This is a genomic window from Pseudogulbenkiania sp. MAI-1 (genome assembly GCF_000527175.1).
In the GTDB taxonomy this organism is placed as follows: Bacteria; Pseudomonadota; Gammaproteobacteria; order Burkholderiales; family Chromobacteriaceae; genus Pseudogulbenkiania.
The window spans coordinates 228,026-284,433 of the sequence record NZ_AZUR01000001.1 but is presented as its reverse complement, the minus strand read 5'-3'; the positions used below and the strand labels follow the sequence as shown (position 1 = coordinate 284,433).

Genomic DNA, 56,408 nt, shown 5'->3' with positions numbered 1-56,408 from the left:
CAGGATTGCGGCGCCTTCGTGCAGCTCTCGGGCGTGCTGAAGCGCGTGGCGGTCAAGCTGTCCAAGACCTGCAACGACCTGCGCCTGCTGTCGTCCGGCCCGCGCGCCGGTCTTGGCGAGATCAACCTGCCAGCACGCCAGGCCGGCTCGTCGATCATGCCGGGCAAGGTCAACCCGGTGATTCCGGAAGTGGTGACCCAGGTCGCCTACGAAGTGATCGGCAACGACCTCACCGTGACCATGGCGGCCGAAGCCGGCCAGTTGCAGCTCAACGCCTTCGAACCGGTGATCGCCTACAGCCTGTTCCGCAGCGTGAACCACCTGACCCAGGCATGTCGCACGCTATCCGACAACTGCGTCAAGGGCATCACCGCCAACCGCGATTACCTGCGCAGCCAGGTGGAGAACTCGATCGGCCTGGTCACCGCGCTCAACCCCTACATCGGCTACGCCGCGGCCACCGAGGTGGCGGCCGAGGCGCACGCCAGCGGCGGCGGCGTGTACGACATCGTGCTCCAGCGCGGCCTGATGAGCCGCGAGCAGCTCGACGCCGTGCTGAACCCCGCCGCGCTGACCCAACCGCGCTGGGTCACGCTGTAACGAACATCTCCTTGGATGGAGTGTGAAGCGAACTGCCTCCATGGCAGAACTTTGCAGGGTTGCCCTCGCGGGCAACCCTTTTTTTTTGTCTGGAGGATGCAGACAACGCGCCGCCCCGATGAGGAGGCGCAGCAAGACCGCGAACGGGGAGTTACAGCAGTACCCCGTTGGCGTCCGGCTGCGGCGCCGTCGACAGCGGCTCGCCCAGCAGCATCTGCAGATTGCTCTCGATGCCGTGGCACAGCGCATCGAGCGGCAGGTCGTTGGGCAGGGTATCGAACGGGTCCTCGATCTGGTCGCCCAGCGTGTCGAGCCCGAAGAAGGTGTAGGAGACGATGCCCACCACCAGCGGCGTCATCAGCCCGACGCTGTCCACCAGCCCGAACGGCAGCAGGTAGCAGTAGAGGTGCACGGTGCGGTGCAGCAGCAGGATGTAGGCGTAGGGAATCGGCGTGTGGCGGATGCGCTCGCAGCCGCCCAGCGCGTGCGACAGCTGCGAAATCTGCTGGTCGACGTTGGCCAACAGCAGCGGCGACAGCCGGCCGCTGCGCGCCAACGTGGCGTAGGCGGCGCCGATGCGTTCGAGCAGCAGGTTGGGACGGTTGGGCTGCGCCAGCACGGCGGCGCACTCCTCGGCCGGCAGCAACCGCACCAGATCCGCCGCCGGGTCGCTGCCGCGCAACTGGTGGCGCAACGCGTGGGCGAATGCCGCCAGCCGGTACAGCAGCACGCGCTTTTCTTCCATCGCGAGGCCGTCCACCAGCGTCAGCGTCTGCCGGCCGAGGTTGCGCGTGACCACCAGCACCTCGCCCCACAGCTTGCGCGCCTCCCAGAAGCGCTCGTAGCTGACGCTGTTGCGAAAGCCGAGGAAGATCGCCAGGGTGAGCCCGATCAGGGAAAACGGCGTCGGCGTCAGCGTGATCTTGAGCGGCCCCAGCGTGCCGTGCAGCAGCGTCACCAGCACGGCGACACCGATGGTCAGCAGCACCCGCCGCCACACCGCCGGCACCACCGAGCCACGCATCGAGAACAACAGAGACAAGGTGGATGGCGAGGCGGGGCGGACGATCATGGCGGACTCGGCGGGCAAAACGCCATTCTAGCCCCGCCGCGGGCTCTTGTGCAGCGCAGCAGCAACCCTCTCTCTATCCACCACTCTCCCACAGCCTACCCTCAACCTACCCACAGACTTACCCACAGGCGCGGTGAGTGCCAAGAAGTCAATCGCCTGGCTGAGGCTGCTCTCCTGGCCTCCGCCACGCCCGCCCCGCCATGCAACAAAAGAGTTCCCGCATTAGATGGCAGCCACGCATCCTCTCAGGTCGGATGAGAGTCCCCCCAGGCAATCATGTACTGTGTCGTACCACGAGGCGATAGCCGAGATCGACCCGGGTCGAGACGGGGGCCCGGCCACTCATCAAGGCCAGCAGCATGAGCGCTGCTTCCCGGCCAATCTCGTAGCGCGGGGTGGCCACCGAGGTCAGCGGCGGATTGGTCCAGGCCGATGCATCCAGATCATTAAAACCGGCAATCGCCAACTGTTCAGGTACGGCAATATGTCTGCGCTGACATTGGAACATGACCCCCAGTGCCAGATCGTCGTTATTGCAAAAAATGGCGTCACAATCGGGAGCCTGCTCCAGCAAGCGGTCGAGCAACTGCGCCCCCAAACCGACCGAGGACGGACTGGGCTCCGCCAGCTCGCGCTGTGGCGAATACAACCCGGCCTCGCGCAACGCAGCCCGATAGCCTTCCCCGCGCTTCAGCGTGCGCGGGTCGAGTTGGGCGGCAAGAAAGGCAATGCGGCGATAGCCTTTCTCGATCAGGAAGCGGGTGAGCGCGTAGCCGCTGTCGAACTGCGAAAAACCAACACACGGCATGGTGGCACTGTCGTCCAGTTCCATCATGTGCACAGTGGGTATGCCGGCCGCGCCCAGCAGTGAGCGGGTAGCGGGCGTGTGATCAAAACCCGTAATCAGGATGCCGTCAGGGTTGTACTCCAGATAAGTACGCAGCAGATTTTCTTCTTCCTGCGCTGAGTAACGGGTATCGCCGATCAGCATCTGATACCCGCTTGGGTACAGCGTATCGTGAATGGCGGCCAAGGTATCGACAAACACCGTATTGGACAGCGAAGGCACCAGCACCACCACGCTGTGCGACCTCGCCGAAGCCAGCGCACGCGCCGCCCTGTTAGGCACATAACCCAGCGTCTGAACCGCCTCGTCGATACGGACGCGCAGTGCCTCGGACACCAGTTCCGGCTTGTTAAGGGCCCTGGAGACGGTAATGGCGCTGACACCGATGTAATCGGCTACATCGCTGAGAGTGGTACGGCTCTGGCCGATTCTTGGCTTACGTTCGCTCATGGGGTGAAATTGTAGCCCTCTGGGTGTGTATGTACGAACAGTTCAATGGTGCACTGCACGATTGAAATTGCTTTACGACGCAAAATGTTAGCGCTAACCTTCGCTGCACATCAACACCTGAACCCGGCCAGACCAAGGTCCGGAAGACAGAGGCCGCCGCGAGCGGTCTTTCTTCAACACAACAATGTTAACGCTAACATGGATAATACCCAAATCATTGTGGTCATGGGCGTCTGCGGAAGCGGCAAAAGCGAAATCGGCCGCCTGTTGGCCGACGCCCTGAATGCCGAGTTTGTCGAAGGCGATGATTTCCACCCGCGACACAACGTGACCTTGATGGGCGCCGGTATCCCGCTGACCGATGCAGACCGCCAGGTCTGGCTGGAAACGCTGAGTGCCCGCATCGCCCAGGCGGAACGCTCCGGCCAAGCGCTGGTGCTGTCCTGCTCCGCGCTCAAGCGCCGCTACCGCGACCTGTTGCGCGAGGGTTACGCCCGCCTCGCCTTTGTTCATCTGAAAGGGGAGCGTTCCTTGATCGAAGCCCGCATGCGTGCCCGTCAGGGGCACTTCATGCCTGTCGGGCTGATCGACAGCCAATTCCGCGACCTGGAGCCACCGACCCCGGATGAAACCGTTCTCACCGCCGACATCACGCTGGCTCCCGACGTGTTGGTGGAGAACATCCTGCAGCATCTTGCTGTGCATCGATAAGGAGTAAGTGAAATGCATGACTGGCTTACCCGTGCGGAGCGGGCAATCGAATGGGCGATGGCACTGGCGCTGGCAGTGATGGTTGCGCTGGTATTCGGCAACGTGGTGCTGCGCTACGTATTCAACTCCGGTATCGCTGCCGCCGAAGAGCTGTCGCGGCTGATGTTCGTCTGGCTGGTGTTCCTCGGCGCTTTCCTGGCGCTGCGCCAGAACGCGCATCTGGGGCTGGAATTGGTGCAGGCGCGACTACCGGCACCGATGAGACGGCTGTGTGCCGCCATCAGCCACCTGCTGATGCTGTACGCGCTGTGGCTGTTCCTGCAGGGCAGCTGGAGCCAGACGCTGATCGGGCTCGAGACCCGCTCTACTGTCCTTGGCTTCCCCATGGCCTTGTTTGCCGGCGCCGGCTTGTTGTGCGCGGTGGCGATGATCGCCGTGGTGCTACTCAATCTGGTGCGCATCGTAATCGGGCACCCTCAGGCCCAGTTGCCCGGAGCGTTTTCGGTGCAGCCGGCGGCTCAGGATTTGTAAGCGGAGCACATCATGACCATGACCATTTTTCTGGGCTCCCTGTTCGGCTTGATGTCGCTCGGTATGCCAATCGCCTTTGCACTGATCCTGACCGGCGTAGCGCTGATGCACTACCTCGACTTTTTCGATGCGCAGTTGGTTGCACAGAACCTGCTGTCCGGCGCCGACAACTTCCCGCTGATGGCAGTGCCGTTCTTCATTCTCGCCGGCGAGTTGATGAACGCGGGCGGCATCTCGCGCCGCATCATCGACCTGGCGGTCGCCTTCGTCGGCCACATCCGCGGTGGGCTCGGTTTCGTTGCGATTGGCGCCTCGGTGCTGTTGGCGAGCCTGTCCGGCTCGGCCATCGCCGACACCGCCGCCCTGGCAACGTTGCTGATCCCGATGATGCGCGATCATGGCTACCCGGTGCCGCGCTCGGCCGGGTTGATCGCGTCCGGCGGTATCATCGCCCCGATCATTCCGCCCAGCATGCCGTTCATCATCTTCGGCGTGACCACCAACACCTCGATCAGCGGGCTGTTCCTGGCCGGTATCGTGCCGGGGGTGCTGATGGGGCTGGGGCTGGTGATCGCGTGGCTCCTGGTGACCCGCGACATGGACGTGACGCCGCAGCCGCGCCAGTCATGGGGCGAGCGCGGCCGCGCGCTGGCCAAGGGAGTGTGGGCGCTGCTGCTGCCGGTGATCATCCTGGGCGGTCTGCGCGGCGGGCTGTTCACGCCGACCGAGGCCGCCGTGGTGGCCGCCGTCTACTCGCTGTTGGTCAGCTTGTTCGTCTACCGCGAACTGAGTGTACCCGCGCTGCTGCCGGTACTCGTGCATGCGGCGCGCACCACTGCCACGGTGATGTTCCTGTGCGCGGCGGCACTGGTGTCGTCGTACATGATCACACTGGCCGACCTGCCGTCGCAGGTAGGCGACTTGCTGGGGCCGTTGCTTGACAGCCCACGCCTGCTGATGGGCGCCATCGTGCTGTTGCTGTTGGCGGTCGGCACCGTGATGGACCTGACGCCGACCATCCTGGTGATGGCCCCGGTACTGATGCCGCTGGCGCAAAAGGGGGGTATCGACCCGACCTACTTCGGCGTGATGTTCGTGCTGGTCGGCACGCTCGGCCTGATCCACCCGCCCGTGTGCACGGTACTCAACGTGGTATGCGGCGTCGCCAAGATTTCGCTCGAGAAGGCGACTCGCGGCATCTGGCCGTTCCTGCTGACCTATCTCGTTTTGCTGGTGCTGTTCGTCGTCTTCCCGGAAGTGATTACCGGGCCAACGAAGTTCTTCCACTGACCTTGTCGGTGACTATCAAAAAAGGAGGAGAAGTTACATGAAATTGCTGATCAAACCCCTTGTTATGGGCTTTATTGCCGCTGGCGTGCTGTCGAGCCAACTCGCGCAAGCCGCTGATATCCAGCCGCGCATGATCCGTTTCGGCTACGGACTGGCGGAAGACAGTAACCAGGGCCGTGCCGTGAAGTTCTTCGTCGATGAACTGGCCAAACGCTCCGGCGGCAAGCTGCGCGCCAAAGGTTTCGGCGGTGCCAGTCTGGGCAACGACATTCAGATGCAGAATGCGCTGGTCGGCGGGGCTCAGGAAATGATGGTCGGCTCCACGGCGACCCTGGTCGGCGTGGTCAAGGAGTTTGGTGTGTACGATCTGCCGTTCCTGTTCGCCAACGAAAAGGAGGCGGATGCCGTGCTGGACGGCCCATTCGGCCAAAAGCTGATGGCACGTCTGCCGGAGAAAGGCTTGGTGGGGTTGTCCTATTGGGAAAACGGCTTCCGTAACGTCACCAACACCAAGCGCCCGATCACCCGCCTGGAAGACCTGCAGGGCGTCAAGCTGCGTGTGATGCAAAACCCGGTCTACATCGACATGTTCAACAGCTTCGGTGCCAATGCGGTACCGATGGCCTTCTCCGAATTGTTCACCGCGCTGGAGACCAAGGCGGTGGACGGCCAGGAAAACCCGGTCAACACGATCCAATCGAGCAAGTTCTATGAAGTGCAGAAATACCTGTCGATGACCCGGCACGTGTACAGTCCGTGGATCGTGCTGGTCAGCAAGCGGTGGTGGGAAGGCTTGTCCAAGGACGAGCGGAAGGTGATCCAGGAGGCGGCCAACGCCGCACGCGACTTCGAGCGCAAGGACACGCGCGCCGAGGCGGAGCGGGGCATCGCCTTCCTGCGCAAACAGGGCATGCAGGTCAACTTCGTCAACACCGCCGAGTTGCAGCGCATGCGCGAAAAAGCGAAGCCGGCATTCGACAAGTTCGCAGCCGACAGCGGCGCTGCCGTGCTGAAGGAACTGCAGGCGGCGTTGGTGCAGGCACGCAAGTAAGCCATCGCCATAATTATGATATCTCCTCTCCTGGGGGGGCCTCGCGCTCCCCGCTTTTTTTGGCCAGGCAGCCGCCTTGCCGCCGAGACTCGCCAACTTAGCCCGACCCTGCAAACACCCCCGAGACTGATCGTAGTGCCGGAAATGCGCCCCCTCAGGGGAGGGGGAAACCCCTCCAGCCCCGCTACTGCGCGGTCCAGCCACCGTCGATCGGCAGCGCCACGCCGGTCAGGTTGTGCGCCCAGTCGGCGCAGAGCATCGCCACCGCCTCGCCGATGTCGGACGGCTGGCTCATGCGCCCGGACGGCTGCTTGTCCAGTACCAGCGCCTTCAGCCCGGCGGCACGGTCGCCGCCGAAGGCCGCCGCGCGCGCCTGGATCTGCGGCTCGATCAGCGCCGTCTCCACCCAGCCCGGACAGATCGCGTTCACCGTCACCCCGCTCTGCGCGTACTCCAGCGCCGCCACCTTGGTCAGCCCGACCAGGCCGAACTTGCTCGCCACGTACGGGGCCTTGTGCACCGAGGCGACCAGGCCGTGCACCGAGGCGATGTTGACCACGCGCCCCCAGCCGCGCTGCGCCATGCCCGGCAGCAGCGCCTGCATCAGGTAGAAGGCCGCCGACAGGTTGACCGCCAGCACGGTCTGCCACACCTCGGGCGGCATCTCGGCCACGCTGGCGGTGTGCTGCATGCCGGCGTTGTTGACCAGCACGTCGACCTCGCGCCAGCGCTGGACGTCCTCAGCCAGCTTCTGCACCGCGTCGGCGTCGCGCAGGTCGCCCTCGAAAAACACGGCCTCGGCCGCGCCGGCCTGGCGCACCTCGGCCAGGGCCTCGTCTCGCTGCTCGGGCGTGGCCAGTCCATGCAGGCCGATGGCCCAGCCGTTGGCGGCGAGCCGGCTGGCGATGGCCAGGCCGATGCCGGAAGTGGAACCGGTGATGAAGGCGGTACGGGTCATGTGCTGTCTCCTCTTGGGGGATGGCTCAAGCTTAGTCGCTCGCGCGCCGGCGTAGCGGGCATTGCGCCACATTTGCCACAGTCGGGCCGGAAGCCGGTGGCGGCGAGTCATTTGTATTGCATTATTAACCCGGCCCTTAAATACACTTATATTGCCGCGTAAGTTGCATGTGGGTGCCGAAAGTATGACCGGATGCGTTCCGGCAATTGGGCGATGCGATTCATGATCCGCATCGCCTTTTCCATGAGATCCAAGTCGTTACGACTGGCTGGTTCCAGGCGCAGCGATGTCTTGAAGTCATGATTCAGGTATTCGTCCGGATTGGACTCCGGTGCATAAGGCGGCAGGTAGAACAGCTCGATCTTGTCCTTCCTCGGTTCGACCCAAGCACGGACAAGCTTGGCGTGATGGACCCGCAAGTTATCGACAATCAGGAACACCTTGCCGGGGGCGCCGTCGATCAGTCGCGCGAGAAACTCGATAAAGCGTTCCGCATTGATCGTACCTTCGACGATCTGGAACGCAATCTCACCCCGGTTGGTGATGGCCGAGATCATCGACAGCTTGGGCCAGCGCGCCGACGCCTCCAACACCGGCGTGCGTCCGGCTGGGGCAAAGCCGCGCACCCAGTTCGTGTCTTCCTTGACCGCCGTCTCATCGGCCCAGTAGATCAGCGCCCCTTCCACCTTGGCGCGCGCAGCGATGGCGGGATACTGCTCGCGCAGCCAAGCCTGGACCAACTCGCTTCGTTGTTCAATCGCTTTCTTTACTGGCCTCTGTGCGGTATAGCCCCAGCGCTGCAGATATTTGCCGACGAGGCGATCGGATAATTGCAGGCCGAACTGAATTTCCACCAAAGCCTGGATCGCACGCCGGGTCCACAGTGCAAAGGGCAGGCTCAGTTGCTCGGGAACGGCGCCGACGATGCGCTGGCGCACCCAGACCTCCTGTGCCATCGTCAATTTGCGGCAGGCGCCATGGGGGCGCCCACGCGGTTTCTCGACCAGCGCCCCGGCCCCTTCTGCACGCGCCACTCTCAACCATTTCTGTACGGTACGTACATGCACCCCGGCGATCTTCGCCAGTTCAACACCGTTCATACCCGATTGCGTGCGCAAACGCAGCACCATCTTGCGCAACGTTTCGCGTCCCTCGGAACCCAGCTTGCGTGCATCGATCTTGTCCATGCAAACATGATACCATGACAGCCAATTTAAGGGCCGGGTTAATAAATCAAAGTTTTGATTCAAATCGGCAGTTCATATGGATAAATTACAAAACATGGAATAAAAAATGATGCGATGGTTCACCCGCCTCAGCGTCCAGACCAAGCTGACCTGCCTGTTCCTGCTGATGAACCTGCTGACGGTCGGCGCCTTCACCGCGCACACCTACGTCACCAGCACGGCCAACGCGATCGAACTGATCGATTCCCGCCTCAACGCCACCGCGCGCGCCATTCCCGCCCTGCTCGGCGCCGACTTCCTGCGTCGCGCCCAGCAGCCGGGCAGCGTGAGCGCCGGGGAAATGGCGCGCAACGCCCTGCGCCTCAACCAGTATGCTGAGCAATTCAAGGTGGTGTACCTGTACGCGCTGTGGCAGAAGGATGGCAAGATCGTCTACCTGGCCGACGGCGCGGGCGAGAAGGAAGTGACGGCGGGCGATTTCGGCAAGCACCTCGAGCCCTACGACGGCAGCGACGGCCTGAAGGCGGCCTTCGCCAGCGGCCGGGTCACCTACGACGAGTACACCGACAAGTACGGCACCTTCCGCTCGGTGTTCGTACCGCTGCAGTTCGGCACGCAACGCTTCGTGCTGGCGGCCGACGTGTCGCTGGCCGAAGTGGCCGAGGCGCGGCACGCGGCGCTCCTCAACACCCTACTGATCGGCGGCGGCGCGCTGCTGGTCGGCGGTATCGTCGCCTGGCTGCTGTCGCGCCTGCTGGCGCGCTCGATCACGCGCATCTCCGAGCACATCCGCAGCACCGCGGAAACACACGACCTGACACGCCGGCTCACCGTGCGCGCCGACGACGAGATCGGCCGCATGGCCGAGCGCTTCAACGCGCTGGGCGAAGCCTTCTGCCAGATCCTGCGCACGGTGTCCGACAACGCCCGCCACACCTTCAGTAGCGCCGAACAGGTGCAGGGCAGCGCCCAGACCCTGCGCGACAGCACGCTGCAGACGCACCAGCGCCTGCAGCAGCTCGCCGGCCACGCCGGCCACGTGCTGCAGCTGGCCGGGGAAACCAGCCGCAGCGTCGCCACGCTGGAGGGCCGCATCGACGACGTCGGCGGCGAATTGCAGCAGTCGCAGCGCAAGGTGGCCGACATGACCGGCCAGCTGGGCGGCCATGTCGCCGCTAACCATCAACTGTCCGAGCGCTTCCAGGCGCTGGCCCAGGACGTCAACCTCATCACCGACATCCTCGGGCGTATCTCCGGCATCGCCGAGCAGACCAGCCTCTTGGCGCTCAACGCCGCCATCGAGGCGGCGCGTGCCGGCGAGGCCGGGCGCGGCTTCGCGGTGGTGGCCGACGAGGTGCGCAAGCTGGCCGGCCAGACCCAGGACACCCTGGCCGAGACCCAGCAGTTTGTCGACCGCCTGCTCGGCACCATCGCCAGCACCGCCGGCTCGATCACCCACCAGGCCGAGGAGGCCGGCCAGCTGTCGGGCGCGGCGGACGAGGTGCGCGGGGCCCTGGACAACACCGTGGGCCTGATGCACGAGCTGCGCCAGGCTTTCGTCGCCACGCAGGAGCAGACGCGCGCCATCGAGAGCGACATCCACGCCATGAGCGCGGCGATGGAAGACGTGCGCCAGCTGACCTCGCGCGCCGAGCAGGCCACCGACAGCCTGACGCACGAGGCGCGCACGCTGGAAGACACCTCGCAGAGCCTCAACCTGTCGCTCGGCCGCTTCCGCATCCAGGCCTGAGCCCGGTTTCCGGTAACCAAAAAAAACGCGCCCGATCTGCATCGGGCGCGTTTTTTTGTTCAGCTCGGGAGGCGGCTTCTCAGGCCAGCCGGCCGTGGCACTGCTTATACTTCTGCCCGCTGCCGCACGGGCACGGATCGTTGCGGCCGACGCGGATGCCCTGCGCCGCCAGCACGGCCGGCGCGTAGGGGTTGCCTTCCCCGCCCTCGGCCGCGGCCAGCGCCGAACCCGGCTCGGCGTGCTGCAGCGCCAGCTCGGCAGGCTCGTGCGGCTCGACCGCCTCCATGTCCTCCTGGGTGCGGATCTGCACCGTCATCAGCACGCTGACCACGCTCTTCTTGATGCGCTCGAGCATGTCGGCGAACAGCTCGAAGGCCTCGCGCTTGTACTCCTGTTTGGGGTTCTTCTGGGCGTAACCGCGCAGGTGGATGCCCTGGCGCAGATGGTCCATCGACGACAGGTGCTCGCGCCAGTGGTTGTCCAGCATCTGCAGCACCAGCGAGCGCTCGAACTGCCGCATGGCCGGCTCGCCCGCCAGCTCGACCTTGGCCAGGTAGATCGCCTCGGCCTGCTTGATGATGCGTTCCTTGATCTCCGGGATGTCCAGGTTCGGTTGGGCCTTGAGCCAGTCCGCCACCGGCGCGTCGAGCTGGAATTCGCTCTCCAGCGTCTTGGCCAGTCCCGGCAGATCCCACTGCTCTTCCATCGATTCCGGCGGCAGATGCAGGTCGACCAGGTCGGACAGCACGCCTTCGCGCATATTGGTGACGATGGCGCTGACATCCTCGTCCTCGAGGATCTCGTTGCGCTGCTGGTAGATCACCTTGCGCTGGTCGTTGGCGACGTCGTCGTATTCCAGCAGCTGCTTGCGGATGTCAAAGTTGCGGCCTTCCACCTTGCGCTGCGCGTTCTCGATCGAACGGCTCACCCACGGGTGCTCGATCGCCTCGCCCACCGGCATCTTCAGCCGCTCCATGATGGCCGCCACGCGGTCGGAGGCGAAGATGCGCAACAGCGGGTCTTCCAGGCAGAGGTAGAAGCGCGAGGAGCCCGGGTCGCCCTGGCGGCCGGAACGGCCGCGCAGCTGGTTGTCGATGCGGCGCGATTCGTGGCGTTCGGTGCCGACGATGTGCAGGCCGCCGGCGGCGAGCACCTGCTCGTGGCGCAGCGACCATTCGCTGCGGATGGCGGCGATGCGCGTGGTCTTTTCCTGCTCGGACAGGCTGTCGTCGGCCTCGACCAGGCGGATTTCCGGTTCCGGGTTGCCGCCCAGCACGATGTCGGTACCGCGGCCGGCCATGTTGGTGGCGACGGTGATCACGCCTGGGCGGCCGGCCTGCACCACGATATCCGCTTCGCGCGCGTGTTCCTTGGCGTTCAGCACGTTGTGCGGCAGCTTGGCCTTGTTCAGCAGGGCGGAGATCAGCTCCGAGTTCTCGATCGACGTGGTGCCGACCAGCACCGGCTGGCCGCGTTCGTGGCAGTCCTTGATGTCGGCCAGGATGGCGTCGTACTTCTCCTGCGCGGTGCGGTAGACCTTGTCGTGCGAGTCCTGGCGGATCATCGGCTTGTTGGTCGGGATCACCACCGTCTCCAGGCCGTAGATGCTCTGGAATTCGTAGGCTTCGGTGTCGGCGGTGCCGGTCATGCCGGACAGCTTGCCGTACAGGCGGAAGTAGTTCTGGAAGGTGATCGAGGCCAGCGTCTGGTTCTCGCGGTTGATCGTCACCCCTTCCTTGGCCTCGACGGCCTGGTGCAGGCCCTCGGACCAGCGACGGCCCGGCATCAGGCGGCCGGTGAACTCGTCGACGATGATGATCTCGCCCTCCTGCACCACGTAGTGCTGGTCGCGGTGGTACAGCGCGTGGGCGCGCAGCGCGGCCATCAGGTGATGCATCAGCGTGATGTTGGTGGCCGAATACAGGCTGTCGCCTTCCTTCAACAGGCCCATCTGGGTCAGGAGTTCTTCGGCGCGCTCGTGGCCGCGCTCGGACAGCAGCACCGAGTGCGCTTTCTCGTCCACCCAGTAGTCGCCCTCGCCCTCTTCCTGCTGCTGACGCTCGAGCAGGGGCGGCAGCGCGTTCATGCGCTGGTACATCTCGACGTTGTCTTCGGCCGGGCCGGAGATGATCAGCGGCGTGCGCGCCTCGTCGATCAGGATCGAGTCCACCTCGTCGACCACGGCAAAGGCCAGCTTCTTCTGCACCTTTTCCGCAAGGCTGAACACCATGTTGTCGCGCAGGTAGTCGAAGCCGAATTCGTTGTTGGTGCCGTAGGTGATGTCGGCGGCGTAGGCTTCCTGCTTCAGGTGGTGCGGCATCTGCGACAGGTTCACGCCCACACTCAAGCCGAGGAAGTTGTACAGCTTGCCCATGATGCCGGCGTCACGGCTGGCCAGGTAGTCGTTGACGGTCACCACGTGCACGCCGTTGCCGGTCAGCGCATTGAGGTAGGCGGGCAGCGTGGCGACCAGGGTCTTGCCCTCGCCGGTGCGCATCTCGGCGATCTTGCCGTCGTTGAGCACCATGCCGCCGATCAGCTGGACGTCGAAGTGGCGCATGCCGAGCACCCGGCGCGACGCCTCGCGGCAGACCGCGAAGGCTTCCGGCAGCAGGGCGTCGAGGCTTTCCCCATTGGCAACGCGCTGGCGGAACTGCGGGGTCTTGCCGGCCAGATCCTCATCCGACAACGAGCGCAGGCCGTCTTCGAGCGCATTGATGCGGGCCACCACCTGGCGGTATTGCTTCAGCAGCCGGTCGTTGCGGCTACCGAATACTTTCTTGAGAAGCGTGGAAATCATCGGTTTTCGAATCCAGAGGCCAAGCGGGCCGGAAAAATGGTGAAAAGTGTAGCACAAGCACTGACCACTTAATGGGGGCAAAGTTGTGGTGCATCAAGCCAAGCGCGTAAAAACCGGCCTGCGGCGTCGCAAATCGCCCAGCATGGCGGCAATCCGCTAGAATTCCTCCCATGAGCAGTTTTTCTTTCCGCGATATCGCCCGCAGAGACAGCCGCCTGTCACAGCTCGCCAGCGAGGCACGCGCGCTGATGGCGCTGGACACGGCCTTCCGCCGCCTGCTGCCGGCACCGCTGGCGGATTACTGCCGGGCGGTGCGCATCCGCGACGGCGAGCTGGTGGTGTACGCCGACAACGGCGTGGTGGCGGCGCGGCTGAAGCTGATCGGCCCCGGCCTCTTGCCGGCGCTGACCGAGCACGGCTACCCGGCGAGCCGGATCCGCGTCAAGGTCGACATCCGCTTCAAGCCACCGGTCAAGCCGGTCAAGACGCTGGCGCTCAGCCCGGCGGCGCTCGAGAGCATCGAGCAAGCCGCCACCAGCGTGGCGAACCCGCTGGTCAAGGGTGCGCTGGCGCGTCTGCTCGCCCATCACCGCCGCGGCTGAGCCACCCTCCCCGAACGCCCCAGCGCCGGTGGCCTTGCCAGCCCCCTCCCCTGCATCACGCCCACTACCGCCCATCCAATCGCTCCGCCACATCCATTGCGGCGGAGTAATACGGAAGTGGTGGACAGCCGGCGGCGGGCTTGAGGTATGCTGTACGGCAAGCGGTTTTAAACATGCTCAGCGCATCTTTAAAACCGTTTGCCTTTGGACCCGCCATGACCACCCTCACCCCACACCCCTTGCGCCGCGTCCTCAATGACGAGGCGCACGCGCGGCCGTACGCCTCGATCCCGTCGCCGGCCCGGCTGACCTCGCTCACCCTGTACTACGACTACGACGACGCCAGCCAGCGCGAGGCGCTGGTCGATCTGGCCCAGGCGCTGGGCCTGCCGGCCCCGGCCGGCAACGCCGCGCACTACACTGCCTACGCCGGCGACCTGACCGTGCGCTGGTCGCTGCATGCCGAGTTCGCGCGCTACACCTTCATCCTCGCCGGCGACTTTGCCGAGCCCTTCGACCGCACCGCGCTCGACCGCCTGCCCGCCCGCTGGCTCGACCGCCTGCCCGGCCAGGTGCTGGTGGCGTTGCACGCGGTGCTGCTCAAGGGCGGTTCGGCCAGTTCGCCGGACGAGATCGCGGCGCGCTGGTTCGGCGGCGGCGAGCTGATCGGCTCGCGCATCGGCGACGGCAACGGCATCGCCTACACCGACCTGCAACTGCACCCCGACCCGCGCCTGTCGGAGGGCTTTTCGCGCTACGTGGTGCTGGACGAGGACATGGGACCGAACCAGTCCGGGCGCATGTTGCAGCGCCTGTTCGAGATTGAGACCTACCGCATGCTGGCGCTCTTGGCGCTGCCCATCGCCAAGGAGCAGATGCGCGAGCTCGACCGCCTCGACGTGGTGCTGCGCTCGCTGACCGAGCGCATGGGCAAGCCGGACAGCCGCGACGCCCAGCTGCTCGCCGAGCTGGAAGACCTCTCCACGCGCACTGAGCAGCTGATCTCGGAAAGCCAGTACCGCATTTCCGCCACGCGCGCCTACTACTCGCTGGTGGAGCGCCGCATCGGCGAGCTGCGCGAGAGCCGCCTGCCCGGCATGCAGCCGTTCCACGAATTCATGGAACGGCGCATGGCGCCGGCGATGAGCACCTGCGACACCGTGGTGAAACGCCAGGACCGCCTGACTGACCGCCTGCAACGCAGCACCGCGCTGCTGCGCACCCGCGTCGAGGTGCTGCACGAGGAGCAGAACCGCGCGCTGCTGGCCAGCATGGACCGCCGTGCCGCGATGCAGCTGCGCTTACAGGAAACGGTGGAAGGGCTGTCGGTGGGGGTGCTGACCTACTACGCGGTGAGCCTGCTGTCCTACCTGTTCAAGGCCGCCAAGGCCGCCGGGCTGCACGTCAACGCCGAGCTGGCCACCGGCATCGCCATCCCGATCGTGGCGGTGGCGGTGTGGTACGGCGTGCGCAAGGTGCGCGACGGGCTCGGGCACTAGCGCAGTCATCTTGCGGGGGCCGGGACGAGCGCCCCCCGTCATCGCGCTGCAACACCGCGCCGCTACACTCCCGGGCTTCTCCACCCTGCCGCGAGGCCGCCCGATGATGACCTCTGCCCCCGCCCGCCCCGATTTCTACCTAGCCGCCAGCGCCAGCACGCCGGAAGTCGATTTCCGCTTCCACAGCGGCCGCCTGCTGCTGCGCGGGGTCAGTTGCCCCGACGACGCCGCCGCCTTCTACGACCGCCTGTTCCGGCCGTTGACGCCCTACCTCGCCGACCGCAGCCATGCCGACCTCGAGCTGACGCTGGCCCTGACCCGGCTCGACACCGCCAGCGCCAACCAGCTCTTGACCCTGGCCGACCTGCTCAACAACGCCCAGGCCAAAGGCTGGAACGTGCACTGCCATGTGTTCCACGACGAGGACGATGCCCGGCTGCAGGCGTTCTACCGTGTGCTGGCATACGAGTTTCCCGGGCTGCTGGCCGCGCCGCTAGCCCAAGTCGCGTAAGAAAAAAAACGGCCGTCGGCCCGAAGGCAGACGGCCCAATGGTGACGCACACGCCACCCTCGAAAGGGCTCAGGCACTGGCGATGGCCTGACGCACCTGTTCCAGACTCGCCGGATCGTCCAGCGTGGTCAGATCGCCCGGGTCGCGCCCCTCGGCAATGGCCTGGATCGAGCGTCGCAGCACCTTGCCGGAGCGGGTCTTGGGCAGTTGATTGACGAAGAACACCCGCGCCGGGTTGGCGATCGCGCCCAGTTCACGGGCAACCCTGGCGATCACTTCCTTTTCCAATTCGGCACGGCGGGCCGGGTCGGCCAGCACGCTCGGGTCGCGCACCACGGCGAAGGCCTGCGGCACCTGGCCCTTGAGCGCGTCGGCCACCCCCACCACCGCCACCTCGGCGATGGCGCCATGGCCGGACACCGCCTCCTCGATCTCGCGCGTGCCGAGACGGTGGCCGGCGACGTTGATCACGTCGTCAGTGCGGCCGAGGATGGTGATGTAGCCGTCGGCGTCGCGCACGCCCCAGTCGAACGAGGAATACAGCAACTGGTCGGCGAAGCCGCCGAAATAGGTCTGGACGAAGCGTTCGTCCTGCCCCCACACCGTGCTCAGGCAGCCCGGAGGCAAGGGCGGCACGATGGCGATCACGCCCTTCTCGCCGACGCCGACCTCCTGCCCGGAGGCCTCGTCCACCAGCTTGAGGTTGTAGCCGTACACCGGCAGGCCGGGGCTGCCGACCTTGACCGGCTGGCGCTCCACGCCGTTGCACACGGTCAGCATCGGCCATCCGGTTTCGGTCTGCCAGTAGTTGTCGATCACCGGCACCTTGAGTTCGCCGGCGATCCAGCTCGCGGTCGGCTCGTCCAGCGGCTCGCCCGCCAGGAACAAGGCCTTGAGGCTGGAGAGATCGTGGCGGTGCAACCAGGCCGGGTCCTGCTTTTTCAACACACGGATTGCCGTCGGCGCCGAGAACATCACCGAGACACGGTATTTTTCCACCAGGTGCCACCAGACCGCCGGATCGGGGTTGGTCGGCAGGCCCTCGTACACCAGCGTCGCCATGCCGGCGATCAGCGGGCCGTAGACGATGTAGGAATGCCCCACCACCCAGCCGATGTCCGAGGTCGAGAAGAAGGTCTCGCCGGCCCGGCCGCCGTAGATGTATTCCATGCTCGCCGCCAGCGCCACGGCGTAGCCGCCGGTATCGCGCTCGACGCCCTTGGGCTTGCCGGTGGTGCCGGAGGTGTAGAGGATGTAGCTGGGATGGCCCGACTCCACCCACACCACCTCGGCGCGGTCGTTCAGGTGCTGCTGGCGCAGCGTGGCGTAGTCGAGGTCGCGCCCCGGCTTCATCATCGGCGCTTCGGCCACGCCGCGGTTGACCAGGATCACCTTGTCCGGCGCCGCCGCTCCGGCCAGTTCCAGCGCCTCGTCCACCAGCGGCTTGTAGGCAATCACCTTGCCGCCGCGCAGGCCGGCGTCGGCGGTCACCATCACCTTGGGCCGGGCGTCCTCGATGCGCGCCGCCAGGCTGGCGGACGCGAAGCCGCCGAACACCACCGAATGCACCGCCCCCAGCCGCACCGTGGCCAACATGGCGAACACCGCCTCGGCGATCATCGGCATGTAGATCAGCACGCGGTCGCCCTTGCCCACGCCCTGCGCCGCCAGGATGGCGGCGAAACGCGCCACCTCCTGCTGCAATTCGGCGAAGCTGTACACCCGCTCGGCACCGGTTTCGGTCGAGACGTAGATCAGCGCCGGCTGGTCGCCGCGTTCCGCCACGTGCCGGTCCACCGCGTTGTGGCACAGGTTGGTCTCGCCGCCGGCGAACCAGCGCCTAAACGGCGGATTGTCATAGGCCAGCACCCGGTCGTAAGGTCGGTGCCAGTCGATGCGGGCGGCCTCGCGCCCCCAGAAGGTTTCGGGCTGTTCGATGGACTGGCGATGAAACTCCCGGTATGCGGTCATGCGGTTTCTCCTCCGTGCCGGCGTCTGGCGCGCCGTGTCGTGCAGTGATGACGATGTAATTCAACCAAGCGGTTGCTCGAAATGCACACTACTCCATACACCCAGTAGGGTCAAACGCTTTCGCATGCGGCTGTTTTCGTACTGCAACAGTCTGCCTGCCGCTGCCGCACTGGCACGGTCTTGCCGCTTTGCGGTAATCTCGACCCATCCCCATCACAGACTTCGCAGGACCCCGAACCATGGACGTCAAGGACTACATGCAGCGCGTCGGCCGCGCCGCCCGCGCCGCCAGCCGCGCCATCGCCCGCGCCGATACCCATCAGAAAAACAAGGCCTTGCTGGCCATGGCCGACGCCATCGAGCGCGAGAGCGAGCAGTTGATCGCCGCCAACATGCTCGACCTCGAGGCGGCGCGCCAGAACGGTCTGGAAGAGGCCTTCATCGACCGCCTGACGCTGTCGGACAAGACCATCCACGGCATGGCCGAGGGCTTGCGCCAGATCGCCGCGCTGCCCGACCCGGTGGGCGAGATGGACGACTTCACCTACCGTCCGTCCGGCATCCAGCTCGGCAAGATGCGCGTGCCGCTCGGTGTGATCGGCATCATCTACGAGGCCCGCCCCAACGTCACCGCCGACGCCGCCGGGCTGTGCCTGAAGTCGGGCAACGCCACCATCCTGCGCGGCGGCTCGGAAGCCTTCCACAGCAACCAGGCCATCGCCCGCTGCGTGCACGAGGGCCTGCGTCTGGCCGGGCTGCCGGCCGAGGCGGTGCAGGTGGTCGAGACTACCGACCGCGCCGCGGTGGGCGAGCTCATCACCATGCCGGAGTACGTCGACGTGATCGTGCCGCGCGGCGGCAAGAGCCTGATCGCGCGCATCAGCCAGGACGCGCGCGTGCCGGTGATCAAGCACCTGGACGGCAACTGCCACGTCTACGTCGACGACACCGCCAACCCGGACAAGGCCGTGGCCATCGTGGTCAACGCCAAGACCCAGCGCTACGCGCCGTGCAACACCATGGAGACGCTGCTGGTGCACGAGGCCTCCGCCGAGTTCATGCTGCCGAAGCTCGCCGCCCCGCTGTGGGAAAAAGGCGTGGAGCTGCGCGGCTGCGAACGCACCCGCATCATCCTGGGCGAGAAGGTGGTGCCGGCGACCGAGGACGACTGGTACGCCGAGTACTCGGCGCCGATCCTGGCGGTGAAGGTGGTGAAGGACCTCGACGAGGCGATCCAGCACATCAACGACTACGGCAGCCACCACACCGACGCCATCGTCAGCGAGGACTACAGCCGCACCCGCCGCTTCCTGCGCGAGGTGGATTCGGCCAGCGTAATGGTCAACGCCAGCACGCGCTTCGCCGACGGCTTCGAGTACGGCCTGGGCGCCGAGATCGGCATCTCCACCGACAAGATCCACGCACGCGGCCCGGTCGGCCTGCACGGGCTGACCAGCCAGAAGTGGGTAGTGCTGGGCGACGGCCAGGTGCGCAGCTGAGGGTCAGCTGATACCAGAAGCAAGAAAGCGGGCTGCGGCCCGCTTTTTTTGTGCAGCCAAGAATGCCCAGCGCTCAGGGGTCTGTAAATCCTCTCAGGCAATCCGGCGGATGGCCGCCACCGAATCGAACACCTCGTCCGGCGCGCATTGCCGCAGCGATTCGATCGCACCGTAGCCCCACGACACGGCGCCGAACGCCACGCCGGCCTTGCGCGCCGCCTCGCCATCGGTGATCTGGTCGCCGATGTAGATCGCCTCACGGCCCGGGATCGCCGTCCTGCCGAGCACCTTCCTGATCCTGGCCTGCTTGCCGAAGATCGACATGCCGCACTCGAGGTGGGTGAACAGCTCCATGCTCTGCGGCCCCATGACAAGCCGCACGTTCTCGCAGGAGTTGGAAGTGAGAATGGACAGCATGACGCCCCGCTGCGCCAGATAGCGCAGGGTCTCTTCCATGCCGTCGAACAAGGCGATGGCGTGGGCTTCGCGCCGCATCAGCGCGATGCCGCTCTTCGCCACCAGCGGCAGCTTCCAGCGCGGCAGACCGACGTGGCGCATGATCTGGCGCGCGCTGCAGTGGCGCAGGGCCGGTATCTCGCCCGGGGCGATCGGCCGGAAGCCGTGCTGCCGCGCCAGCTCGTCGAGCATGCCGGTGAAGACCGGGAAGGTATCGGCGAGCGTGCCATCGAAGTCGAAAATGGCCAAACGATATTTCATGGGCAGGATGGGGAGAGCTATCGGGGCTGGCGCGATGCCGGATGGAGCGGCCGGCCTTGCCATGTCATCACCATAACAGGGACGCCGCCTCACGGAAACGGCACGCGGCAAGGCGACCCGAATCGACGGCATACCCGGCAGACCTTCGCCTACGCCACTCCTGACGTGGTCGGCCCTGATTGCCGTAGTGGCAATGGCCGTGCTCCACTCACCGAGGAAGCTGCCGATGTCGCCACGGTCTCTTCACTGCACTGTCAGCCCCAGGGAGTGGCTATGGCTCAGGCTGCCGCTTACCCCGCTCACCGTCAGCGTGTAGCTGCCGCGCGGGGTGGTCTTGCTGGTCCTGACCGTCAGGGTGGACGAACCGGAGCCCGTCACCGGGTTGGGGCTGAAGCTGAATGTCGCCCCGCTCGGCAGCCCGGTCGCGCTGAGCGTGACGGCACCGTTGAAACCGTTCAGGGCGGTGACCGTTTCGGTGTAGTTGGCACGGCCGCCGCGCTTGACGGTGCGGCTGGTCGGCGTGGCGGACAGCGCGAAATCAGCGTTCGGCGCCGTGACCACCAGCGAAACGCCACTGCTGCGGGTAAGACCGCCCCCACTGCCGATGATGGTCAGCGGGTAGCTGCCGGCCGGGGTCGTGCCGGCCGTGGTCACGCTCAGCGTCGAGCTGCCGGCGCCGCCCGTGATCGGGTCGGGACTGAAGCTCGCGCCGGCTCCGACCGGCAGGCCGCTCACGCTCAGATCGACCGGGTCGCCGAACCCTCCCGACGGCGTGACCGTCGCGGTATAGCTGGTGCTACTGCCGCTCACCACGCTCTGGCTCGCTGGCGAGGTCGTCAAGGCAAAATCCGGCGGAACGACGATGTTGGCGAGCGGTCCCTGCGACAGATCGAGCGCGAAGCTGCCGCCCTTGCCCTGGTTGACGCTGTCCTGGGCACCCCACACCTCGACGCGGTATTGCCCCGCCACCGTCGGCATGGCGTGCAGCGTTTCCTGGCGGCCGAGCGCCACCAGCGGCGCGCGCGGCGAGGCGCACTCCGTTCCCTCCCCCATGCAGCCGCTGTAGGCCAGGATGGTGCCGTCGGGTGCCCGCAGGCGTGCATCGAGATCGGGGTCCCATTGGTAGGCGAAGCAGGAACCGAACAGCCGCAGCGTGCAGATCGGCTGGCCGACGATGGTGACGATGGCGGCGATCGGCTTGCTGGTATCGCTGACGTCGAAAGGGTAACTCCAGGTGCTGTTGCTGGCGACGCTGGCCGGGGCGATGCGCTGGGTAGTGGGAAACGCCGTCGCCAGGATCGACGCCGGGTTCTGCGCACGGGCGACGAAGGCGTAGGCGTCGATCAGGCCCGCCCCCCATTCGTTGTCCTTCCCGGTAGTACCGCGGTCCTGCGCCGTGCCTTCCAGCAAGGTGCGCACCTGCGCCGGGCTCAGCGTCGGATTGGCCTCCAGCGCCAACGCCACGCTGCCGGCCACGAACGGGGTGGCCATCGAGGTGCCGCTGTAGGTGACGTAGCCGTTCACCGTGCCGGCTTTGGCCGCGGTGATGCTGTGGCCCGGCGCGCAGATATCGGGCTTGATGCGCAGCACGGTATTGTGGCTATCGGTGATCGGGCCGCGGCTGGAGAAGGCGGTGAGATACACGCCTTCGGAGTGGTTGGTGGTGTCTACCGGCGCCGACCATTCGGCGCAGGCGCCGACGGTGACGGCCTTTTCCGCCGCGCCGGGCGAACCGACCGTGCCCGGTTCGTCGCCGTCGTTGCCGGCGGCGACCACCACCACCTTGCCGCCATCCACCGCCGCATTGACCGCCTGGCTCATGGCGTCGTTGCCGTCGGCCGGCGGCAGCGCCGCCAGGCTCAGCGAGATAACGCGCACACCAGACTGCCCGGCGCACCATTCGATGCCGCTCACCACCGCGCTCTCGGCGCCGGACCCGCTGCTATCGAGCACCTTGGCGGCGTAGACCGGCGCCCCCGGCGCCACACCCTGGTAGCGGGCCGCGTCCGCACCGCCGCTGCCGTCGCCGGCGGCGATGGACAGCACGTGGGTGCCGTGGCCGTTGTCGTCGTAAGCCGTGGTCTTGTTCGCCACCAGATCGAGGAAGCCGGCCACCTTGCCGGCCAGCTGCTCGTGGTTGGGATCGACGCCGGTATCGACCGTGCAGATGCCCACGCCGCTGCCGGTCACCCCGCCCGTCACCAGTCCACGCGCCTTATCGACGCCGAAATCGGGGCGTGCGGCGTTGAGCTGGGTGTGGACCTGGACGTCCTCCTCGATGCGCACCAGGCCGGCGGCGTGCGACAGCGCGCGGATCTGGGCGGCGCTCAGGCGGCCGGCAAAGCCGGGGATGATCTTGAATTCGCGGCGTGGTACGAAGTGGCCGAGCGCCTGGCGTGCCGCGGCGGCCTGGTCGGGTTGCTGGAAGGTCACCACCACGTCGAAGCGGTCTTCCGGATGCGCCTGGGCGAGCCGCGCCTGCAGGCTGTCGGCGATGCCGTCGCCGTCGCGGTCGGCCAGCGGCGCATGCAGCGTGGCCGCCGGCTGCTCGGAGCGCGGCGCCGAGGCATCCGGCGCCACGGCGGCACAGAGGGAGGGAAGAAGGGCAAGACACCCGATGACGATGGCCCGGCGCATGGCAATCCCTCCCCGCCGGGCCGGTGCTCCTGTCCGGGAGCCCTTCGGCATCGCGGCGTCCTGTTCCTGTTGGTATGACCCGCATCTAAACGAGGCCCGCTCCGAACAGATTCGCCATGCCGCTCGACTCACCGAATCGCAAGAGGGATATCGTTTAAATTGTTATAAGCCTTTATAGGGTAGCCCGACACGCTTTTCAATTCGCCAAAGCCGGCGTTTCCGGCCGATCAGCCGCCCCGTCCGGCGAGGGTTGGCCGCCGCTGCCGAGCACTTCATGGCAGCCCGGCGGCCCGTGCGCTCAGCCCCCTGCGTCGGCCGACCACACCACCGGGAACCAGTCCTCGCGCAGCCGCTCGCCGGTCGTCTGGCCGATGCCGGGGAACGGCGGCGAGGTACGGCCGGGACGCTCGACGAAGCGCACGTCGTCGCCGAGAAAGCGCGCCGAGAAGGCGCGGCGGCGCCCTGTGCCCTGGTTGCCGGCAGCGCCGTGCACGGTGCGGAAGTCGAACAGCACGGCATCGCCCGGTTCCAGCTCGGGGGTGAGGATGGTGTGGCTGCCGTCCTCGACGTCGGGCATCTCCATGTAGTCGTCTTCGCCGGCGAAGAAATTCTCGTTGGTGGCCCAGCGCTTGGGGCGCACCAGCTTGGGCCAGCGGTGCGAGCCCAGCACCAGGCGCAGGGTATTGTCGCGCCTCACCGGGTCGAGCGGTATCCAGTAGCTGGCGGTCTGCGCGCCGTCGACGCAGTAGTAGGGGATGTCCTGATGCCAGGGCGTGGGCTTGGCGGTGCCCGGCTCCTTGACCAGGATGTGCTCGTGGAACATCTGCACCCGGCGCGCGCCCATCAACCGGCCGGCCAGCGCGGCGGCCGGCGAGTCGTACACGAAGCGCGTGAACGGCTCGATGCGCTGCCAGTTGCAATAGTCCTCGAAGAAGCGCCCCGCTTCGCCCTGCCTGACGTTCTCGATGGCGAAGGGGCCGGGCGCGGCCAGCACCTGTTCGAAGCCGTCGCGCAGCGCGTCGACCCAATCGCGGAACACGCCGCGCAGCACGATCGCGCCGTCGCGCTGGAATGCCGCGATGTCTTCCTGACTTATCGTCGTCACCTGCATCGTCACCCTCCTCTGCGTCATGGAAAAACAGCCGATGGCGGCAGTATCGGGGATGGCCTTATGATAAGAAAAATATATCTTTCCTATTTTTCATTATTGGAAAACATGATCGACTTCTCCTTGCGCCAGCTCGATTACTTCGTCGCCACCGCCGAGCATGGCGGGGTCAGCGCGGCGGCGCGGGCGCGCCACGTATCGCAGCCTTCGGTGTCGCTGGCCATCGCCCAGCTCGAAGCCTCGCTCGGTGCGCCCTTGCTCCGCCGCCAGGCCAGCCGACGCGTCGAGCTGACACCGGCCGGCCAACGGGTGCTGGAGCAGGCTCGCGCCATCCTGACCATGGCGGCCGGGCTCAGCGCCGGCGAGGAGCCGGGTGAGCTGCGCGGGCAGCTGTCGCTGATCTGCTTCCAGGACCTGGGGCCTTACTTCGCCCCGCGCCTGTTGGCGGGCTTTCGCGCACGGCATCCGCAGGTGTCGGTGACGCTGCTGGAGGGCGATCTGGCCACGGTGCAGCGCGCCCTGCGCGCCGGCAAGGCGGAACTCGCGCTGACCTACGAGCTCGCCACCGACGCGCAAACGCGATGCTGGACACTGGCGGAATTGGCGCCTTACGCGCTGCTGCCGGCGGAGCACCCGCTGGCGGCACAGGAGCGCGTCTCTCTGCACGATCTGGCACGAGAGTCGCTGGTGCTGGAGGACATTCCACACACTCGCGAGTACCTGCTGTCGCTGTTCTGGAACCAGCAACTGACGCCGCACATCGCGCAGACGGTGCAGAGCTTCGAGATGCAGCGCGGGCTGGTCGCGCACGGTGTCGGCGTGGCGCTGTCGTGCACCCGGCCGGTCGGCGACCAGAGCTACGACGGCCGGCCGATCGCCTGCCGACCGCTGCGCGAGAATCCGCCGCCACAGCGCGTGGTGCTGGCGGCGCCGGCGTCGGGCCGCGTCTCGCCGCTGGTCGACGCCTTCGTGCACTGGGCGGCCGCGTCGGACTGAGGCGCCCCTTCCCGCCAACTTGACCAGGCCTCCGTGCCGATAGTACGCGGAGAACGCCTCTGGTACCCTTGATGCCAATCGATAAAGACAACATCTGACAATCCCATGAGCACCAACGACACCCTGATCTACCTGGCCTCGGCCAGCCCGCGCCGGCGCGAGCTGCTGCAGCAGCTCGGCGTGCGCACCGAACGCATCCACGCCGACATCGACGAGACGGCGCAGCCCGGCGAGGACGCCGTGGCCTATACCGAGCGGCTGGCCCGCGACAAGGCCGCCGCCGGCTGGCACGTGGTGGAGAGCGGTGGCCTGCCGTCGCGCCCGCTGTTGGCCGCCGACACCACCGTGGTGCTGGATGGCGAAATCTTCGGCAAACCGGAGGACGCCGCCGACGCGCGCCGCATGCTGGAGGCCTTTTCCGGCCGCACCCACCAGGTGGTGACCTCGGTGGCGGTGCGCGAGGGCGAGCGCACCCTGGTCAGGACCTCGGTCACCGACGTGACCTTCCGTCCGCTCACCGAGACCGACATCGCGCGCTACATCGATACCGGCGAGCCGTTCGACAAGGCCGGCTCCTACGGCATCCAGGGCCGCGCCGCGGTGTTCATCGAGCGCATCGCGGGCAGCTATACCGGCGTGGTCGGGCTGCCGGTGTTCGAAACCGCCGCGCTGCTGTCCGAATTCGGCCTGGTCTTCCCTTAAGGAGCGCGCATGCTGCATCAATCCATTCCGCTGCCGCGCGACCTGCCGCGTCCCAACGAGCAGATCCTGGTCAACATCACGCCGCAGGAAACCCGCGTCGCGGTGCTGGAAGACGCCATCGTGCAGGAGCTGCACGTCGAGCGCGCCGCCAGCCGCGGCATCGTCGGCAACATCTATCTGGGTCAGGTCAAGCGCGTGCTGCCCGGCATGCAGAGCGCCTTCATCGAGATCGGGCTGGAGCGCGCTGCCTTCCTGCACATCGCCGACGTGCTGGAGCAGCGCCAGCACCCTTCCGAGCCGCAGCGCATCGAGAAGATGCTGTTCGAGGGCCAGACCGTGCTGGTCCAGGTGATCAAGGACCCGATCGGCACCAAGGGCGCGCGGCTGTCGACGCAGATTTCCTTGGCCGGGCGCTTCCTGGTGCATCTGCCGCAGGAAGAGCACATCGGCATCTCGCAGAAGATCGAGAACGAGGAAGACCGGCTGAGCCTGAAGGCGCGGCTGGAGAAGCTGCTGCCCAACGGCACGCCCAAGGGCTACATCATCCGCACCAGCGCCGAGACCGCCAGCGACGAGGAGCTGGCCGCCGACATCGGCTACCTCGGCAAGCTGTGGGCCGACATCCGCCACAAGTCGCAAACGCTGCCGGCGCAGAGCCTGCTGTACGAGGACCTGCCGCTGTCGGTGCGGGTACTGCGCGACATGGTCAGCGAGGCGACCGAGCACGTCATCGTCGACTCCACCGAGAACTACAGCCGCATGGTGGAATTTGCCGAGCAGTACGTAACCACCGCCGTCGACAAGATCGCGCGCTACAGTGGCGAGCGCCCGCTGTTCGAGCTGCACGGCATCGAGGCCGAGATCGACCGCGCGCTGGCGCGCCGCGTCAACCTGAAGTTCGGCGGCTACCTGATCATCGACCAGACCGAGGCGATGACCACCATCGACGTCAACACCGGCGGCTTCGTCGGCAACCGCAACTTCGACGAAACCATCTTCAAGACCAACCTCGAGGCCACTCACGCCATCGCGCGCCAATTACGGCTGCGCAACCTGGGCGGCATCATCATCGTCGATTTCATCGACATGGATAACGAGGAGCACCGCAGCCAGGTGCTCAACGAGCTGGCCAAGGCGATGGCGCGCGACCGCACTCGAGTGACGCTCAACGGCTTCACCAGCCTGGGGCTGGTCGAGATCACCCGCAAGCGCACACGCGAGAGCCTGGCGCACGTGCTGTGCGAGCCGTGTCCGACCTGCCAGGGGCGCGGCGAGATCAAGACCGCTCAGACGGTGTGCTACGAGATCCAGCGCGAAATCGTGCGCGAGGCGCGCCAGTTCGACGCCAAGGGCTTCCGCATCCTGGCTTCGCAGCCGGTGATCGACATGTTCCTCGACGAGGAATCGCAGAGCCTGGCAATGCTGGTGGACTTCATCGGCAAGCCGATCTCGCTGTCGGTGGAAACCACCTATCCGCAGGAACAGTTCGACGTGGTGCTGTTATAAGAACCTGTTCACGATCTGTCGCGAGCAGCCCTCAGCGGGGTGAAGAGCAGCGCAGGAACCGGAATGTACTGGAGTACATGAGGATTCCGAGCAGCACATGAGCCCCGATCAGGGATGCGCAGCAAGATCGGGAACAGGTTCCAAGCAGCCACGACCGCCGCGGCCCCCACATGCCGCGGCTCTGAGTGAGACATTATGATGAGCGAAAATTACGACGATCCGATCTGGCTCGCCATCTTCCAGGAAGCCGAGGCGGCGGCGCAGGCCGAGCCGCTGTTGGCGAGCTTCCTGCACATGACCGTATTGCGCCACGACACGCTGGAAGACGTGCTGGCCTTCCACCTCTCCAGCAAGCTCTCCAGCCCGGTGATGGATGCGCGCGCGCTGATGGAGCTGTTCCGCGAGGCGCTCGCGGCCGACCCGAGCATCGGCCAGAAGATGCGTACCGACATCGTGGCCTGCTACGACCGCGACCCGGCCTGCGAGGGTTATTCCACCCCGCTGCTCTACTTCAAGGGCTTCCACGCCATCCAGAGCCAGCGCGTGACGCACTGGCTGTGGCAGCAGGGCCGGCAGACGCTGGCGCTGTTCCTGCAGAACCGCATCTCCGAAGTGACCGGCGCCGACATCCATCCGGCGGCGCGCATCGGCCACGGCGTGATGCTGGATCACGGCACCGGCGTGGTGGTGGGCGAGACCGCGGTGATCGGCAACAACGTGTCTATCCTGCACGGCGTGACGTTGGGCGGCTCCGGCAAGCAGCGCGGCGACCGCCATCCCAAGATCGGCGACGGCGTGCTGATCGGCACCGGGGCGGCCATCCTCGGCAACATCCACGTCGGCGAATGCGCCAAGGTCGGCGCCGGCAGCGTGGTGCTGGACGACGTGCCACCGCACAGCACCGTGGCCGGGGTTCCGGCCAAGGTGGTGGGTTCGCCCGGACCGGGGACGCCGGGGCTGGACATGGACCAGCGGGTGTGAGCCTGCCATCGGGCGGCGCCCTCGCCGCCCGAGCCCCAAGCCCACCCTCTGGTTCGGCCCGTTTGCCTGTTTCAGTCTGTTTTAACGCCACACGGGAGCACGACATGAACGTCCAGCAAGTCGACTACCGCGCCTCAGATGCCGCCGAACGCTTCACCCGCTCGCTGCACGAGACCGGCTTCGCCGTGCTCAGCCACCACCCGATCCCGCAGACGCTGGTGACGGACCTGTACCAGCGCTGGCTGGCCTTCTTCGACAGCCCCGACAAGCATGCCTACGCCTTCTCGCCCGAGACGCAGGACGGCTGGTTCTCGACGGCGGTGTCCGAGACCGCCAAGGGCCACACGCTGAAAGACCTCAAGGAGTACTACCACGTCTACCCGTGGGGACGCATTCCGCCCGAGTTGCGCGACGACACCCTGCACTACTACGCCGTGGCCAGCGCGCTGGCGGCGCAGTTGTTGAGCTGGGTGGAGCGCTACACCCCGCCCGACATCGCCGCCCACTACAGCCAGCCGCTGTCCTCCATGATCGAGAAGAGCCGCGGCACGCTGCTGCGCGTGCTGCGCTACCCGCCGCTGACCGGTGATGAACCGGCCGGTGCCTTGCGCGCCGCCGCGCACGGCGACATCAACCTGTTGACCATCCTGCCCGCCGCCAGCGCGCCGGGACTGCAGGTGCAGGGCCGCGACGGCCGCTGGCAGGACGTGCCGTGCGATTTCGGCACGCTGGTGATCAACATCGGCGACATGCTGCAGGAGGCCTCGCGCGGCTACTACCCCTCCACGCTGCACCGCGTGATCAACCCGACAGGCCAGGCCGCGCGCCAGAGCCGCGTCTCGCTGCCCCTGTTCCTGCACCCGCGCGACGAGGTGGTGCTGTCGGAGCGCTACAGCGCCGGCAGCTACCTAGCCGAGCGGCTGCGCGAGCTGGGGGTGAAGAGCTAGGGCGCCCCCTGCTGGCGCCGCGCCACCAAATTGCGGCGATCAAGCCGATACGCCGCCCCACGGCTGGGGTAAAATCGGCGTTTTAGACGATTGCCGCCCCGCCATGTCCGATCTGCTCACCGGTCTCAATCCCGAACAACTCTCCGCCGTCACCTGGCCCGCCAAGAGCGCGCTGGTGCTGGCCGGCGCCGGCAGCGGCAAGACGCGGGTGCTGACCACGCGCATCGCCTGGCTGATCCAGACCGGCCAGGCGAGCCCCGCCAACATCCTCGCCGTGACCTTCACCAACAAGGCGGCGCGCGAGATGCAGACGCGGTTGGGCGCGATGATCCCGGTCAACGTCAAGAACATGTGGATCGGCACCTTCCACGGCCTGTGCAACCGCTTCCTGCGCGCCCACTACCGCGACGCCGGGCTGCCCAGCACCTTCCAGATCCTCGATTCGGCCGACCAGCAGGCGGCGATCAAGCGCCTGCTGAAAAGCCTCGACGTCTCCGACGAGAAATTCCCGCCGCGCGCGGTGCAGAACTTCATCAACGGCAACAAGGAATCCGGCGTGCGCGCCGACCAACTGTCGGCGCACGACGCCTACACCAAGAAGCTGATCGAGCTCTACGCCGCCTACGACGCGCAGTGCCAGCGCGAGGGCGTGGTCGATTTCGCCGAGCTGCTGTTGCGCAGCTACGAGGTGCTGTCGCGCAACGCCGCGCTGGCCGAGCACTACAAGAGCCGCTTCCGCTTCATCCTGGTCGACGAGTTCCAGGACACCAACCGCCTGCAGTACGCCTGGCTCAAGCTGCTGGCCGGGCGCGACAACGCGCTGTTCGCGGTGGGCGACGACGACCAGAGCATCTACGCCTTCCGCGGCGCCGAGGTCGGCAATATGCGCTCGCTCTTGGTCGACTTCGGCATCGATGGCCCGGTGCGGCTGGAGCAGAACTACCGCTCAGCCGGCAACATCCTGGCCGCCGCCAACGCGCTGATCGAGAAGAACGACGGCCGGCTCGGCAAGAACCTGTGGACCGAGGCCGGCGAGGGCGAACCGATCCGCCTCTACGACGCCTATTCCGACGGCGACGAGGCCGAGTTCATCTGCGACGAGGTCCGCGCGCTCAAGCGCGACGGCTGGAACCTGGCCGACATCGCCGTGCTGTACCGCTCCAACGCACAGAGCCGCGCACTGGAACACGCCCTGGTCAACGCCGGCCTACCCTACCGCGTGTACGGCGGCCTGCGCTTCTTCGAACGCCAGGAGATCAAGCACGCGCTGGCCTATCTGCGCCTGATCGCCAACCCCGACGACGACAACGCGCTGCTGCGCGTCATCAACATCCCGGCGCGCGGCATCGGCGCGCGCACCGTGGAAGGCCTGCAGGCCACCAGCCGCGAGCAGGGCATCAGCCTGTGGCAGGCCGCCTGCGCCTCCGGCAGCGGCCGCGCCGCCGCCAGCCTCGGCAAGTTCGTGTTGTTGATCGACCAGCTGCGCGCACGCACGTCCACGCTGAACCTGGCCGAGACCGTCAGCCTGCTGCTCGACGATTCCGGCCTCAAGGCGATGTACGAGGCCGACAAGAAGGAGAGCGAGGAGCGCCTCGCCAACCTCGACGAACTGATCAACGCCGCCGCCGGCTTCTTCCCGCAGGACCCGGAGCAGGCGGTGGTGGAATTCCTCAGCGCCGCCAGCCTGGAGGCCGGTGAGCATCAGGCCGAAGCCGGCCAGGACGCGCTGCAGCTGATGACGGTGCACGCCGCCAAGGGCCTGGAATTCGACGCGGTGTTCGTGTCCGGGCTGGAGGAAGGGCTGTTCCCGCACGAGAACAGCTTCAACGACCCCAAGGGCCTGGAAGAGGAGCGGCGCCTGATGTATGTCGCGGTGACGCGCGCGCGCAAGCGGCTCTACCTCACCTCGGCGCAGAGCCGCATGCTGCACGGCCTGAGCCGCTACCCGATCCGCTCGCGCTTCATCGACGAGGTTCCGGGCCAGCTGCTGCACGTGCTGTCTGCTACAGTGAAACCGTCACCTGTCTCGCATAAACAGCGCGCGCCGTGGCTGGAACAGGCCGAACCGGCCCGCCCTGCGGCCAAGCTGAAGGGCTTCGCCATCGGCCAGTCGGTGACGCACGCCAAGTTCGGACTGGGCGTGGTGATCGACGCCGAGGGCGGCGGCGACGAAGTGCGGCTGCACGTCAACTTCGCCGAGCACGGCCTGAAATGGCTGGATTTGCGCTACGCCAAGCTCAGCGCGGCCTGAGTGCCGTTACCAGAAGACATCCCGATGAGCGACCTCAAGCCGCAGTCCACCTCGTTCCACAGCATCGCCTCGGCGTACAAGGGCGCGCGCCCGGCCGAGCAGCCGGCGTCCGACCCGTACGCCAAGCGGCTGTTCCTGATCATCGACAGCGTGCCGGAGATGCAGCGCGCGCTGGCGATGACGCTGTCCTCGTTCGGCGCCGAGAAGGTCGAGTACGCCAGCAAGGCGGGCGACGCGCTGGCCAAGCTCGCCAAGTACGAGTTCGACGTGGTGCTGTGCGACTACGACCTCGGCAACGGCTACGACGGCCTCTACCTGTTCGAGGAGGTCAAGGAACGCAACCTGATCAAACAGTCGTGCGTGTTCATGATCGTCACCGGCGAGCGCCGCGCCCAGCGCGTGATCTCGGCCGCCGAGCAGGCACCGGACGACTACCTGCTCAAGCCCTTCACCGGCGAGGTGCTGGCGCAGCGGCTGGAGCGCGCCATGCGCCGGCGCGAGGCATTCCGCATCGTCGACGAGGCGGTGATGCGCCACGAGTACCTCGCCGCCATCGAGGCCTGCAGCCGCAAGATCGGCGAGAAGAGCGAGTTCGCGCTCGACTTCATGAAGCTGAAAGGCTCGCTGTCGCTCAAGATCGGCGACTACGACACCGCGCGTGCCCTCTACATGGACGTGCTGCGCATCAAGACCGTGCCGTGGGCCAAGCTGGGGCTGGCCAAGGCGCTGACCGGGCAGAAGTCCTACGACGAGGCGCGGCTGCTGTTCGAAGAGGTGCTGCGCGAGAACGACCGGGTGATGGAAGCCTACGACTGGCTGGCCCGGCTGCACCAGGCCAACCACGAGCTCGACAAGGCGCAGCAGATGCTGACCCGCGCCACCCAGCTCTCGCCGGTGGTGATCCGGCGCCAGAAGCAACTGGCCGAAGTCGCACTGAAGAACCACGACCTCGCCACCGCCGAGGCCGCCAGCCGCGAGACGCTGGAAATCGCCAAGTACACCTGGCACCGCCACCCCACCCACTACGCCATGCTGGCGCGCATCCAGCTGGCGCAGGGCGAGCACGGCGCCGCCGCGCGCACCGTCGCCAGCCTGCGCCGCGACTACCGCTACAACGAGGTCGGCGAATGGATGGCCGACGTCTGCGACAGCCAGCTGCAGCTGAAGAACGGCAACCGCCAGCGCGCCGCCCAGCTGCTGGCCGAGGCGCAGGAGCGCTTCGGCAAGCTCGCCGCCGGCTTGCCGCCCGAGGCGCAGATGGAGTTCGCCCGCGCCTGCTACGCCCAGGGCCAGCAGGACAGCGGCGACGCCGCCATCGAGACGCTGGTACGCAACCACCACGACGACGAAACGCTGCTGGGACAGATCGGCGACCTGTTCGAGGACGTCGGCCGCAGCGATGCCGGACACCAGCTGATCGCCAGCAACGTGCAGTCGGTGATCGAACTCAACAACGAGGCCGTGCGCGCCGCCCAGGCCGGCCAGTTCGAGCTGGCCATCGAGCGCTTCGCCAAGGCACACGAAGACATGCCGGGCAACCTGCAGGTGATGCTCAACCTGGTCAACGCCACGCTGGCCTACGTGCACCGTAACGGCTGGCACGAAAGCCACATGCGCCGCGCCCACGAGCTGTTGAAGAAGGCGCGCGACCAGGCCCCGGCCAACAACAAGTTCCAGAAGCTGCTGCAAGCCTGGCGCATCCTGGTGGAGAAGCTGGGCAAGCCGCAGTGGGTGCTGTGATTCCGGCGCACGCCGCCCACGAGCGACACGACCCGCCCACGACGGGCTGACAGGCGGCGCCGGCGCCTGCCAAGGGAGAGACGCATGCCCGCCACCGCCCTGCCGGCCGCCCAGACCGACTGGCTGCGCACCGAGCGCATCCGCGAGGTCGAACTCATCTTCGCCGACCTCACCGGCTTTCCGCGCGGCAAGACGCTGCCGGCCGCCGCCTTCGGCCAGGGCCAGGAAGTGCGCATCGCCCGCGCCGTCGCCATCCAGGGCTGCACCGGCGAGTTTCCCGACTACCGCTTCTACGGCGAGCACGACCCGGACGTCACGCTGCGCCCCGATCCGGCCACGCTGCGCCGCGCCCCCTGGAGCGGCGGCGCGCGCGCCGTGGCGATCTGCGACAACGTCGACCACGACGGCAGGCTCTCGCCGCTGGCGCCGCGCTCGGTGCTGAAGCAGGTGCTGGCCGGCTACGCCGCGCGCGGCCTCGCCCCGGTGGTGGCGCCGGAGCTGGAGTTCTACCTGTTCGCCACGCACGACGGCGGCGCCACGCCGTTCCGGCCACCGACACTGCGCAGCGGGCGGTGCGAAACCGGCGGCGACGCCTTCAGCCTGTCGGCGCGCAACGACCTCGACCCGTTCTTCGACGAGGTCTACCGCGGCTGCGACGAGCTCGGCATCGTCACCGATACCTTCGTGCACGAGATGGGCCCGAGCCAGTTCGAGATCAACCTGCGCCACGGCGAGGCGCTGCGGCTCGCCGACCACACCTTCCTGTTCAAGTACCTGCTCAAGGAAACCGCCCACCGCCACGGCCTGTCGGCGGTGTGCATGGCCAAGCCGCTGGCCGGCGAGCCCGGCAGCTCGATGCATTTGCACCAGAGCCTGGTCGACGCGCAGGGCCGCAACGTGTTCAGCCGGCCCGACGGGAGCGCCAGCCCGCTGTTCCGACACTTCATCGCCGGCCTGCAGCGCCACCTGCCGGCGCTGCTGCCGCTGTTCTGCCCCAGCCCCAACTCCTACCGCCGCTTCGTCAAGGGCCTGGCGGCGCCGGTCAACCTGTCCTGGGGCGAGGACAACCGCTCGGTCGGGCTGCGCGTGCCGCACGGCGAGCCTGCGGCGCGGCGCGTTGAGAACCGCCTGCCGGGCGCCGACGCCAACCCCTACCTGGCGCTGGCGGCGAGCCTCGGCGCCGGCCTGCTGGGCCTGACCGAGCGGCTGGAACCGGAAGCAGCGGCGGTGGGCAACGTGTTCAAGCAGGGCGAGGCCAGCCTGCCCGCCACGCTCGACGCCGCGCTGGCCGCCATGGCCGCCGCCCCGAGCGCATGGCAGTTGTTCGGCGAGGAATTCGTGCGGGCCTACCTGGCGGTGAAGGAGCTGGAACTGGCCGATTACCACCAGCAGGTCACACCGTGGGAGCGGCGCCACCTCGGGCTGCTGGCCTGAGCCTGCCGCAGTGGTGCCTGCCTTTGGTCACGCATCCTCCGGAAACGACACGGCCCCGCCGAAGCGGGGCCGTGTTGTGTGACCGTGAAAAGGCTCAGCTGCGCGACAGCCTCAGCCGTTCGGCCAGGCGCTCGATCGCCTCGTCGCGGCTGAGCGGCGGCGTGGCGCGCTGCTGTTCGGCCACCACCCAGGTTTCCAGCCGGCTGCGGTCGCCGTGCGCGGCACGCAACAGTATGCCGTAATCGCGCCCCGTCATCTGCGACGGAACATCGACCGGACGGGTCTGGGTGTGGCGCGCGTAGCCGGGACTGTCGTCCAGGATGCGGTTGGCCTGTGGACGACGCGAGCGGATCACCCAGATGAGCAGGGCCAGCAGGACGACCGCCATTATCGACAGAAATTCGACCATCAGTCGGAGTCTCCTTTCGAACAATCGTTTGCCATTATTCCATAAGCCTAAAGCCGGGTCGAATCAGCGCCGGCGAGGGAACTCACCCCACCATATGGAGCGGACGGCGCGCGAAGATGAAGAACTCGCGGTTGCCGTCACCGCCCTTGATCGGGCTATCGAACCACTTGAGCACCTCGAAACCGAGCTGCTGCACCAGCGTGGTGATGGTCTGCCTCACCCCGTCGTACAGCCCCTCGTCCTTGACGATGCCGCCGCGGCCGATGCCGGAGCGCCCCACCTCGAACTGCGGCTTGACCAGCGACAGCAGGTAACCGCCGGGGCCGATCAAGGGTAGCGCCGAGGGTAGCACCAGCGTCAGCGAGATGAACGACACGTCGCACACCATCAGGTCGAACGGCACGCCGTGGTTGGCGGCGAGCAGCGCCGCGTGGTCCAGCGCGCGGGCGTTGACGCCTTCGAAGAAGGTCACGCGCGGATCCTCGGCCAGGCGGGCGGCGAGCTGGCCGTGCCCCACGTCCACCCCCACCACCCGGCTCGCGCCCGACTGCAGCAGGCAGTCGGTAAAGCCGCCGGTGGACTGACCGACGTCGAGCGCGCACAGCCCGCTCACGTCGAGCCCGGCAGCCGCCAGCGCGCCCTGCATCTTCAACCCACCGCGCGAGACGAAACGGTCGGCCTCGTCCGGCGTCACCAAGAGCCGCGCCGACGGCGCCAGCTTCTGGCTCGCCTTGGCGACCGGCACGGCGCGCCCGTCCTCGGCGACGCTGACCCGGCCGGCGGCGATCAGGTTCTGCGCGGCGGTGCGCGAAGGCGCAAGGCCTTGTTCCAGCAGGAGAAGGTCGGCTCGGATCATGATGTGCTTATGGGCGTTCGAAAAAAGAGCACAGGGTGGCGTCGGCACCGCGCGCTGTCAAGCAGCCGGCTCAGCCGATGATGCCGGGCACGATCGCGACCTTCCTTGCGCCTGCTCAAGCAAAGTGCGGAGAGCAACACGGGCCGAGGGTTGGCGGGAAAGCGGCTTGGTGCGATCATCGCGGCATAAGCGACAACAAGGGAGCATGGCATGGATACTCACCAACTCGACGCGGCGGAAGTGCGCATTCTGGGCGCGCTGATCGAAAAGCAGGCGCTCACCCCGGACGCCTACCCGATGACGCTCAACGGGCTGCTCACCGCCTGCAACCAGCTGACCAGCCGCGAGCCGGTGATGCAGTTGTCCGAAGCCGAGCTGAGCCAGGCGCTCGCGAGCCTGTTGGAGCAGAAGCTGATCGGCGAGCGGCTGCCGGCCGGCAGCCGCGTGGCCAAGTACGAGCATCGCCTGCCCTACGCCTGGAACATCGACGGGGCGCGGCTCGCCGCGCTGTGCGTACTGCTGTTGCGCGGCCCGCAGACCTCGGCCGAGATCCGCAGCAAGGCCGGGCGCATCTACGCCTTCTCCGGCGTGGACGAGGTCGATACCGCGCTGGCCGCGCTGGCCGACAAATACCCGCCGCTGGTGGTCAAGCTGGAGCGCCAGCCGGGCGAGCGCGAGGCACGCTGGGCGCACCTGCTCTGCGGCGAGCCGACGCCGCCGATCAGCGCCCCGGCCGCGGCCATCGACGTCGGCTTGGCCGGCCGGGTCGCCGCGCTGGAAGCCGAAGTGGCGGCGCTGAAAACACGGCTGGCCGAACTGGTGGATCTGCTCGGCGGTTGAACCGACGGTGCCGGGCATGGTCTACTCCGTTCCCCGCAGCAACTTCCCTCCGGAGAACACATGAAGAAGACCACCCTCCTCCTCGGCCTCGTGGCCGCCAGCAGCCTGGCCCAGGCCGGCAACCTGTCGCTCGGCGCCGGCGACGACTACGTCACGCTGTCGCGCACCCCGAGCGGACTCGGCATCGGCTTCACTGCCGACTACCTCAACCATAAGCACAACGGCGAGAGCGCCGGCCTCGGGATGGAGTTCGCCGTCCCGGCCGGCCCGCTGACCGTCGCCGCCGGCGCCAAGGCGATCTATGTCGACGCCGACGGCGACGGCACGGCGGGCGCCCTGGGCGGCCGCGCCGCGCTGGACCTGGGCTCCAACTTCAGCCTGTTCGGCCAGGCCTACCACGCCCCGTCCGGCACCTCCAGCGGCAGCATCCGCGAAGTCAACGACGCCAACGCCGGCGTACGCTGGAACCCGGTGCCGCTGTTCACCGTGGAAGCCGGCTACCGCTACTTCGACGTCAAGCGCGAGGATGCCCAGCGCAACCGCAAGCTGGCGGACGGCCCCTACCTCGGCGTCGGCCTGCAGTTCTAAGCCGTTCTACGCCTGATACGACAACGCCCCGGTCAGTTCGCTGCCGGGGCGTTTGATTTGGTGGCCTCTCAGTCCATCAACTGGCGGTAGAGGTACACCAGCACCCGCGCCAGTTCGGCCGCGGTCTGCTGCTGGCCGGTGTTACCGCTATGGCCGCCGGCGTCGGTCTCGATGAACAGCGCGTCGTGGCCGTGCTCGGCCAGGCGTGCCACCATCTTGCGCGCGTGTGCCGGGTGCACGCGGTCGTCCTTGGCGCTGGTGGTGAACAGCGCAAGCGGGTAGCGCGCGTCAGGCCGCACCTGGTGGTAAGGCGAGTAGGCGGCGAGGTGCACGCGCGTTTCCGGGTCTTCCGGGTCGCCGTACTCGTCGATCCAGCTCGCCCCGGCCAACAGCTCGGTGTAGCGCAGCATGTCCAACAGCGGCACCTCGCACACCACGGCGTTGAACAGGTCGGGACGGCGCGTCATGGCGGCGCCGACCAAGAGGCCGCCGTTGCTGCCGCCCTCGATGCCGAGCCGGCGCGGGCAGGTAACGCCGCGCGCGATCAGGTCCTCGGCCACCGCGACAAAGTCGTCGAAGCTGACCGCGCGCTTCACCCCTTGCGCCGCCTGGTGCCAAGCCGGGCCGAACTCGCCGCCGCCGCGGATGTTGGCCACCGCGAACACGCCGCCTTTCTCCAGCCATTGCGGGCCGAAGTTGTCCATGTAGTAGGGCATCATCGGTACTTCGAAGCCGCCGTAGCCGTACAGCAAGGTCGGTGCGCTGCCATCGAACGGCAGCTCGCGCGGGCGCACGATGAAGTAGGGAATCGCGGTGCCGTCCGGTGCCGTGGCGTACCACTGCTCGGCGACGAAACCGCTGGCGTCGAACGCCGCCGGCTGCTGGCGCAGCACCTCGGGCGCCGTGTCGCGGGCGAGGTCGATGCGGTACAGCCCGGCCGGGGTGAGGAAGTCGCTGTAGCTGTAGTAGAGCAGATCGCTCTGCCACGGCTGGTCGGCAAACTCGATCACGCCGTCCTGCGGCAGCGGGTTGGCGAATTCCTGCCACTCGTCACCGACGCGGCGCAGCGTAACGAGCCGGCTCTTGACGTTGTCGAGCACGATGACGGCGAGCAGGTTCAGCGTGGCCTCGACCATTTCCACCGACTGGCGCTCGCCCGGCTCGAACAGCACGGCGATGCGGCCCAGTTGACCGCTCGCGGCATCGCAGGCCACGGCGAGCAAGGTGCCGGCGGCGTAATGCTGGCCGTGAACGCTCCAGTCGTCGGCCAGTTTGACGATCAGATCGCCGTGGCTGTAGGCCTCGATCTCGCTCTTCGGCGGCAGCGGCAGCGCGGTCAGCGTGCAGTCGGCGGCGAGGTGGTAGTAGGTCTTGCTGTAGAAGGAGTCGGACGCTTCGACGATGTCGAACGAGGTCGCATCGGCGTCGAGGAAGCGCCAGGCGGCCGCCATCATCGCCTCGTCAGGCAGCTTGAGCAGCGGCACGGCGGCGTCCCAGCCCTGACCGCGCTCGAGCAACCACACCTCGCGCGGATAGCCGGCGCGGCTCAGTTGCTCGTCTTCCCAGGCCGGGCAGACGAACACGCTGTCGAGGTCGCGCCAGGCGATATGGTTCTTGCCGTAGGGGAAGGCGAAGCCGCCGGCGACGAAGGCCTGCGCCTCGAGGTCGTACTCGCGCGTCACGGTGGCGTCGGAACCGCCCGGGGTCAGGCTCAGCAGCACACGCGACGGTTGCAGCGTGTAGTGCGACACGCCGTCGAGGTACCAGTCGACCACCTCCGCCGCAGCCAGCGCGTCGAGATCGAGCACGGTCTGCCAATCCTGCGTGTTGGCGCGGTAGGCGTCGAGCGTGGTGCGGCGGTAGATGCCGCGCGGGTGGGTTTCATCCTGGTGGAAGTTGTACAGCCAGCCGGCGTGTTCGGCGAAGAACGGAATCTGGCGCGTGTCGCGCAGCGTGGCGAGGATGTCCTCCGCGAGCGGTACGAAGCGCGGGTCGGCGTCGAGCTGCGCCCGGGTACGCGCGTTCTGCTCGTCCACCCAGCGGGCGACGTCGGGGCTGTCGAGGCTTTCCAGCCAGCGGTGGGGATCGTGGTCAGGCATGTCGGATTGGCCGAAGGTTGCTATGGGCCGAGGGTAGCACGCCCCCCCGGCCTTCGGCCAACCTTGTGTCAGGCCGCCGCCAGCACCGTCGCCAGCGCCGCCAGCACGCGGTCGACCTCGGCGCGACCGACCTGCCAGTGTGTCACGATGCGCATCATGCCGGCCTCCGGGGGATTGGCCTTGATGCCGGCCTCGGTCAGCGCCGCCATCAGCCGCGCCGTGTCGACCGACTCGGCCAGCCGGAACCACACCATGTTGATCTCGACACTGGCGAGATCCACCGTCACTCCCGGCAGCGCCGCCAGCTGCTCGGCCAGGTAGCGCGCGTTGGCGTGGTCCTCGGCCAGGCGTTGCGTCATCTCGGTCAGCGCGATCAGTCCGGGCGCGGCCAGCACGCCGGCCTGGCGCCAGCCGCCGCCCATCAGCTTGCGGTTCTTGCGCGCGCGGGCGATGAACCCGGCGGGGCCGGCCAGGATCGAGCCGACCGGCGCCGCCAGCCCCTTGGACAGGCACACCATCACGGTATCGGCGTGGCGCGTGATGTCGCGCACGTCGCAGCCAAGCGTGGTGGCGGCGTTGAACACGCGCGCACCGTCCAGGTGCACCGGCACGCCGTGGGCCTGGGCTACCTCGGCCACCGCCTGCATCGCGGCAAGCGGGATCACCCGGCCGTTGCTGTGAGCGTTCTCCAGGCAGATCAGGCCGGTGTTCGGATGGTGGATGTCGTCGCCGACGCGGATGCGCTTCTTCACCTCGGCGGCATCGAGTACGCCGTCCGGACTGGCGATGGTCCGCAATTGCACCCCGGCGATCACCGCCGCGCCGCCGGTCTCGTGCCAGACGATGTGGCAGTCGTCGCCGAGGATCACCTCGTCGCCACGCCGGCAGTGGGTCAGGAGCGCGAGCTGATTGCCGAAGTTGCCGCTGGGCACGAACAGCGCCGCTTCCTTGCCCAGCCGCTCGGCCGCCACGCGTTCCAGTTCCTGCACGGTCGGGTCGTCGCCGTAAACGTCGTCGCCGACCGGGGCGTCGAACATCGCCTGGCGCATAGCCGGCGTGGGCTGGGTCACGGTGTCGCTGCGTATATCAATCCACTGCATGGTTTCCCCTTGGAATGACCGACGGCGGCTCGTGGCCGCCGTCGTAACGAATCGTCGATCAGGCTCTTGCCTGATTGTGCCAGCAGCGCATGCCGGCTGTCAGTCCTGCACGGTCAGTCGGGTCCTTACTAGTGGATGCGGTAGGATTGCTTGATCTCGCTGGCAAGGCGGTGGGCCTTGTCGAGCGTGGTACTGTCCATCGAAATGTCGGCACCGCAGTCGCAGCGCAAGGCGGCGGCCTGATCGGGGGCCAGGGTATCGAGATGCTGACGCGTTTCATGCCCGCACTGGTCGCAGGCAATGACCACGGTAGGGTTGTAGTGTTTGTCGAGGTCGATGTCGAATCTCGGCTGCTGCTTCATGGGTCTGTCTCCACGTTTGAGGACGGAGGGACGAGCCGCCAGCGGAACGCCTTGGCCGTTCTTGACGGTCTCATTGTCCAGCATAGCCAGCCGGGCCGGCGACCGCCAGCCGCAATCCCTATTTCCCCGCCTGGCGCCGCAGCGTCACGCTCTCGCCGCCGATGCCCCAGTTGTCGGTATCGACCTCGTCGATCACCACTACCGTGGTGGCCGGATTCTTGCCCAGCACGTCGACCAGCAGTTGGGTCGCACCGCGGATCAGTTCGGCCTTCTGCTCGGCCGTGGCGCCCTCGCGGGTAATCTTGATATTGACGTAAGGCATGCAAAGCTCCTTGTGGATGAAAACGACGGGGGACGGACCACCAGCCAGGCGCCGGCGCTGCTCAGCGCCAGCCCGGCCAGCAGCCAGCCGGACAACGGTTCCTGCAGCAGCCACAGCGCCAGCACGCCGGAGAGGGCCGGCACCAGCGCCATCATCGCCCCCATGCGCGCCGCGCCGATGTGCTCGACGGCGTACAGATAGAGCAGCATGGTCACCACCACCGCCAGCGCGCCCTGGTAGAACGCCTGCAGCAGGATGGCCCCCCAGGGGGCGGAGGCGAGGCCGGACGGCAGCCACAGCAGATAGACCGGCAGGAAGCACAGCGCCGCCCACAGCGCGCTGCCGATGGTGGCGTCGAGCGGGTGGATGGCGTAGCGGCGTATCGTCACACTGTACCAGGCCCAGCACAGCGCCGAGCCGACCAGCAACACATCGCCCCAGCCGCTCGTAGCACCGGCGAAGTTCTCCACCGCCACGCAGCCCACCCCGGCGGCGATCAGGGCGAGCCCGACCAGCTTGGCCGGTGCCGGCAGCTCGCCCAGCAGCCACCACAGCAGCAGCGGCACCAGGAAGGGCAGCAGGCCCGGCAGCAGCACCGCTGCGTGCAGCGCCGACGACAGGCGGAAGCCCCAGTACGCCAGCAGCGCGTAGCCCAGCGCCCCGATCAGCCCCAGGCGCAGCAGGCGCCCATCCAGCAGCCGGGTGCGGCGCCATGCCCACAACGGCAGCAGCAGTACGGCGCCGACGCCGAAGCGCAGCGCCACCATGTCGTACGGCGTCAGCGCGCTCTTGCCGCCCAGCCGCGACACCACGATGAAGCCGCTCCAGATCAGCACGGCCAATACGGCAAACAGCATTCCGCGACGCATGGCACCTTCTCCTTCAAGTTCATGTACGACAAGGTAGCGCGCCGGCAGCAATGCGGTAAAATGAATAATTATTATCGAAACGTTCTCGTATCGAGATGGATCTCTCCGACCTCACCGTGTTCTGCACCGTGGTGGAAGCCGGCGGCGTCACCCGCGCCGCCGAGCGGCTGCACCGCGTGCAGTCCAACGTCACCACCCGCATCCGCAAGCTGGAACAGGATCTCGGTGTCAGCCTGTTCGAGCGCGAGGGCCGCCAACTGGTGCTCACCGCCGACGGCGAACGCCTGCTGGGCTACGCCCGCCAGCTGCTCGGGCTGGCCGCCGCCGCCCGCAACGAGCTGGCCGGACAGCGCCTGGCCGGACGTTTCCGCCTGGGTTCGATGGAAAACACCGCCGCCACCCGGTTGCCGCTGCCGCTGAGCCGCTTCCACCGCGACTATCCCGAGGTCGAGCTGGAGCTCTCCACCGGCCCGTCGCTGCCGATGTGCCAGCGCGTGCTGCGCGGCGAGGTGGACGCGGCGCTGGTGGCCGAGCCGGTGGGCGGGGAACTCGATGCCCGGCTCGACAGCCGCATCATCGGCGTCGAGGAGCTGGTGCTGGTGACGGCGCTCGACCATCCGCCGGTGCGCGACGCCCGCGACGTGGCCCAGGACACGCTGCTGGCATTCCAGCCCGGCTGCGGCTACCGCCAGCGGCTGGAAGACTGGTTTGCCAGCGCCGGCCGACTGCCGCAGCGTCAGGTCGAGCTGTCCTCCTACCACGCCATCCTCGGCTGCGCCGCCGCCGGCATGGGCGTGGCGCTGGTGCCGGACAAGCTGCTCGACCAGTACGCCGGCCAGGCCGCGCTGGCGCGCCACCGGCTGCCTCCCGCCACCGCGCACGCGCCCACGCTGCTGGTCTGGAAGCGCAGCCAGCCGCGCGCGGTGATCGCGCGCTTCGCCGACTACCTGCTCGACGACGAGGCCACGCCGTCCTGAACTGTCGGCCGCGCGCCACGTCCCATACCGGGCACCGCTGGTCCGGGAGCCGCGCATGCAGTATCCTTCGCCGCTTTGACGCCTGCCGGAGATGTTGATGAACCCGTCCGATGCCGATCTCGACCGCCGCTTTGGCGGCATCGCCCGCCTCTACGGCGAGGCGGCGCTGGAGCGCTTCCGCCATGCCCACGTCTGCGTGATCGGGGTGGGCGGCGTCGGTTCGTGGGCGGTGGAGGCACTGGCGCGCAGCGCCATCGGCAAGCTGACCCTGATCGATCTCGACAACGTGGCCGAATCCAACACCAACCGCCAGTTGCCGGCGCTCGACCCGCACTATGGCCGCGCCAAGGTCAGCGTGCTGGCGGAACGGGTGCGCGCCATCAACCCGGCGTGCGAGGTGGTGGAAATCGAAGATTTCGTCGAGGAAGGCAACCTCGAGGCGATGCTGGGGCGCGGCTACGACTTCGTCATCGACGCCATCGACAACCTGCGCGTGAAGACCGCCATGGCGGCGTGGTGCGTCAAGCGGCGCCAGCCCTTCGTCGTCTCCGGCGGTGCCGGCGGCCAGATGGACCCGACACAGATCCGCGTGGCCGACCTGGGCGAGGTCACCTACGACCCGCTGCTGTCCAAGCTGCGCTACAACCTGCGTCGCCGCCACGGCTTCCCCCGCGAGGCGGGCAAGAAGCTGCACGTGCCCTGCGTGTTCTCCACCGAACAGCTGGTCTACCCCGACGCGCCGAGCTGCGACGTCGGCGAGCACGGCCCGCAGGGGCTGTCGTGCGCCGGCTTCGGCGCCAGCATGGCGGTCACCGCCAGCTTCGGCCTGGCCGCCGCCGCCCACGCGCTGAAGGCGCTGGCCAAGCCGGCGCGCACCAAGTAGGACTGTTGCCGCCGAGGCCGGCAACGACAACGCCCTGCCCCAACGGGCGGGGCGTTGTCATGTTGGCCAAAGCCCGGTTCAGGCCAAGAGGCAGGCGCTCTGCGTCGCCGCGTCGAGCCTACGCAGCGTCGGCACTTCGCTGGCGCAGCGCGCCTGGGCCAGCGGGCAGCGGGTACGGAACACGCAGCCGGACGGCGGGTTGAGCGGGCTCGGCAGGTCGCCGCCCAGGAGCTGGATCTGCTTGGCACGCTCCAGCGCCGGGTCGGGGATCGGAATCGCCGACAGCAGCGCGCGGGTGTAGGGGTGGCTCGGCTTGGCGTACAAGGCGTGCTTGTCGGCCATCTCCATCTCGCGTCCCAGGTACATCACCAGGATGCGGTCGGAGATATGCTTGACCACCGCCAGGTCGTGCGCGATGAAGATCAGCGCCAGCCCCATCTCGTGCTGCAGCTCCTTCAAGAGGTTGATGATCTGCGCCTGGATCGACACGTCGAGCGCCGACACCGGCTCGTCGCAGATGATCAGCTTGGGCTCGAGGATCAGCGCGCGGGCGATGCCGATGCGCTGGCACTGGCCGCCGGAGAACTCGTGCGGGTAGCGGTTGATCATCTGCTCCCTGAGGCCGACCTTGGCCATCATCGCCTTGACCCGCTTCATCACCTCCTCGCCCGACAGTTCGGGGCGGTGCACGCGCAGCGGCTCGCCGATGATCTGGGCCACGGTCATGCGCGGATTGAGCGAGGCCAGCGGGTCCTGGAAGATCATCTGGATGTCGCGGCGCACCGCATGCCAGTCGCGCTCGGAACCCTTGCGCAGATCCTTGCCCATCCACACGATCTCGCCGCCGGTGGCCGGGATCAGGTTGAGGATGGCGCGGCTCAGCGTCGACTTGCCGCAGCCGGATTCGCCGACCACGCCCAGGGTTTCGCCGGCGTACAGGTCGAAGCTGACGCCGTCGACCGCCTTCAACACCCTCTTCGGGGGCCACGGCCAGGCCTTGTCGCCGGCGCTGACCTGGAAATGGACCTTGAGGTCTCGTACCGACAGGATCGGCTGCTTTGCGGTTGGCTCAGGCACGGGCCACCTCCTTGTGCATCGTCGGGATCAGTTGCTCGGCCGGCTTGTGGCAGGCGCGCAGCACGTCCGCCCGGTGGCTGGCCGGGACCAGCGCCGGCAGTTCCCTGGCGCAGCGCTCACTGGCATGGACGCAACGCTCAAAGAACGGGCAGCCCTTGGGCATGTTGGCCATATTGGGCGGGTTGCCGGGGATGCTCAGCAACTCGTCGCCGTCGTGATCGAGACGCGGCAGCGCGCCCAAGAGGCCGATGGTGTACGGGTGCGAGGGCTGGTAGAAGATGTTCTCGGCCGGCCCCTGCTCCATCACGCGGCCGCCGTACATCACCATCACGCGGTCGCACAGCCCGGCCACCACCCCCAGGTCGTGGGTGATCATGATGATGGCGGTGCCGAAATCGCGCTGCAGGTCCTTGAGCAAGGCCAGGATCTGCGCCTGCACCGTGACGTCGAGCGCGGTGGTCGGCTCATCGGCGATCAGCACCTCCGGCTCGCACAACAGCGCCATGGCGATCATCACGCGCTGGCGCATGCCGCCGGAGAATTCATGCGGGTACATGTCGATGCGCCGCGCCGCATCCGGGATGCGCACCGCTTCCAGCAGCTCGATCGCACGCTTCCTGGCCTCCTTGCGGCGCATGCCCTTGTGCAGTTCGAGCACCTCGGTCATCTGCCGCTCCACCGTCAGGTAGGGATTGAGCGAGGTCATCGGGTCCTGGAAGATCATCGACACGCGGTTACCGCGGATGCGGTTGAGTTCGCGCGGGCTCATCGTCAGCAGGTTCTTGCCCTGGTACAGCGCTTCTCCGCTGGCCAGGCCGTTCTTCGCCAGGAGCCCCATCATCGCCAGCACGCTCTGGCTCTTGCCGGAGCCGGACTCGCCGACGATCCCCAGGGTCTGGCCGCGCTCCAGCTCGAAGCTGACGCCGTTGACCGCCTGCACCTCGCCGTCCAGCGTGGCAAAGCGCACGCCAAGATTATTTACTTGCAACTGTGACATCTCGTTCTCCGGCTCAGCGGTCTTTCGGGTCCAGCGCATCGCGCAGGCCGTCCCCGACGTAGTTGGCGCAGTACAGCGTGAGCGACAGCAACCCGGCCGGGAACAGCAGGATCCACGGCGTGGTCTCCATCACCCCGACGCCGTCCTCAATCAGCACGCCCCAGCTGGTCATCGGTTCCTGCACCCCAAGACCGAGGAAGGACAGCACCGACTCGGTCAGGATCACGCCCGGCACCGTCACCGTGGTGTAGATCACCACGATCCCCAGCAGGTTCGGCACCACGTGGCGGAAGATCAGCTGCCGCGTCGGCACGCCGATGGCGCGGGCCGCCTCGATGAACTCCTTGGAGCGGATCGACAGCGTCTGGCCGCGCACCACACGCGCCATGTCCATCCACGAGAACACCGTGATGGTCAGCACCACCAGGGAAAACTCGCGCCCCAACAGCGTCACCATCAGGATCGCGATCAGCAAGTAGGGCACGGCGTACATCATGTCCACCAGGCGCATCATCAGCGAATCGACCTTGCCGCCGAAGAAACCGGCGGTGGCGCCCCAGACGATGCCGATGGTGACCGAGGCGATGGTCGCCATCAGCCCCACCATCAACGAAATGCGCCCGCCGATCAGGCAGCGCACCAACAGGTCGCGCCCCAACTCGTCGGTGCCGAACCAGTGCCAGCCCTGCAGCGTCGGCGCCACGCTCATGGCGTCCCAGTCGGTGTCGTCGAAGGCGTTGGGCAGGAGCAGCGGCCCGACGATACAGGCCAGCGTGATCAGGGTCAGGATCACCAGACTTGCCACGGCGGCCTTGTTGCGCAGGAAGCGGTGGCGGGCGTCGACCCAGGGGCTGCGCCCCTCGACCGGTGCCACGGTGGCGGCGCCGTCGAGCACCGCGGCCAGCGCCGATTGTTTGCGTTGGAACAGCATCACGATTCCTCGCTCAATAACGGATTTTCGGGTCGAGCAGCGCGTAGGCCAGGTCGACCAGCAGGTTCAGTACCACGGCGACCACGGTCACCAGCACCACCAGCCCCAGCACCAGGGTGTAGTCGCGGTTGGCGGCGCCGTTGACGATCAGCTTGCCGATGCCGGGCAAGGAAAACACCGACTCGGTCACCACCGCGGCGGTGATCGACGAGATCGCCAGCGGCCCCAGCACCGACACCACCGGCAGCAGCGCCGGCTTCAGCGCGTGGCGGAACACGATGGTGGAGAGCGGCAGCCCCTTGGCGCGCGCGGTACGGATGAAGTTGCTGTTCAGCACCTCGATCAGGCTGCCGCGCATCACCCGGCCGATGGTCGAGACGTTGATGAAGGTCAGCAAGGCCATCGGCAGCAGCATGTAGCGCACGTCGAAGTCGTTCCAGCCGCCGGCCGGCGCCACGCCAAGCCAGATCGCGAACACCATGATCAGCACCGGGCCGATCACGAACGACGGAAAGGCGCTGCCGATATTGCCGATCAGCATCACCAGGTAATCGACCAGGCTGTTCTGGCGCAGCGCGGCGACGATGCCGAGGCCGACGCCGATCACCACCGAGATCAGCAGCGAGCCGCCACCGATCGTGGCCGACACCGGCAGGGCCTTGGCCACCAGGTCGTTCACGCTCCAGTCGGCGTAGCGGAACGAGGCGCCCAGGTCGCCCTGCAACAGGCCCTTCAGGTAATACAGGTATTGCTGCCACAAGGGCATGTCGAGGTGGTACTTGGCCTGCAGGTTGGCCAGCACTGCCTCCGACACCTTGCGTTCGCCGTCGAACGGCCCGCCAGGGGTGGCATGCAGCATCAGGTAACAGACGGTGATGACGACGAGCAGGGTCGGGATCGTCATCAGCACGCGGCGGAAAGCGTAAGACCACATGGAGCATCTCCTTGAAACACGCGTCGCGCGCTCCGGCCATGCGCCGACCCGGCACAGGCCGTCACCGGCCGCGCCGCAGGATACGGAGCAAGGACAGGAAAATCGCGCCGACGGACACCGGCCGCCGCCCTCAGGCAGGGCGGCGAGCCGGTCGGGAGGCCTGGCGGCCTCCCCGGAACCTCATCTCAAGCGTAGAACCCGTTCAGTAGACGAGCGAGCCCAAGCAGGTTGAGCGCTGCCGGAAGCGTAGATGGGTGGAGCAAAGCGAAACCCATCGATCGATGCCGATGGGTTCCGGCACAGAGTGCCTTCACCCATCCTACGAGCTCAAGATGCGCAGGCGCAGCCGTCTGATGAAGTGGGTTCTCAGTGCTTGATGATGTACAGGTCCTTGCTGCGATAGCGGTCCATCGGGTTCTTGGTGGAGTAGCCGCCGACGTAGGACTTCACCAGGCGCGGCACGGTGTACTGCAGCAGCGGCAGCGCCGGGTAGTCGTCCATGATCATCTTGGTGGCCTGGGTCAGGAGCTGCTTGCGCTTGGCCGGATCGAGCGACTGGTTGCCCTGCTTGATCAGCTCTTCGGCTTTCGGGTTGCAGTTGAAGTTGTCGTTCTGGTCGTTGCCGCACTGCACCAGCGCGAGGAAGGTGGTGGCGTCGTTGTAGTCGGCCACCCAGCCGTTACGGCCGATCTGGTACTCGCCGTCGTGACGCTTCTTCAGCAGCACCTTGAACTCCATGCTTTCCATGTCGGTGTTCAGGCCGAGCTTGGTCTTCCATTCCGAAGCGGCGAAGATCGCCATCTTCTTGTGATATTCACTGGTGTTGTAGGCGAACTTGACCTTGGTGCCCGGCTGCACGCCGGCTTCGGCCAGCAGCTTCTTGGCCTCGGCCACGCGCTTGGCCATCGGCCAGCTGGCCCAGTCGTAGCTGGTCACGTCGGCACCGGCGGTGCCCTTGACGATCACGCTGTAGGCCGGAGCCTGTCCGTCGGCGGTGATCTTCTTGGACAGGATGTCGCGGTCGATCACCATCGACAGCGCCTTGCGCACGCGCACGTCCTTCAACAGCGGGTCCTTGTTGTTGAAGCCGTAGTAGCGCAGGCCGAGCATCGGAGCGTTCTTGATGTCTTTCGGGTATTCGGCCTTGTACTTGTCGTAGGTGCCCGGCGGCAGCTGGTACACCCAGTCGTTCTCGCCGGACTGGAACAGCTTGACGTCGGCGAAGCCGTCTTCCACCGGCAGATAGGTCACCTTGTTCAGCTGGACGTTCTTGGCGTCCCAGTACTGCGGGTTCTTTTCCAGCACGATCTTGCTGTTGACCTGCCAGTCCTTCAGCACGAAGGCGCCGTTGCTGACCAGCTTGCCCGGCTTGGTCCAGTCCTTGCCGAACTTGTCGATGGCGGCCTTGGGCTGCGGACCGAGCTGGTTGTTGGACACCAGCTCCGGCAGGAAGGCCACCGGGTACGGGGTCTTGATCTCGAGGGTGTACTTGTCCAGCGCCTTGACACCGACCTCGCTGGTCGGCTTCTTGCCTTCGGCGGCTTCCTTGCCGTTGAGCAGGAAGATGCCGTAGGTGGTGGCGTACGGCGAGGCGGTCTTGGGATCGAGGAAACGACGAATGCCGTACACGAAGTCGTCGGCGGTCACCGGCGTGCCGTCGGACCACTTGGCGTTCTTGCGCAGGCTGAACACCCAGGTGGTCGGATCCTTCTGCTTCCAGGACTCGGCCACACCCGGCACCACCTTGCCCTCGGCGTCGGTGGCGGTCAGGCCTTCGAACAGGTCGCGAGTCAGGTTGTTGGCACCGACCGACTCGGCCAGCGCCGGGTCCAGCGACTCGGTCTCGGAGCCGTTGTTGCGCACCAGCTCCTGCTTGGCGTCCAGTTGCACCCCGGCCGGCACCTTGGCCGCCAGCGCCACACCCGATGCGCCGGCCAGTGCCAGCGCTACGGATACCGTCATTGCGTGAAGCATCATCGTTTTTCTCATGCACTATTCTCCTGTTAGCAGCCCTGACTGAGCGGGCCTTGCATCGAGCCGTCGTCCGCTCTATCGGCGAACAGCCGGTCGCTACGCCCCGGGGGGTGCTCGGGATATCGAGCCCACCCTCGAATGGTGGCAGGAGTATTTCACAGTTCAAACATCACATCCATTCAGTAAATGACAATATATATGCGTGTTTGTTATACGTTGAACAACACGATACCGCGTCGGATTCTCCGAAATTCGTAGATAAGAATCAGTTACTTAGTGCGATGCGCGAGCCTGCCCGGCCGGCGAGCGGCACCATGACGACGTCAATGCCGCAAGCCATGGCGCTCCAGCAGCAGGTAGCCGCAGGGAATGATCAGCAGCGTCAGCACGGTCGAGAAGATCAGTCCGCCGATCACCGCGATGGCGAGCGGGCCGTTGGTCTCGGCCCCCGCCCCCAGGCCGAAGGCGGCCGGCAGCATCGCCAGGATCACGGTCAGCGTGGTCATCAGCACCGGGCGCAAGCGGATCGGGCAGCTCACCCGCAAGGCCTCGTCCACCGTCAGCCCCTGCATGTGGTACTGGTTGGTGACGTCCACCAGCAGGATGCCGTTCTTGGCCACCAGCCCGATCAACAGCACCAGCCCGATCACCGAGTAGACGTTCAGCGTCTGGCCGGTCAGCCACAAGGCCAGAAGCCCGCCCACCAGCGCCAGCGGCTCGGCCAGCATGATCAGCGCCGGCTGGCGGAAACTGTTGAACTGGGCGGCGAGGATCAGGTACAGCATCAGCGAGGCCAGCACGAACACCGCCACCAGCTCGCCGCCGGTACGCTCCAGTTCGCGCGCCTCGCTGAGGAACTCGATGCGGTAGCCCGACGGCAAAAAACCCGCCGCTTCACGGCGTACCAGCTGCATGGCCTCGGCCAGCGGCAGTTCGGGGGAACTGGTCAGCCCCACCGAATACATCTGGCCCATGCGGCTGATCTGCGTCGGTCCCAGCCGGTGCTGCACCTGGGCCACGCCGGCCAGCGGCACCAGGGTGCCGGCGGCGTTGCGCAGGTAGACCGACTCGAGGTCCTGCGGCCGGGTCAGGGCAGCCTCGGCGGCCTTGACGCGGATCTCGTAGCGGTTGCCGTCGCCATCGGAGAAATTGCCCACCTCGGCCCCGGCGGTCAGCAGGTTCAGCGCCTCCAGCACGTCGGCCGTGGACAGCCCGGCGCGTGCCGCCGCCTCGCGCCGCACCGCGAGCGTCAGCATCGGCAGGCGGTTCTCGGCGCGGCGGTCGAAGCTGCCAAGCTCGGGATAGTTCGCCAGCCGCTCGGCAAAGCCATCCGCCAGCCGGCCGACCTGCGCCAGCTCCGGCCCGACCACGTTGAACTTGAACTGTCCGCCGCTGCCCTCGCCGGCCCGCGGGTAGGGATAGGCGTTGACCTTGACCCCCGGCACGCCCTGCGCCTTCTTGCGCGCCTCCTTCATCACCGCCTCCTGGGTGCGCGTGCGCTCTTCGCGCGGCTTGAGCCTGACCACCAGCCGCGTCTCGTAGGCATTGCGGCCGCCAGAGCCGCCGACCAAGGCCAGCACCGCGTCCACTTCGGGAATCTTGGCCAGCTTCTTCTCGATCAGCCGGGTGCGCGCGTCGTTGTACGCCAGGCTGGCACCGACCGGCACCTTCAGCGACATCTGGAAGCGTCCCTCGTCCTCCTTGGGATAAAACTCGACCTTGAGCAGGGTGAACGAGGTCAGCCCCGCCGCCACCAGCAGTGCGGTGCCGATCAGCACGCTCCACGGGTGATGCAGGGCCCAGGACAGCAGCGCCTTGTAGCCGTGCTCCATGCCCTCGAACACCTGCTCGAAGCCGCGGAACACCCGGCCATGACGCGGCTGGGCCTTGAGGAAGCGCGAGCACAGCATCGGTGTCAGCGTCACCGCCACCAGCAGCGACACCAGCACCCCGCACGACACCACCACGGCGAAGGTATTGAACAGCCGGCCGACGGTGCTCGACAGGAACACCACCGGCAGAAAGATCGCCACCAGCGACAAGGTAGCCGCCACCACCGCGAACACCACCTCGCGCGTGCCGTGGATCGCCGCCGGCAGCGGCTCCTCGCCGTTCTCCTCGCGGCGGTGGATGGCCTCCAGCACCACGATGGCGTCGTCGACCACCACCCCGATCAGGAGCAGCAGCGCCAACAGCGAAATGGCGTTGAAGGTGTAGCCGAGGAAATACATCACCGCGACGGCGCCCAGCAGTGACACCGGGATCGCCAGCGCCACGATCAGCGTGGCGCGCCAGTTGCGCAGGAAGCCCCACACCACCAGCGCCGCCAGCACCGTACCCTCAAGCAGGTGCTCCTGCAACGCATGCACCATCTCGCGGATGAAATCGGCGGAATTGGCGGCGATCGACAGCGTTAGCCCCGGCGGCAACGTCGGCCGGATCTCACGGTCGATCCGGCTCAGCACCGCGTCGACGATGGCCACGGTATTGGTGTTGGGGATGCGCACGATGCCGATGCTGACACTGGGCTGGCGGTTGAAGCGGCTCAGCATGCGCACGTCGGCCTCGCCGTCCACCACCCGCGCCACGTCGCCCAGCTTGACCGGCGCCTGCCCGTACCAGCCGATCACCAGCCCCTTCAGGGCCGAGACGCGGTGGAACTCCTGGTCGAGATCGACCAGGTACTCGCGCGGCCCGGCAATCAGATAGCCGCCCGCCTCCTGACGGTGCTCGCGCTCGAAGGCGGCCTGCACATCGCGCGCGGTCAGCTTGTACGCTGCCAGCTGCACCGGGTCGAGTTCGACCCGGATCAGCCGCTCGCCGCGGCCGCGGATGCTGACCTCGCCCACGCCGTCGATGGTTTCCAACTGCTTCTTGAGCACGGTGTCGGCAAAACGGAACAGCTCGCGTTCGGTGCGGTCGCCAGTCAGGGCCAGGAACAGGATGGGCGCGGCGTTGTCGTCGGTCTTGCTGATCACCGGCGACTCGGCCTGCTCGGGCAGGCTGCGGCGCACCTGCTCGATCTTGGCCTGCACCTCGGCGAACGCCACGTCGATGTTCTTGTCGAGGTCGAACAGGATGGTCACCGAGGAACGCCCGGTATACGAGGTGGAATCGAGGATGTCGATGCCGGGCACACTGTTGACCGCGGCCTCGATGAGCTGGGTCACGCTCTGGTCGATCACCTCGGGCGAGGCGCCGGGCAGACGAGTGGTAACCGTCAGCACCGGCTGCTCGATGGCCGGGTAGCGGTCCACCCCGATGCGCTGGTAGGCCACCACGCCGAACAACGCCACCACCGCCGACAGCACAAAGGCCAGCACATGGCGCCGTACGAACAGCTCGATCAGGTGTAGCACCGGAGCTACCCTCCCCCGGCCGCCGGCTTGCCGTCAACGGCCTCGACCGGCTTGACCTTGGCCTTGTCCGACAGGAAGCCGGCTCCGTCCACCGCCACCGTCTCCCCCGCCTTCAGGCCGGAGACGATCTCCACCCAGTCGCCCGACCCCAAGCCGGTGGACACCGCGCGCTCGCGCGCCCGGCCGTCCTTGACCACGTACACCACCATGCCCTTGGGGCGCTCGACCACCGCCGGCAGCGGCACCGCCAGCGCGGTTTTTCGCGACAGCGTCAGCTCGCCGTCGAGCGCGTCGCCGACACGCCACGGCGTATCGGCCGGTAACGGCGCGTAGGCCACGCGCGAGCGGCTGGCCGCATCGAAACCGGCGCGCACCTCGCTCAGCTTGACCTCGGCCGTCCGGCTGCCGTCGCTCAATCGCAGCGCCTGCCCCGGCTGCAACCGCTCCCCGGCCTCGCCCCCCACCGCCAGCTTGACGCGGCGCGCGCCGCTGGCGTTGATGCGGAACAGCACCTTGCCGACGCCGACGAAATCGCCCACGCTGACCAGTCGCGCCTCGAGCTGGCCGGAAAGTGGCGCGACGATCACCGCCTTGCCGGCATCGCGCCGCTTGATCGCCGCGGCCGACTCCGCCGCCTCCAGCTGCTGCTGCAGCGCCGCCAGGGCGGACGACGACGACTCCATCGCCGACGGCGAAATGAAGCCGCGCTCGACCAGCATACTGTCACGCTTAACCTGCGACATCTGCTGCACCACCAGCGCCTGCAGCCGCTCGACCTCGGCCTCGGCCATGTGCCTGGCATCGGCGAGGTTGGCCGCATCGAGCCGCGCCAGCGGCTGGCCGGCACGGACCTGCTGCCCCTCCTCCACCAGCACCGCGGTGATCCGCCCGCTGACCTCGGCTGCCACCTCCGGCGCCACCGCGGCCTCGACCTCGGCGTACACCCGCACGGTCTCGGCCAGCGCGCGCGGCGCCACCGTCAGCGTGCTGATGTTGAGCGCCGACTTGCCGCCGCCTGTCTCCTTCCCCGCCTGTTCCTTGCCGCCGCACGCGGCGAGCAGCAGGACCAGTGCCATGTAAGCCGTGACGCGCATCGTGATCGGCCACTCCGCATGATTTGCCCAGTATTGATAAGCACAGTATGGTTCATTTCGGGCGCACTCGTGACAGGCGTAAAAAAGCCCGGACGGGTCCGGGCTTCGGGGGACGGTCAGCAGGCGGAAAACCGCTCAGAGCAGCTTCCAGCCGATGGTCTCGCCGGCGCGCAGCGGCACCAGCTCGTGGTCGCCGTAGGGCAGGCTGGCGGGCACCGTCCAGCTCTCCTTCACCAGCGTGATGGTATCGGCGTTGCGCGGCAGGCCGTAGAAATCGGGGCCATGGAAGCTGGCGAAGCCCTCCAGCTTGTCCAGCGCGTCGGCCGCCTCGAACGCCTCGGCGTAGAGCTCGATGGCGGCGTTGGCGGTGTACATGCCGGCGCAGCCGCAGCTGTTCTCCTTGGTGTGGCGGGCGTGCGGCGCGCTGTCGGTGCCGAGGAAGAACTTGGTGCTGCCCGAAGTCGCCGCCTTGACCAGCGCCTGGCGATGCAGCTCGCGCTTCAACACCGGCAGGCAATAGTGATGCGGGCGGATGCCGCCGGCGAAGAGGGCGTTGCGGTTCATCAGCAGGTGATGCGCGGTGATGGTGGCGGCGACGTTGGCCGGCGCCGCGGCGACGTACTCGGCGGCGTCCTTGGTGGTGATGTGCTCGAACACCACTTTCAATTGCGGCAGGCGCGCCATCAGCGGCTGGAACACGCGCTCGATGAACACCGCCTCGCGGTCGAACACGTCCACCGCCGGATCGGTCACCTCGCCGTGTACCAGCAGCGGCAGGCCGATCTCGGCCATCGCCTCGAGCGCCGGCATCGCCTTGTCGATGCTGGTGACGCCGGCGTCGGAGTTGGTGGTGGCGCCGGCCGGGTACAGCTTCACGCCGTGCACGAAGCCGCTGGCCTTGGCCTTCTTCACTTCCTCGGCCGAAGTGTTGTCGGTCAGGTACAGCGTCATCAGTGGTTCGAAGGCGCTGCCGGCGGGGCGCGCGGCGAGCACGCGCTCGCGGTAGGCGGCGGCGGCCTCCACCGTGGTCACCGGCGGCTTGAGGTTGGGCATGATGATGGCGCGGCCCATCTGGCGACAGGTATCGGGCAGCACCGCCGCCAGGGCGGCATCGTCGCGGACGTGCAGGTGCCAGTCATCGGGGCGGGTCAGGGTCAGCTTCACGGGCAGGTCTTTCTCGGTCGGGTCCGGCAACCTCGGGGCGCAGGACACAGGATGGGTCGGCGGATCGGCAAAATGTTATGGTATAACAATTTTGCCGTGGGCGCTCACTTGCGGCGGATCACCATGCGGAACTTGCCTTCCGCCGTGGTTTCCGAGACCAGCAGGGCGTTGCCGGTCTGGCGGCAGAACGCCTCGAAATCCTTGGGCGCGCCGGGATCGGTGGCGATCACCTCCAGCACCGTGCCGCTGTCCATCTCGGCCAGGGCCTTCTTCGAGCGCAGGATGGGGAGCGGACAATTCAGTCCGGAAAGGTCGATCAGTCTGTCTGGCTGCATAGCGGCTTCTCCGCGCCATTCACGTTACAATAATCCGGTTATTTTACGCCGTGTCGGGCACGGCCCCAAGCCTGGTTCCGCCCGCCCGCTCAAACAGACGCCGACCATGTGCCTGATCGCCCTCGCCTACAAGACCGCCGCCCTCGGCCCGCTGGTGCTGCTCGCCAACCGCGACGAATACTACGCGCGCCCGTCGGCCCCGCTCGACTGGTGGGCGCCGGAGCACCCGGACACCCTGGGCGGGCGCGATCTGAAAGGCGGCGGCAGCTGGCTCGCCGTGGACAGGCGCGGCCGCTTCGCCGCGGTCACCAATATCCGCGAAGGCCAGGCGCGCCGCGGCGAACGCACGCGCGGCGAGCTGGTCACCCGCTTCGTCACAGGCGCGGACAGCGCGCTGGCGTTCGCCGCCTGGCTCAAGGCCGAGCACGGCCGCTACGCGCCGTTCAACCTGCTGTTCGGCCAGCTCGACGACCTCTACCACTTCCATAGCCGCGGCGCCCGGCTGATCCGCCTCACGCCGGGCATCCACACCCTGTCCAACGCCACGCTGGACACGCCGTGGCCCAAGGCGCAGCGGCTCGCCGAACGACTGCGCGGCCTCGCCCGCCCGCCGTCCGAAGCCGAGGCCTTTCGCTGGCTGGCCGACGACGGCATGCCGCCGGTCGAGCACCTGCCCAACAGCGGCGTCGGGCTCGCCCTGGAAAAACTGCTGGCGCCCATCTTCATCAAGAGCCGCGACTACGGCACGCGCAGCTCCATGCTGTTGACCGTGGCCGGCCGCGGCGATGTACACTTTTCGGAATTGACCTGGAGCATGGCCGGCCGCGAAGCCGGCCGCCGGCACTATAGCCTGCGCCCGCTCCAGCCCCACGGGAGACCTCTTTGAAACG

At 67.2% G+C, this 56,408-nt stretch carries 49 protein-coding genes (2 of these 49 running past the window's edge); 24 read left to right on the top strand and 25 right to left on the bottom strand.

What is annotated here, in order from left to right; genetic code table 11:
- Positions 1 to 600 carry the final stretch of an aspartate ammonia-lyase gene (gene aspA, locus PSEMAI1_RS0101220; protein WP_024301115.1) on the top strand. 804 nt of this gene lie to the left of the window's left edge, so the window shows 600 of its 1,404 coding nt (coding positions 805-1,404); its start codon lies off the left edge, out of view; it ends in the stop codon at positions 598 to 600.
- Between the two features lie 151 nt (positions 601 to 751).
- Here the strand turns inward: aspA and PSEMAI1_RS0101215 are convergent, their stop codons facing one another.
- Together PSEMAI1_RS0101215 and PSEMAI1_RS0101210 are read right to left on the bottom strand one after the other, a co-directional pair.
- Entirely contained in the window at positions 752 to 1,672 is a 921-nt protein-coding gene (locus tag PSEMAI1_RS0101215; protein ID WP_024301114.1) for a bestrophin family protein, read from the bottom strand.
- Between the two features lie 274 nt (positions 1,673 to 1,946).
- Complete coding sequence (locus PSEMAI1_RS0101210) at positions 1,947 to 2,969, bottom strand: LacI family DNA-binding transcriptional regulator (RefSeq protein ID WP_024301113.1); 1,023 nt, start codon at positions 2,967 to 2,969, stop codon at positions 1,947 to 1,949.
- 198 nt (positions 2,970 to 3,167) lie between these two features.
- Between PSEMAI1_RS0101210 and PSEMAI1_RS0101205 the strand changes: the two genes are divergently transcribed.
- From PSEMAI1_RS0101205 to PSEMAI1_RS0101190, 4 genes are read left to right on the top strand one after another with little or no spacing between them, the layout of a single operon-like run.
- Positions 3,168 to 3,680 carry a gluconokinase gene (locus tag PSEMAI1_RS0101205; protein ID WP_029770432.1) on the top strand — a complete coding sequence of 171 codons (513 nt, stop codon included), beginning with the start codon at positions 3,168 to 3,170 and terminating at the stop codon, positions 3,678 to 3,680.
- 12 nt (positions 3,681 to 3,692) lie between these two features.
- Positions 3,693 to 4,211, top strand: coding sequence for a TRAP transporter small permease (locus PSEMAI1_RS0101200; protein ID WP_024301111.1), 519 nt, complete (start codon positions 3,693 to 3,695; stop codon positions 4,209 to 4,211).
- Positions 4,212 to 4,223: 12 nt separating this feature from the next.
- A complete protein-coding gene (locus tag PSEMAI1_RS0101195) occupies positions 4,224 to 5,501 on the top strand; it encodes a TRAP transporter large permease (protein ID WP_024301110.1) in 1,278 nt (425 codons plus the stop codon).
- A gap of 37 nt (positions 5,502 to 5,538) precedes the next feature.
- Positions 5,539 to 6,552 (top strand): TRAP transporter substrate-binding protein, encoded by a 1,014-nt coding sequence (locus PSEMAI1_RS0101190; RefSeq protein WP_029770430.1) that lies wholly within the window; start codon positions 5,539 to 5,541, stop codon positions 6,550 to 6,552.
- Positions 6,553 to 6,736: 184 nt separating this feature from the next.
- On the opposite strand, the gene PSEMAI1_RS0101185 is transcribed toward PSEMAI1_RS0101190, so the two are convergent.
- Together PSEMAI1_RS0101185 and PSEMAI1_RS0101180 are read right to left on the bottom strand one after the other, a co-directional pair.
- Entirely contained in the window at positions 6,737 to 7,510 is a 774-nt protein-coding gene (locus PSEMAI1_RS0101185; protein ID WP_024301108.1) for a 3-hydroxybutyrate dehydrogenase, read from the bottom strand.
- 146 nt (positions 7,511 to 7,656) lie between these two features.
- Positions 7,657 to 8,697, bottom strand: a complete 1,041-nt coding sequence (locus PSEMAI1_RS0101180) for an IS630 family transposase (RefSeq protein ID WP_024301107.1) — start codon at positions 8,695 to 8,697, stop codon at positions 7,657 to 7,659.
- 106 nt (positions 8,698 to 8,803) lie between these two features.
- Here PSEMAI1_RS0101180 and PSEMAI1_RS0101175 point away from each other — a divergent pair, with 106 nt between their 5' ends.
- Entirely contained in the window at positions 8,804 to 10,447 is a 1,644-nt protein-coding gene (locus tag PSEMAI1_RS0101175; RefSeq protein WP_024301106.1) for a methyl-accepting chemotaxis protein, read from the top strand.
- 79 nt (positions 10,448 to 10,526) lie between these two features.
- On the opposite strand, the gene secA is transcribed toward PSEMAI1_RS0101175, so the two are convergent.
- Positions 10,527 to 13,247, bottom strand: a complete 2,721-nt coding sequence (gene secA / locus PSEMAI1_RS0101170; protein ID WP_024301105.1) for a preprotein translocase subunit SecA — start codon at positions 13,245 to 13,247, stop codon at positions 10,527 to 10,529.
- Between the two features lie 170 nt (positions 13,248 to 13,417).
- Here secA and PSEMAI1_RS0101165 point away from each other — a divergent pair, with 170 nt between their 5' ends.
- The 3 genes from PSEMAI1_RS0101165 (at position 13,418) to PSEMAI1_RS0101155 (ending at position 15,859) form a co-directional block, all read left to right on the top strand.
- Complete coding sequence (locus PSEMAI1_RS0101165) at positions 13,418 to 13,849, top strand: DUF721 domain-containing protein (protein ID WP_024301104.1); 432 nt, start codon at positions 13,418 to 13,420, stop codon at positions 13,847 to 13,849.
- Between the two features lie 215 nt (positions 13,850 to 14,064).
- On the top strand, positions 14,065 to 15,348 hold the full coding sequence (locus PSEMAI1_RS0101160; protein ID WP_024301103.1) for a DUF3422 family protein: 1,284 nt from the start codon (positions 14,065 to 14,067) through the stop codon (positions 15,346 to 15,348).
- Positions 15,349 to 15,451: 103 nt separating this feature from the next.
- Positions 15,452 to 15,859, top strand: a complete 408-nt coding sequence (locus PSEMAI1_RS0101155) for a SiaC family regulatory phosphoprotein (RefSeq protein WP_024301102.1) — start codon at positions 15,452 to 15,454, stop codon at positions 15,857 to 15,859.
- A 69-nt stretch (positions 15,860 to 15,928) separates the two neighbouring features.
- Here PSEMAI1_RS0101155 and PSEMAI1_RS0101150 read toward each other — a convergent pair whose 3' ends face one another.
- On the bottom strand, positions 15,929 to 17,875 hold the full coding sequence (locus tag PSEMAI1_RS0101150) for a propionate--CoA ligase (RefSeq protein WP_255327060.1): 1,947 nt from the start codon (positions 17,873 to 17,875) through the stop codon (positions 15,929 to 15,931).
- Between the two features lie 194 nt (positions 17,876 to 18,069).
- On the opposite strand from PSEMAI1_RS0101150, the gene PSEMAI1_RS0101145 reads away from it, so the two are divergent.
- Positions 18,070 to 19,329: a glutamate-5-semialdehyde dehydrogenase gene (locus tag PSEMAI1_RS0101145; protein ID WP_024301100.1), complete on the top strand. Its 1,260-nt coding sequence runs from the start codon at positions 18,070 to 18,072 to the stop codon at positions 19,327 to 19,329.
- Between the two features lie 93 nt (positions 19,330 to 19,422).
- Here the strand turns inward: PSEMAI1_RS0101145 and PSEMAI1_RS0101140 are convergent, their stop codons facing one another.
- From PSEMAI1_RS0101140 to PSEMAI1_RS0101130, 3 genes are all read right to left on the bottom strand, one after another.
- On the bottom strand, positions 19,423 to 20,046 hold the full coding sequence (locus PSEMAI1_RS0101140) for an HAD hydrolase-like protein (protein ID WP_024301099.1): 624 nt from the start codon (positions 20,044 to 20,046) through the stop codon (positions 19,423 to 19,425).
- A gap of 243 nt (positions 20,047 to 20,289) precedes the next feature.
- A complete protein-coding gene (locus PSEMAI1_RS0101135) occupies positions 20,290 to 22,683 on the bottom strand; it encodes a S8 family serine peptidase (RefSeq protein ID WP_024301098.1) in 2,394 nt (797 codons plus the stop codon).
- A 298-nt stretch (positions 22,684 to 22,981) separates the two neighbouring features.
- Positions 22,982 to 23,794, bottom strand: coding sequence for a phytanoyl-CoA dioxygenase family protein (locus PSEMAI1_RS0101130; protein ID WP_024301097.1), 813 nt, complete (start codon positions 23,792 to 23,794; stop codon positions 22,982 to 22,984).
- Between the two features lie 105 nt (positions 23,795 to 23,899).
- Here PSEMAI1_RS0101130 and PSEMAI1_RS0101125 point away from each other — a divergent pair, with 105 nt between their 5' ends.
- The 8 genes from PSEMAI1_RS0101125 (at position 23,900) to PSEMAI1_RS0101090 (ending at position 34,348) form a co-directional block, all read left to right on the top strand.
- Positions 23,900 to 24,787 carry a LysR family transcriptional regulator gene (locus PSEMAI1_RS0101125; RefSeq protein WP_024301096.1) on the top strand — a complete coding sequence of 296 codons (888 nt, stop codon included), beginning with the start codon at positions 23,900 to 23,902 and terminating at the stop codon, positions 24,785 to 24,787.
- Between the two features lie 105 nt (positions 24,788 to 24,892).
- A complete protein-coding gene (locus PSEMAI1_RS0101120; RefSeq protein WP_024301095.1) occupies positions 24,893 to 25,489 on the top strand; it encodes a nucleoside triphosphate pyrophosphatase in 597 nt (198 codons plus the stop codon).
- A gap of 9 nt (positions 25,490 to 25,498) precedes the next feature.
- Complete coding sequence (gene rng, locus PSEMAI1_RS0101115) at positions 25,499 to 26,995, top strand: ribonuclease G (RefSeq protein ID WP_024301094.1); 1,497 nt, start codon at positions 25,499 to 25,501, stop codon at positions 26,993 to 26,995.
- Between the two features lie 198 nt (positions 26,996 to 27,193).
- Entirely contained in the window at positions 27,194 to 27,976 is a 783-nt protein-coding gene (gene cysE, locus PSEMAI1_RS0101110; RefSeq protein WP_024301093.1) for a serine O-acetyltransferase, read from the top strand.
- A gap of 104 nt (positions 27,977 to 28,080) precedes the next feature.
- Positions 28,081 to 28,923 carry an isopenicillin N synthase family oxygenase gene (locus PSEMAI1_RS0101105; protein ID WP_024301092.1) on the top strand — a complete coding sequence of 281 codons (843 nt, stop codon included), beginning with the start codon at positions 28,081 to 28,083 and terminating at the stop codon, positions 28,921 to 28,923.
- 103 nt (positions 28,924 to 29,026) lie between these two features.
- Positions 29,027 to 31,174, top strand: a complete 2,148-nt coding sequence (locus tag PSEMAI1_RS0101100) for a UvrD-helicase domain-containing protein (RefSeq protein WP_024301091.1) — start codon at positions 29,027 to 29,029, stop codon at positions 31,172 to 31,174.
- Between the two features lie 24 nt (positions 31,175 to 31,198).
- On the top strand, positions 31,199 to 32,914 hold the full coding sequence (locus PSEMAI1_RS0101095) for a tetratricopeptide repeat-containing response regulator (RefSeq protein WP_024301090.1): 1,716 nt from the start codon (positions 31,199 to 31,201) through the stop codon (positions 32,912 to 32,914).
- 84 nt (positions 32,915 to 32,998) lie between these two features.
- Complete coding sequence (locus PSEMAI1_RS0101090; RefSeq protein ID WP_024301089.1) at positions 32,999 to 34,348, top strand: glutamine synthetase family protein; 1,350 nt, start codon at positions 32,999 to 33,001, stop codon at positions 34,346 to 34,348.
- Between the two features lie 94 nt (positions 34,349 to 34,442).
- On the opposite strand, the gene PSEMAI1_RS0101085 is transcribed toward PSEMAI1_RS0101090, so the two are convergent.
- Both PSEMAI1_RS0101085 and PSEMAI1_RS0101080 read right to left on the bottom strand, forming a co-directional pair.
- Positions 34,443 to 34,757: a hypothetical protein gene (locus PSEMAI1_RS0101085; RefSeq protein ID WP_024301088.1), complete on the bottom strand. Its 315-nt coding sequence runs from the start codon at positions 34,755 to 34,757 to the stop codon at positions 34,443 to 34,445.
- An 82-nt stretch (positions 34,758 to 34,839) separates the two neighbouring features.
- Entirely contained in the window at positions 34,840 to 35,613 is a 774-nt protein-coding gene (locus PSEMAI1_RS0101080; RefSeq protein WP_024301087.1) for a TlyA family RNA methyltransferase, read from the bottom strand.
- Positions 35,614 to 35,823: 210 nt separating this feature from the next.
- On the opposite strand from PSEMAI1_RS0101080, the gene PSEMAI1_RS0101075 reads away from it, so the two are divergent.
- The gene (locus tag PSEMAI1_RS0101075; protein WP_024301086.1) at positions 35,824 to 36,453 is read left to right on the top strand and encodes a YceH family protein; all 630 of its coding nucleotides are present in this window, start codon (positions 35,824 to 35,826) and stop codon (positions 36,451 to 36,453) included.
- A gap of 60 nt (positions 36,454 to 36,513) precedes the next feature.
- A complete protein-coding gene (locus PSEMAI1_RS0101070) occupies positions 36,514 to 37,041 on the top strand; it encodes a YfaZ family outer membrane protein (RefSeq protein WP_024301085.1) in 528 nt (175 codons plus the stop codon).
- 68 nt (positions 37,042 to 37,109) lie between these two features.
- Here the strand turns inward: PSEMAI1_RS0101070 and PSEMAI1_RS0101065 are convergent, their stop codons facing one another.
- The 5 genes from PSEMAI1_RS0101065 to PSEMAI1_RS0101040 form a co-directional block, all read right to left on the bottom strand.
- On the bottom strand, positions 37,110 to 39,140 hold the full coding sequence (locus PSEMAI1_RS0101065) for a prolyl oligopeptidase family protein (RefSeq protein WP_024301084.1): 2,031 nt from the start codon (positions 39,138 to 39,140) through the stop codon (positions 37,110 to 37,112).
- A 68-nt stretch (positions 39,141 to 39,208) separates the two neighbouring features.
- Complete coding sequence (gene ltaE, locus PSEMAI1_RS0101055) at positions 39,209 to 40,240, bottom strand: low-specificity L-threonine aldolase (RefSeq protein WP_024301083.1); 1,032 nt, start codon at positions 40,238 to 40,240, stop codon at positions 39,209 to 39,211.
- A gap of 128 nt (positions 40,241 to 40,368) precedes the next feature.
- Entirely contained in the window at positions 40,369 to 40,602 is a 234-nt protein-coding gene (locus PSEMAI1_RS0101050; protein WP_024301082.1) for a hypothetical protein, read from the bottom strand.
- 118 nt (positions 40,603 to 40,720) lie between these two features.
- Entirely contained in the window at positions 40,721 to 40,924 is a 204-nt protein-coding gene (locus PSEMAI1_RS0101045) for a 2-hydroxymuconate tautomerase family protein (RefSeq protein ID WP_024301081.1), read from the bottom strand.
- A complete protein-coding gene (locus PSEMAI1_RS0101040; protein WP_029770428.1) occupies positions 40,861 to 41,793 on the bottom strand; it encodes a DMT family transporter in 933 nt (310 codons plus the stop codon). The genes PSEMAI1_RS0101045 and PSEMAI1_RS0101040 overlap by 64 nt, the downstream gene beginning before the upstream one ends.
- A 95-nt stretch (positions 41,794 to 41,888) precedes the next feature.
- On the opposite strand from PSEMAI1_RS0101040, the gene PSEMAI1_RS0101035 reads away from it, so the two are divergent.
- Together PSEMAI1_RS0101035 and PSEMAI1_RS0101030 are read left to right on the top strand one after the other, a co-directional pair.
- On the top strand, positions 41,889 to 42,770 hold the full coding sequence (locus PSEMAI1_RS0101035; RefSeq protein ID WP_024301079.1) for a LysR family transcriptional regulator: 882 nt from the start codon (positions 41,889 to 41,891) through the stop codon (positions 42,768 to 42,770).
- A gap of 97 nt (positions 42,771 to 42,867) precedes the next feature.
- A complete protein-coding gene (locus tag PSEMAI1_RS0101030) occupies positions 42,868 to 43,653 on the top strand; it encodes a ThiF family adenylyltransferase (protein ID WP_024301078.1) in 786 nt (261 codons plus the stop codon).
- 78 nt (positions 43,654 to 43,731) lie between these two features.
- Here PSEMAI1_RS0101030 and oppF read toward each other — a convergent pair whose 3' ends face one another.
- From oppF to PSEMAI1_RS0100985, 9 genes are all read right to left on the bottom strand, one after another.
- Positions 43,732 to 44,730, bottom strand: a complete 999-nt coding sequence (gene oppF, locus PSEMAI1_RS0101025) for a murein tripeptide/oligopeptide ABC transporter ATP binding protein OppF (protein ID WP_024301077.1) — start codon at positions 44,728 to 44,730, stop codon at positions 43,732 to 43,734.
- A complete protein-coding gene (locus PSEMAI1_RS0101020; protein ID WP_024301076.1) occupies positions 44,723 to 45,727 on the bottom strand; it encodes an ABC transporter ATP-binding protein in 1,005 nt (334 codons plus the stop codon). The genes oppF and PSEMAI1_RS0101020 overlap by 8 nt, the downstream gene beginning before the upstream one ends.
- Before the next feature lie 13 nt (positions 45,728 to 45,740).
- Positions 45,741 to 46,658 (bottom strand): ABC transporter permease subunit, encoded by a 918-nt coding sequence (locus PSEMAI1_RS0101015; RefSeq protein ID WP_029770427.1) that lies wholly within the window; start codon positions 46,656 to 46,658, stop codon positions 45,741 to 45,743.
- Between the two features lie 13 nt (positions 46,659 to 46,671).
- A complete protein-coding gene (oppB, locus tag PSEMAI1_RS0101010; protein WP_024301074.1) occupies positions 46,672 to 47,592 on the bottom strand; it encodes an oligopeptide ABC transporter permease OppB in 921 nt (306 codons plus the stop codon).
- 366 nt (positions 47,593 to 47,958) lie between these two features.
- Positions 47,959 to 49,569 (bottom strand): peptide ABC transporter substrate-binding protein, encoded by a 1,611-nt coding sequence (locus PSEMAI1_RS0101005; protein ID WP_232219812.1) that lies wholly within the window; start codon positions 49,567 to 49,569, stop codon positions 47,959 to 47,961.
- Between the two features lie 320 nt (positions 49,570 to 49,889).
- A complete protein-coding gene (locus PSEMAI1_RS0101000) occupies positions 49,890 to 52,925 on the bottom strand; it encodes an efflux RND transporter permease subunit (protein ID WP_024301072.1) in 3,036 nt (1,011 codons plus the stop codon).
- Positions 52,926 to 52,930: 5 nt separating this feature from the next.
- A complete protein-coding gene (locus tag PSEMAI1_RS0100995; protein WP_024301071.1) occupies positions 52,931 to 54,019 on the bottom strand; it encodes an efflux RND transporter periplasmic adaptor subunit in 1,089 nt (362 codons plus the stop codon).
- Positions 54,020 to 54,154: 135 nt separating this feature from the next.
- Positions 54,155 to 55,183 (bottom strand): dihydroorotase, encoded by a 1,029-nt coding sequence (pyrC, locus tag PSEMAI1_RS0100990; RefSeq protein WP_024301070.1) that lies wholly within the window; start codon positions 55,181 to 55,183, stop codon positions 54,155 to 54,157.
- Positions 55,184 to 55,287: 104 nt separating this feature from the next.
- Positions 55,288 to 55,518 carry a sulfurtransferase TusA family protein gene (locus PSEMAI1_RS0100985; RefSeq protein ID WP_024301069.1) on the bottom strand — a complete coding sequence of 77 codons (231 nt, stop codon included), beginning with the start codon at positions 55,516 to 55,518 and terminating at the stop codon, positions 55,288 to 55,290.
- Between the two features lie 106 nt (positions 55,519 to 55,624).
- On the opposite strand from PSEMAI1_RS0100985, the gene PSEMAI1_RS0100980 reads away from it, so the two are divergent.
- Both PSEMAI1_RS0100980 and PSEMAI1_RS0100975 read left to right on the top strand, forming a co-directional pair.
- Complete coding sequence (locus tag PSEMAI1_RS0100980) at positions 55,625 to 56,404, top strand: NRDE family protein (protein ID WP_024301068.1); 780 nt, start codon at positions 55,625 to 55,627, stop codon at positions 56,402 to 56,404.
- On the top strand, positions 56,401 to 56,408 hold the 5' portion of the coding sequence (locus tag PSEMAI1_RS0100975) for a CNP1-like family protein (RefSeq protein WP_024301067.1). It continues 502 nt past the right edge of the window; the window shows 8 of its 510 coding nt (coding positions 1-8); it begins with the start codon at positions 56,401 to 56,403; the stop codon falls past the right edge of the window. Before PSEMAI1_RS0100980 ends, PSEMAI1_RS0100975 begins: the two co-directional genes overlap by 4 nt.

Coding starts and splice junctions, on each gene's coding strand:
- PSEMAI1_RS0101200 (WP_024301111.1), top strand. CDS start 3,693: ATGCATGACTGGCTTACCCGTGCGGAGCGGGCAATCGAATGGGCGATG.
- PSEMAI1_RS0101035 (WP_024301079.1), top strand. CDS start 41,889: ATGGATCTCTCCGACCTCACCGTGTTCTGCACCGTGGTGGAAGCCGGC.
- PSEMAI1_RS0101185 (WP_024301108.1), bottom strand. CDS start 7,510: ATGACCCGTACCGCCTTCATCACCGGTTCCACTTCCGGCATCGGCCTG.
- PSEMAI1_RS0101195 (WP_024301110.1), top strand. CDS start 4,224: ATGACCATGACCATTTTTCTGGGCTCCCTGTTCGGCTTGATGTCGCTC.
- PSEMAI1_RS0101020 (WP_024301076.1), bottom strand. CDS start 45,727: ATGTCACAGTTGCAAGTAAATAATCTTGGCGTGCGCTTTGCCACGCTG.
- PSEMAI1_RS0101090 (WP_024301089.1), top strand. CDS start 32,999: ATGCCCGCCACCGCCCTGCCGGCCGCCCAGACCGACTGGCTGCGCACC.
- cysE (WP_024301093.1), top strand. CDS start 27,194: ATGAGCGAAAATTACGACGATCCGATCTGGCTCGCCATCTTCCAGGAA.
- PSEMAI1_RS0101205 (WP_029770432.1), top strand. CDS start 3,168: ATGGATAATACCCAAATCATTGTGGTCATGGGCGTCTGCGGAAGCGGC.
- PSEMAI1_RS0101065 (WP_024301084.1), bottom strand. CDS start 39,140: ATGCCTGACCACGATCCCCACCGCTGGCTGGAAAGCCTCGACAGCCCC.
- PSEMAI1_RS0101215 (WP_024301114.1), bottom strand. CDS start 1,672: ATGATCGTCCGCCCCGCCTCGCCATCCACCTTGTCTCTGTTGTTCTCG.
- PSEMAI1_RS0101135 (WP_024301098.1), bottom strand. CDS start 22,683: ATGCGCCGGGCCATCGTCATCGGGTGTCTTGCCCTTCTTCCCTCCCTC.
- PSEMAI1_RS0100995 (WP_024301071.1), bottom strand. CDS start 54,019: ATGCGCGTCACGGCTTACATGGCACTGGTCCTGCTGCTCGCCGCGTGC.
- secA (WP_024301105.1), bottom strand. CDS start 13,247: ATGATTTCCACGCTTCTCAAGAAAGTATTCGGTAGCCGCAACGACCGG.
- PSEMAI1_RS0101190 (WP_029770430.1), top strand. CDS start 5,539: ATGAAATTGCTGATCAAACCCCTTGTTATGGGCTTTATTGCCGCTGGC.
- PSEMAI1_RS0101130 (WP_024301097.1), bottom strand. CDS start 23,794: ATGCAGGTGACGACGATAAGTCAGGAAGACATCGCGGCATTCCAGCGC.
- oppB (WP_024301074.1), bottom strand. CDS start 47,592: ATGTGGTCTTACGCTTTCCGCCGCGTGCTGATGACGATCCCGACCCTG.
- PSEMAI1_RS0101070 (WP_024301085.1), top strand. CDS start 36,514: ATGAAGAAGACCACCCTCCTCCTCGGCCTCGTGGCCGCCAGCAGCCTG.
- PSEMAI1_RS0101210 (WP_024301113.1), bottom strand. CDS start 2,969: ATGAGCGAACGTAAGCCAAGAATCGGCCAGAGCCGTACCACTCTCAGC.
- PSEMAI1_RS0101140 (WP_024301099.1), bottom strand. CDS start 20,046: ATGAAATATCGTTTGGCCATTTTCGACTTCGATGGCACGCTCGCCGAT.
- PSEMAI1_RS0101075 (WP_024301086.1), top strand. CDS start 35,824: ATGGATACTCACCAACTCGACGCGGCGGAAGTGCGCATTCTGGGCGCG.
- ltaE (WP_024301083.1), bottom strand. CDS start 40,240: ATGCAGTGGATTGATATACGCAGCGACACCGTGACCCAGCCCACGCCG.
- PSEMAI1_RS0101105 (WP_024301092.1), top strand. CDS start 28,081: ATGAACGTCCAGCAAGTCGACTACCGCGCCTCAGATGCCGCCGAACGC.
- PSEMAI1_RS0101030 (WP_024301078.1), top strand. CDS start 42,868: ATGAACCCGTCCGATGCCGATCTCGACCGCCGCTTTGGCGGCATCGCC.
- PSEMAI1_RS0101015 (WP_029770427.1), bottom strand. CDS start 46,658: ATGCTGTTCCAACGCAAACAATCGGCGCTGGCCGCGGTGCTCGACGGC.
- PSEMAI1_RS0101120 (WP_024301095.1), top strand. CDS start 24,893: ATGAGCACCAACGACACCCTGATCTACCTGGCCTCGGCCAGCCCGCGC.
- PSEMAI1_RS0101045 (WP_024301081.1), bottom strand. CDS start 40,924: ATGCCTTACGTCAATATCAAGATTACCCGCGAGGGCGCCACGGCCGAG.
- PSEMAI1_RS0101155 (WP_024301102.1), top strand. CDS start 15,452: ATGATGACCTCTGCCCCCGCCCGCCCCGATTTCTACCTAGCCGCCAGC.
- PSEMAI1_RS0101085 (WP_024301088.1), bottom strand. CDS start 34,757: ATGGTCGAATTTCTGTCGATAATGGCGGTCGTCCTGCTGGCCCTGCTC.
- PSEMAI1_RS0101145 (WP_024301100.1), top strand. CDS start 18,070: ATGGACGTCAAGGACTACATGCAGCGCGTCGGCCGCGCCGCCCGCGCC.
- PSEMAI1_RS0101050 (WP_024301082.1), bottom strand. CDS start 40,602: ATGAAGCAGCAGCCGAGATTCGACATCGACCTCGACAAACACTACAAC.
- PSEMAI1_RS0101125 (WP_024301096.1), top strand. CDS start 23,900: ATGATCGACTTCTCCTTGCGCCAGCTCGATTACTTCGTCGCCACCGCC.
- PSEMAI1_RS0101165 (WP_024301104.1), top strand. CDS start 13,418: ATGAGCAGTTTTTCTTTCCGCGATATCGCCCGCAGAGACAGCCGCCTG.
- PSEMAI1_RS0101095 (WP_024301090.1), top strand. CDS start 31,199: ATGAGCGACCTCAAGCCGCAGTCCACCTCGTTCCACAGCATCGCCTCG.
- PSEMAI1_RS0101100 (WP_024301091.1), top strand. CDS start 29,027: ATGTCCGATCTGCTCACCGGTCTCAATCCCGAACAACTCTCCGCCGTC.
- PSEMAI1_RS0101005 (WP_232219812.1), bottom strand. CDS start 49,569: ATGATGCTTCACGCAATGACGGTATCCGTAGCGCTGGCACTGGCCGGC.
- PSEMAI1_RS0101160 (WP_024301103.1), top strand. CDS start 14,065: ATGACCACCCTCACCCCACACCCCTTGCGCCGCGTCCTCAATGACGAG.
- PSEMAI1_RS0100980 (WP_024301068.1), top strand. CDS start 55,625: ATGTGCCTGATCGCCCTCGCCTACAAGACCGCCGCCCTCGGCCCGCTG.
- PSEMAI1_RS0101180 (WP_024301107.1), bottom strand. CDS start 8,697: ATGGACAAGATCGATGCACGCAAGCTGGGTTCCGAGGGACGCGAAACG.
- rng (WP_024301094.1), top strand. CDS start 25,499: ATGCTGCATCAATCCATTCCGCTGCCGCGCGACCTGCCGCGTCCCAAC.
- PSEMAI1_RS0101175 (WP_024301106.1), top strand. CDS start 8,804: ATGATGCGATGGTTCACCCGCCTCAGCGTCCAGACCAAGCTGACCTGC.
- PSEMAI1_RS0101040 (WP_029770428.1), bottom strand. CDS start 41,793: ATGCGTCGCGGAATGCTGTTTGCCGTATTGGCCGTGCTGATCTGGAGC.
- PSEMAI1_RS0101080 (WP_024301087.1), bottom strand. CDS start 35,613: ATGATCCGAGCCGACCTTCTCCTGCTGGAACAAGGCCTTGCGCCTTCG.
- PSEMAI1_RS0100985 (WP_024301069.1), bottom strand. CDS start 55,518: ATGCAGCCAGACAGACTGATCGACCTTTCCGGACTGAATTGTCCGCTC.